The sequence below is a fragment of the Alteromonas confluentis genome (assembly GCF_001757105.1).
Lineage (GTDB): Bacteria > Pseudomonadota > Gammaproteobacteria > Enterobacterales > Alteromonadaceae > Alteromonas > Alteromonas confluentis.
The window spans coordinates 115,344-173,014 of record NZ_MDHN01000015.1 but is presented as its reverse complement, the minus strand read 5'-3'; the positions used below and the strand labels follow the sequence as shown (position 1 = coordinate 173,014).

The window sequence follows — 57,671 nt, the reverse complement described above, 5'->3', positions numbered from 1 at the left end:
CCTTTTCGATTTGTATTTGATGGTGGTGATATTACGATTGTGGTTACAGCTGGTAAGAGCGGATTTTTATAATCCTGCCAGCCAGTTTATTGTTAAAGCGACCCACCCAATTGTGGGGCCAATGCGCCGGGTCATTCCGTCCATCGGCAATTTTGATACGGCGACGTTTGTATTAGCGCTGCTCGTAGCTGCGCTGAAGTTTGTGGTGTTAATCGCCATGTTCGGTGGTAATTACGATCCACTTTCTATTGTTATTCTGTCTGTAGTCACGGTAATCAATGAAACGTTCAGACTGATGTTCTGGGTACTGATCATTCGCGCTATTCTTAGCTGGGTATCTCAAGGTCAGAACCCCATTGAATACGTGATGTATCAGCTCACGGAGCCGTTCCTGGCCCCCATCAGAAAAATCATTCCGCCCATTGGTGGCTTGGATTTATCGGTGCTGATTGCCATCCTGTTGCTGCAGTTTATTCAGATATTCCTCAGCAGTACCTTTGGAATTCATTAGTGATATGATTGAAAGGCAGCAGTACGCTGCCTTTTTTTTATTGCCAGGTCGTTTTTTAGCGCTAAGCTTTTTTAAAGGGTTATCAATAAGGACATCATGATGAATCAACGCCATATTGCTTATCTTCTTCCACTTGTTACTGCGTTCTTCCTGTTGTTAAGTGGTCAGGCAGCAGCCGAACAGAAAAAGCAGTTAGGCGATTGGGATGTCCATTTCATCGTGGTAAACACCACCTTTTTCACCCCAGAGGTCGCACGTAGCTACGGCATTGTGCGCAGCAAATATAACGCGCTGGTAAATATTTCTGTGCTCGACAAAGCCACGAAAGAAGCGCAGGTTGTCTCTGTTAGCGGCACCGCTACCAATTTGCTTGGCACGGTAAAATCGCTCACGTTTAAGCGGGTGCAGGAAGAGGATGCGATTTATTATTTAGCACCGCTGTCGTTCAACGACAGGGAAACCTTTCGGTTTAATATTGAAGTGCAACGGGGCAACGACACACAAACGCTGAAATTTCAGCAGGAAATGTTTGTGGAGTAGCAACTAATCTTACAATGCCGCACGGTTCACGTTCGGCCTTTTACGTTTGGCAGCGCAGGGAGCAACCATGAACAAACGTGTTATCTTTAGTGTTTTTCTGGTTATTTTCAGCTTTTCCTCATGGGGTTTTGACGGCAAAAAGCTCGACCAATTGCTTGAAACGCTCGCCGCTAACGACAAGCTGATGGTAAGTGTGGCGGTAACCGAACACGGCCAACCGATTTATCAGAAGGCAGTGGGGTTTGCCGATATTGAAGCGGATAAAAAGGCAGATATCCACACCCGCTACCGCATTGGCTCAATTACCAAGACCTTCACCGCCACGCTGATTTTTCAGCTAATAGAAGAAGGCAAACTCTCTCTCGACACGCCACTTGCAAACTTCTATCCGCAAATTAAAAACGCTGAAGACATCACCATTGCCATGATGCTGAGCCATCGTAGCGGCATTCATAACTACACAGATTTACCAAACTTCTTCGCCACCACTTATGTGCCGAAGAGCAAGCAGGAAATGCTGAAACTTCTCGCGTCCCTAGACAGTGATTTTACGCCCGGCAGCAAAGCCAGCTATTCCAACTCAGCTTATATGCTGCTTGGTTTTATTATTGAAGACATCAGTGGAAAGGCCTACGCGGCACGACTTCAGTCGCACATTCTGGACAAACTATCGCTGACTGAAACGACGTTTGGAGATGTTAAGAATGACACCCACAGAGCCCGCTCCCACATGTTCCAGCAGAGCACCTGGCAACGTGTCCCTGAAGCTGACCACTCTGTGGTTCTTGGCGCCGGCGCCATTATTTCTACTCCCACAGATGTAGCGAAGTTTCTGTCTGGTTTGTTCGCAGGTAAACTTATTTCCAGCGCATCGCTTTCAAAAATGAAAACGATTAAAGATGGATATGGTTCTGGCCTGGCCCGGTATCCGTTTAATGATAAAACCCTGTATGGTCACGATGGCGTTATTGACGGGTTCATATCCTATACCGCGATTCAGGAAGACGACGATGTTTCTGTTGCCGTTTTCACAAACGGCATTAATTACCCACTAAATGACGTTAACATCGCTGTGTTCAGCAGTTACTATGGAAACGATTTCGATATACCTGATTTTTCTCAGCAAGCGATTACCTTAACCACGTCTTCATTAAAACGTTTTGAAGGCGTATTTGCCTCTGATGCTTTACCGTTGAAAATCACTTTTTTCGTTAAAGATGATCAACTATATGCGCAGGCGACAGGCCAGGGCCCTCTTCCCCTTACGCCTTTTTCTCCTTTTGAATTTCGTTTTGAGCCAGCACGTATCACAATCGTTTTCGATAGCAACGGGTCTGGCATTGATGTGGACCGCTTCACGCTCCAACAGGGTGGCGGTAAGTTTCCGTTTGTTCGTGAATAATCATATAGGCCGGAATGGAAAAAGGCCTGCATAATCGCAGGCCTAGGTAAGTTGTTTGTCAGATCCAATTATTCAATCTGACCGCGCAGCTCGCCGTCAGGATTGGCTGACGTATGCACGTTCACATAGTGGCCACCCGAAATCAGCACATTGTAAATATCCATATCGATCATGGTATTTGCTGGTGTCATCCACATACCCATATCATCCATGGACTGTTCCAGACCCACCAGCACATCGCCATTTTCTCCCGCAGCACCGGTATGAATGTGTGCCATGGTGGCATCGTCCACACCTTCGGTATGGGCCACCAGGCTCAGGTCATAGGTCATGCTGTTCACCAGCGCATAGCCATTGCCCGTTGCTGTAGTCGTTACCGCAGGAACTTGTTGGTCACCGGTTAATGGGAAGGTTACCAGGGTGTATTCCGGCGTCAGGATTTGGCCGCGGATTTCACCGCCCATGTTTGCTGGCGTATGCACGTTCACGTAGTGTCCGCCTGAAGCCAATACCGCCAGGATATCCGCATCAATCATGGTTTCAGCAGGCGTCATCCACATGCCCATATCATCGGCAGACTGCTCTAGCGCCACAAGTACGTCGCCATTCATGCCAATGTTACCTGTGTGAATATGTGCACCTGTTGCGTCATCCACGCCTTCTGTATCGACAACCAGCTCCAGCGCGTAGGTTGATGTATTCACAAGTGCATAGCCGTGACCCATTGCCATGGTGTCGACCACGGGCACTTCTTGCTCGCCATCTAACATGAAGGTCGCGATAACATAATCATCAGTAAGGATCTGCCCGCGAAGCTCACCACCCGCATTATCGTTGGTGTGAACATTTACATAATGACCGCCGGAAGCCAGCACGTTAAAAGTCTCTTCGTCGATCATGGCATTTTCTGGCGTCATCCAGGTACCGGCATCACTACCCGATTGCTCAAGCGCGACCAGCACGTCACCATTCATACCCACCCGACCGGTGTGAATGTGTGCCATGGTGGCATCGTCTACACCTTCGGTAACGACTTTGAGTTCTAAGCCGTAATCATCGGTGTTAACCAACGCATAGCCACTGCCGAAGGCGTCGGTCATTACAGCGGGTACTTCCTGCGCGCCAGATAAGGCAAATGTCGCTAAAGCATAATTGTCTGTCAGGATTTGCCCGCGAATTTCACCACTTGGGAAGTCAGGAGAATGTACGTTGACATAATGCCCGCCGGATACCAGCACCGCGAGGATGTCTTCGTCAATCATGGTGCCTTCGGGCGTCATCCACATTGTCATGTCATCCATTGACTGTTCAAGGGCAACTAAGACGTCCCCATTGGTACCAATGCGTCCCGTATGAATGTGCGCAGCGCTGGCATCATCTAAATCTTCGGTATAAACGACCAGATCAAGGTCGTAGGTGGTGGTTGAAACCAGGGCATAAACGTAACCGTCGGCCATGGTAGATACCGCTGGTACCTCCTGTTTTCCACTCATTTTGAAGGTAACGATGGCCATATCATCTGATATGATTTGACCGCGGACTTCTCCGTTTTCAAAGGTTTCTGTGTGAACATTGATGTACCAGTCGCCGTCTGCCAGATCTTCGATTAGTTCGCTGGTAACGTCGGTTTCTGCAAGGGTGTAAGCGTCGTCGCCATCCATTTCAAAACCAAAAGCCACATCGCCATTCATCCCAATATCGCCATCGTGAATGTGCACAGCCGTCACCCCATCCACACCACTGATATCTACAGAAGCACGAATTTGCATGAGGTTTTCATCGACCTCCACGGTCGCTGTCGCCATTTGCATCGAGCCTGTCATTGGTACCGACTGCATGCCGTTTAAATCGATATTGTATGTGGTGGTAGCCGTGAAGGTTGGCTCTACAGGTGTTTCGATAGGATCGTCATCATTGTCGCTGCCGCATGCTGATAGCATCACTGCGCTGCCCATGATCGCTAGCTTGTATAATTTCATGAATCTCTCCGTCTGGTAAAACAAAATTAACAATCTTTTAACGTAATCTGGACCATAAAGTTTATTCATTCACTTAAATGACCTTAAAATTTTCATTAACAATTATTAATACCTAGACATGTTCATGATTCCCGTCGCTTTATCCGATTTGTTCAAATTGATAGAGGTAATCACCTATTGATTATTTCGCGGATGGTTATTTGTAGACAGAGTTTGAACGCTATTGCGCGGCAAAAAACGGCGTAAAAACGCACCATTCAGCGATTAGAGAAAAGTCAGGGAAGGTATCGGAAAGGACTAAACGTGTCGAAGCACTCGGCCTGCATTAAAAATATTCTGCAGACCAAGCTTGTCAATCAGCGCTTCATGCTATGTGGTTATTCAACGGGAAGATAGCTGGTCTCATTTTTCCAGGCAGCTTCATATGATGGTCTGCCCAGCACGCGTTCAGCGTAGGCTTTCACGTTATCGTAAGTGAGGTCGAGCTTGTTGCCCTTGGCCCAAGAGAGAATATGACCCGCGACAATATCAACACCGGTAAACATATGACCGGTCAGGTAGCCCTGATCGCCCAACAACTCGGCAAAGGTTTTCAGTGCCACTGAGAATTCAAATTTTGCCACGTCCTGCATTTTCTCGATGCGGTATTGTTCCGGTAAAGCAAAATCGTGTTTTGCCATATTCCAAAGAGGTTGCTCGAGTTCTGCCACCAGAAACATCATCGCCTGTTCATAGAGCATGCGCTGGGTACTGCCCAGTGTCGGCATAAACTCCTGGTAGCCGTGCTTGTCCATCAACCAGGTAACGGTAGCGGCTGACTCACTCATTGGCCCGTTTTCGGTTAGCAGAGTTGGAATTTTCCCGGCAGGGTTTAACGCCAGAAAATCCACACTTTTGTGCTCGCCTTTTCTGAGATTTATCAATTTGTATTCGTAGGGTAAACCCAACTCTTCCAGTGCCCAAGCCACACGCACTGAGCGAGTGCGCGGAAATCCATAAAGTGTATACATTGCCATTTCTCCTGATGGGTCTGTTGAACTGCCCCTTGCTGAGGCTGCATTGACTGTACTTAGCATAAGCCATTACAGGTTATCACCGCAATTCACCACTCTGGGTAGCAGGTTTTATTTTCGATAAAAATAGCCCCCAGGAAAAAAAATTTAAAAAATTTGTCAGGATTATTGAAGCGTCATCGTCTATGGGGATATCGAAAACATAAAGCTTGTTAGAGGCAGTGTGTATCTGACAAGGAATGTAACTTTAATGAGGGATTACCCATGACAACTTCCGTAATGCAACAGCAATCCGCAATGACTTCCGGCAATAAAGCCAAGGCCGCGTTTACTTATGCTACCGGTTGGCAATGGTTAAAAGAGGGCTTTGCGCTGCTACGTAAATCACCAGTAAAAATTATCCTCTTCGCGATGTTACCCATGCTGCTTAGCGGGTTCATCCAGTTGCTACCGGCTCCATACAGTATCATCACGTCGAAATGGTTTGGAGCAGCGGCCGTAGCCTTACTTTGGCCACTTCTGCATCATATCAATCTCACGGGGCAGTTCTCTTTTAAATCGGCGTTCTCTTCCGGCAACTGGTCATCTGTAGCGTTATTTGGCTTAACGGGTATTGCTATGGCAGCCATGCAATTTGGCGTAGCCATGTTAGTGATTGGGCCTGATGCTATAGATCTCTTACTGCACATGAAACAAACCGAGGTTGCACGTTGGCAACTCGGACTCGTATTTGCTTCCGCAATGCCTCTGATGCTACTGTTATCTTTTGCACCTGCAAGGATACTATTGGAAAATCAGCGTGTTATGAAAGCTATTTCAGAAAGCATTCACTTTTTCACCAAGGCATGGAAACCACTACTGATCATCGGTATTGGCTATGCGCTTATCTTGTTTGCCGCGCCGTACATTATCCTTTCTGTCATCATTTTCGGCCCGCTGATGAGTTGCGCTCTATACGCTGGATACACGCACCTCTTAGCACTTAGTAAGTAATAAACCTTGAAAGCGCCCGATATCACACGCCTGCTGAGAGACTTCGCACTACTAATTGCGCGGGTCGCGGCAACTTACGAGAAAGACACGGCATTACAAGAAGATCTTATTCAAGATATCTCTCTGTTGGTATGGCGGGCGCTGGATAGCACCGAAGGTAGCAAAAATCAGTTTCGGGAAGAATCCACTCTGAAAACCTACATCGCAAGAATTGCTCACAACCGGGCCGTCGACCATGTCATTAAGGAACAGCGCAGGCATGCAACGAGTAAGGAATATGATGAATCGTCTGACACTTTTTCTACGCCAGCCAATAGCCATGAACAGGTTTTGGATCTCATGAGTGGACTTCACAAACTGAAAATCAATTATCGCCAGGTTATTGCACTGCAGCTTGAAGGCTTCTCGTTCCCTGAAATTGCCACAACACTAGGGCTCAGCGAAGATGCCGTAGCGCAGCGCGCCAGCAGAGCTAAGCAGCAACTAGCAAAGCTGATGAACAGGAGCTGATAAATGGACCCGCAAATTGAACAATGGCAGCAGGCATTTAAAGCGAACACGCCCAAGGTTGATACCGAGGCGTTGATTCAAAGAACCCGCCGTGCCAGACAAAAAATGAAGTGGAAAGCGTTTGCCGATGTTGCCGGCGCTGTGACAGTGACACTATTCGTTCTGTATACCCTGATATTTGACGTACAAAGTACCGGCCAATTTATTTTAATTGCCTGTTTACTGCCGGTTCCGCTAGCTTTTACAGTATGGTCGTTCCGCCTGCGCCACAAACAATGGACGATGCAAACGGCAGATGTTAACAGCATGCTGAACTTTGAAAAAAACGCGCTGCATAAGCAAGTTCATTACTGGAAAGTCAGCTTTATTGCCTGTGCTGTGATGTGGCTGGGATTATTGCTTCTGGCAATCATCAATATCACGCTTTATGCCACCTGGACACTGTGGCTTACCCAACTGCTCGCGAATGCTGTAGTGGTGCTAGGTGCTGGATGGCGTTATCGCTATCTGAAAAAGGCACTGCCGGACAAATTGAAACGTATTGATGAGGTTAGCTAATCGACTGATGACAGATATGATATCAAAAACGAATTTACAGCTAACCTGAAGCGTATTGATGAAGCCTATTCGGCTTCATCGCGAAGAAAAACTAAATCCGTATCGCTGCTTTGTTCTTCGGAAAAGTAGTACCCTGCCACATTAAACGCTTTCAGACCTGCGACATCCTCAACCTGATTTTCAAGGATGTAGCGCGCCATGAGACCACGGGCTTTCTTGGCGAAGAAACTGATGATCTTATACTGACCGTTCTTTAAATCTTTGAAATGCGGCGTAACAATCATGCCGTCTAAGGATTTTGCCTTCACCGACTTAAAATACTCGTTGGATGCTAAATTTACCAGCACATTGTCACCTTGCGCTTCAAGGGCTTTATTCAATGCAGTGGTAATGTCTGAACCCCAGTATTCATAGAGGTTTTTACCTTTGGGATTTTCCATCTTTGTACCCATTTCCAACCGGTATGGCTGCATTAAATCCAGCGGTTTCAGCAAGCCGTAAAGCCCAGACAAAATACGCAGATGATCTTGCGCATATTCCACGTCTTTATCTTTTAAAGAGTAAGCATCTAGCCCGGTGTATACATCGCCGTTGAACGCATAAAGCGCTTGTCGCGCATTGTCCTTAGTGAACGGCGTGCTGAAAGAATCGAAGCGGTTTGCATTCAGCGTCGCCAGTTTGTCACTGATCTTCATAAGTGAAGACAAATCAGCCGGTGTTAATTTCTTACAGGTTTCGGCTAGTTTTTCTGCCGAAGACAACATCTCTGGCTGCGTATAGGTTGTAACCGGAACCGGCGATTCGAAGTCGAGATTTTTCGCCGGTGATACCACTACTAACATTCTAATTCCTCTTTAATTCAATTCGTCCGCACCGCTGTATTGCCACCGGTTAGGCATGCCATAAAGGTTACCACAAAATACGGCCCCATCGGTGAACAGGTTTACTGCATTAACGTGATTACCATTCTTCGTTTTAGCCGTACATTTTCACCCATTACGGTGTTATTTATAGCGCCAGTCTGTTATAAATTTACTAAATTCGATCTGGTTTAATCTCCCGGACATACAAACTCTACATTAGGGTTGATTTAGTTATTCACAACCCCAGAATTCTACCAGCGGGTTTGCACAACGCAGCCGGCTGTTCGTTTTATTTAAAACACCTATTCAGAGAGCAATGATGAGCAATCAATTAGACGCGCTGCGCGAAATTACCACGGTTGTTGCCGATACTGGCGACATTGAAGCGATCAAAAAATACGAGCCGGTAGACGCTACCACCAACCCTTCACTACTGCTTAAAGCGGCGGGTATTCCAGAGTACGCCGGTTATATCGACGACGCAGTAGCCTGGGCGAAACTGCAATCTCAAGATCCTGCGCAGCAATTAACTGATGCGTCTGATAAACTGGCCGTCACCATTGGTAAAGAAATTTCAGGTGTTATTCCAGGTCGCATTTCTACAGAAGTTGATGCGCGTTTGTCTTTCGACACCGACGCCACCATCGCCAAGGCAGAGCGCCTGGTTGAGCTGTACAATGATGAAGGCATCGACAAATCTAAAATCCTGATCAAAATCGCGTCGACCTGGGAAGGCATCAAGGCCGCTGAGATTCTTGAGCAAAAAGGCATTCAGTGTAACCTGACACTGCTGTTCAGCTTTGCCCAAGCCCGAGCTTGTGCCGAGGCAGGTGTGTATCTGATTTCCCCGTTTGTAGGCCGTATTCTCGACTGGTACAAAGCCAACACAGACAAGAAAGAATACACTGCAGACGAAGATCCAGGTGTAGTTTCCGTAACCCGCATCTATAACTACTATAAAGAGCATGGTTACAGCACCGTGGTGATGGGTGCGAGTTTCCGTAACATCGGTGAAATTCAGGCTCTGGCCGGCTGTGACCGTTTAACTATCAGCCCGAATCTGCTGGAAGAACTGAAAAACAACACTGACGAACTGCCAGTGAAACTGAAAGATAATGGTGCAACCGCTACACCAGGCGCGAAACTTGACGAAGTAGGTTTCCGTTGGGACATGAACGAAGACGCCATGGCAACCCAGAAACTGGCTGAAGGTATCCGTAATTTTGCGGCAGACCAGGAAAAACTGGAGACCATGCTGAAAGAAAAGCTTGGTCAGTAATTGCCTTAGAGGCCTGTTAATCGAGTAACAGGCCTTTTTACTATTCGGAATTGGAAATACGATGACAGATTTTACCCAACAGCCAGCCTGGGAGAAGCTTTCCGGACTGGCTAAAAGCATCAGCGACACGCACATGCGTGACTGGTTTAATAGCGACCCATCACGGGCAGATAAAATGCAGGTTGAAGCCTGTGGCCTGTTCGTTGACTACTCAAAGAACCGCGTAACGGATGAAGTGCTAGGCGAACTGTTCACTCTGGCAAAAGCCCAGGGTGTAGAAGCACACCGCGAAGCAATGTTCAGCGGTGAAGCAATTAACAGCACCGAAGGCCGTGCCGTGTTGCACACCGCTTTACGTAACTTTAGTGGCAAACCAGTTGTGGTTGATGGCGAAGATGTGATGCCTGAAGTTCTGGCAACGTTGGATAAAATTGAAGCCTTCACAGCCTCTATTCATTCGGGCGAGCATAAGGGTTATACCGGGAAAGTCATTAAGCAAATCGTTGCCATTGGCATCGGCGGCTCATTCCTTGGCCCCAAAATCATGACCGAGGCACTCAAGCCGTATACGTGTGACGCAGTGAAAGTGCACTTTGTTGCCAACGTTGATGGCTGTCACATTCACGATGTGCTTGCCAGTGTCGATCACGAAGAAACCCTCATCGTGATGTCTTCAAAGTCATTCTCGACGCAGGAAACCCTGCAAAATACATTAACTGCCAAAGCCTGGTTTTTAGGTGAAGGTGGTAAGCAAGAAGATATCGCGAAACATTTCGTGGCGGTGTCCTCTAATGTTAAAGCCGCGACTGAATTTGGTATTGCCGAAGAAAATATCTTCCCAATGTGGGATTGGGTAGGTGGTCGTTATTCACTGTGGTCTGCAATCGGTTTACCTATCTCACTGGCACTGGGCTTTGAAAACTTCAAAGGCCTGCTGGAAGGTGCACACGAAATGGACAAACATTTCTGCACTGCACCATTTGAGAGCAACTTACCGGTGATCCTGGCAACGCTGGGCGTGTGGTATCGCAACTTCTTCGATGCCCAATCTCACGTACTGCTGCCCTACTATCATTACCTGCGCGGCCTGCCTGCTTATGTACAGCAGCTCGATATGGAAAGTAATGGTAAGCAGGTCACACTAGAAGGCAACGTTGTTGACTGGCAAACTGGCCCGATTATCTGGGGCAGCGAAGGCACCAATGGCCAGCACAGCTTCCACCAGCTCATCCACCAGGGCACCTCTGTGATCCCCGCAGACTTTATGCTTCCGCTGAATGTACCGAATCAGAACGACACGCATCATGCAATGTTAGCGTCTAACTGCTTCGGTCAAACTCAAGCGCTTATGCAGGGTAAAACCTTTGATGAGTGTTACGCCGATTTAGAAGGCAAAGGGCTTTCAGAAGAAGCGCGCAGCGCACTGGCACAACACAAAACCATGCCGGGCAACAAACCGAGCAACACTATTTTGTTCGAAAAGCTCGATCCGCAAACACTTGGCGCACTCGTTGCAATGTATGAGCATAAGGTATTTGTCCAGGGCGTTATCTGGCAGGTGAACTCCTTTGACCAATGGGGCGTTGAGCTTGGCAAAGTACTCGGTAATCAGGTACTTGCTGGCATCCAGGGTGAAGTAGAAAGCGATACGTTTGATGCATCAACCCAGCAACTCATTAGTCGATTCAGAAACGCCAATGCACCAACTTAAGGAAAGTTAAGCTGGGTTAAACCAGACATGGTGCATCTGACAAACGGCCGGTTTTTACTGGCCGTTTTCATTGGGCAAATCCACACGATGTCATACAACCGTCACAATTTGTTAATAAAAAGTAAACTTTATCATTTTATTATCGTGTTGACTGTGATACAAAAGTAGTCAGAAGGATGAAAAAACATTCAATTCTGGCACTGATGTTAGTGGTGTATAAAAGGAGATCCCAGTGGATAAGTCAGATCTGTTTGCAATGTTAAATATTGAAGAAACTCCGGCTAAAACTAAAAGCAAGAAAAGAAAGTGGAGAGAAATCGAAGCTCTGCAGGACCGATTCAAACTGGAAAAGGAACTGGCAGAAATCGATTACGGGTTTGAGTACGAACTGGAAACCATGGAAAGATAAAACGAAAACGGCCACCTGGAAACAGGTGGCCGTTTTGCTTTATTAGACCAGGGTAGAGGTTTAGTTAAACCTGCCACGTGATGGGTGTTTTCTGGTGTTGCTTTAGCCACGTATTTGCCTGGCTAAAATGCTGACACCCGAAAAAACCACGACGAGCGGAAAGTGGTGACGGATGCGGTGATGTCAGTACCAGATGGCGCTGACTGTCGATATTCGCCCCTTTTTTCTGCGCGTGGCTGCCCCACAACATAAACACCACGCCGTCGGTGCGACAATTTACTGCGTCGATAACGGCATCAGTAAATGTCTCCCAACCGAACTTGGCGTGACTGTTTGCATTCGCCTCCTCCACAGTAAGCACCGTGTTAAGAAGCAACACGCCCTGCTCTGCCCAGCTTGTCAGATTACCGTGCTGCGGGATGCTGAATCCGTTGATATCGGTGGCGAGTTCTTTATAGATATTTCTTAGTGAGGGCGGAATTTTAACGCCGTCCTGTACCGAGAAACTCAGACCATGTGCCTGACCGGCACCGTGATAAGGGTCTTGCCCCAGGATCACCACTTTCACTTCATCCAGCGGTGTCATCGCAAAGGCATTGAACACATCTTGCTCGGGTGGATAAACTGTTTTTTCCTGCCGGGCCTTATCCACCTTCGCCATCAGTTCGACAAAATAAGGCTTAGCCTTTTCGGGGCTAAGCACTTCATGCCATGAACTCATTTTAAAATAGAGAACATGTGCGCTTTCAGCGCCTCGTAGTCAGCAGGTAATGGCACCGCCTGACTTTCTTTGCTTGAGCAGTCTACCAGTGCCTGAGGTAGGCTTAACGGTGAACCCAGAACGTTTTCCACGGTTTCGCGGAATTTAGCCGGGTGTGCGGTTCCCAGGAACACGCCATATTCACTGTCACTCAAATCGTGGCTCACAGCACGATAAGCGATAGCGGCATGTGGTTCGCTGGTGTAACCCTGCTGCGCCAACTGACGCATGGCAATTTGCGTGTACTCTTCATCAACACATTCGCCGCGGAGGCAGTCTTTATCCAGGTATCCGCGCTCAATAAGCGCTTCAATACGTGGCCAGTTGTTTGGCTGGCTTACGTCCATGGCATTAGACATGGTTGCGACGGTAGGATTTGGCGCCCACTCACCGGTTTTCAGGTAACGGGGAACCGTATCATTAAGGTTTGTTGCAGCCACAAAACGCTTAATTGGCAGACCCATAGACTTGGCAATCATACCCGCAGTCAGGTTACCAAAGTTGCCGCTAGGTACGGAGAATACCAGCTCTTCACGCTGCTCGGCAGTTAATTGGCTTACGGCTTCAAAGTAGTAGCAAACCTGTGCCAGCAGACGGCTGATATTGATTGAGTTGGCAGAGTTAAGGTGCAGACCTTCGCGTACATCCGGATCGTCAAACGCGTTTTTAACCATCGCCTGACAGGCATCGAAATCGCTTTCGATAGCAACCGTGTGAATGTTATCACCCAACGTAGTAAACAGTTTTTCCTGCAGTTGGCTGATTTTGCCTTTAGGGAACAGGATGACCACGTTGATGTTTGGAATACCGTGGAAAGCATGGGCAACCGCTGCGCCCGTGTCACCCGAGGTTGCTGTAAGGATAGTGATTGGCTCGCCATGACTGATACGAGACAGCACTTGTGCCATGAAACGGCCACCAAAATCTTTAAACGCCAGCGTCGGGCCGTGGAACAGTTCCAGCGTTGCCACTTTGTCGTTTACGCTGACAACCGGCGCTGGAAACGTGAAAGCCGCTTCAACGATTTCCTGCAGCGTGCCCTCGCCCAGCTCATCACCGATAAGGGCAGTGAGCACTTCAACGCTGCGCTCTACAAACGGTTTTTCCAGTAGTGCGTCAATGTCTTCCAGTTTAGGAATACTGGTAGGAAAATACAGGCCCTGATTCTGACCCAAACCACGTTTTACAGCTCCAGAAAATGATGCTGTATCAGATGCTACTTTTAAATTTACTAATTCCACTTGGGATACCTTTATCCTTTCACTTGCTGTTCTACCGCGCCTTTTTCAGGAATGCGGCAAACGTGGCTGAAGCCATCTTCGTTTTGTACATAATTAGCCTGAAGCCACTCGCGAATTGCCTCGGCTTTATCTGCGTCGTCACACACGGCAAACACGGTAGGACCAGAGCCAGAAATACCAAATGCCAGGCCGCCGTTTTCCATGCTGAACGCACGGGCATCATCAAACCCCGGCAGTAACGATTTACGATAGGGTTCTGCAATAACATCCTGCATTACGCTGGCAGCCAAATCGGTATCGCCAGCATGTAAGGCATGCACAAACACACCCAACTGACGACCAAAGGTTAACGTATCAGCCATGGCCACTTCTTTTGGCAGAATATTGCGGGCTGCCGACGTAGACACACTAATTCCAGAGTAACATACCACCCAATACCAGCTTTTCACGGTTGGCAACTGGACGGTAACTTTCGCATCATTGCCGGTCATCAGCGTTAAGCCGCCCAAATAGCATGGCGCCACATTGTCATAGTGAATACTGCCGCTGATCTGCCCTTCCAGTTCGCCCATCATCAACAGTAGCGCGTTTTCATCAAACGGGCAGTCGAAATGTGCGTTCAATGCATGGAAAGCAGCAACAATGGAACTGGCACTGGAGCCGAGTCCACTGCCAATAGGGAGGTTTTTATGTAGCGTCATCGCTACGTGATGGGTTTCTTTGCCCGCTTTCACCATTTCTTCAAAAAAATGTGCGTAGCAAAGTGTCACGATATTGTTGTCAGCACCTGGCGGTAATTTGTGGGCAAAAGCGCCGGTACAAGTCAGCGTGAATTCGGCAGCATCGCTGACTTCCACCACATCGCCAAGTTCTGTGCCGTCCACAGGTGCCAGCGCGGCACCCAGAACGTCAAAACCCAGACTAACATTGCCAATTGAGGCAGGCGCGTAAGCGCGGGTTGTTTTCATACTACTATCCTTTAATTACAGCGCCATTTGTTTCCACGGCATGGTACGCAGGATATCTGCAAATACACCCGCCGCTGTTACCGTACCACCGGCACCATAACCACGAATTACATAAGGAATTGGCTGATAATAATCACTGCTAATTGCCAGCGCGTTCTCGCCGTCTTTCACTGCCGCCAATGGATGAGACAAGGGTACCGCCTGAATGGTTACCCGGCACTTGTCACCATTGATGCTACCGATATAGCGCAGCACGCTGTTATCTGCTTTAGCAGCATCAACACGCTTGCCGAACTCCGCATCCAATTCTGGTAACTGCTGCATGAATTCATCAATAGATGCGCCCTCAGCAAAACCTGCAGGCAGTACCGATTCAATTTCGATATCTGACAACTCAAGCGCAAGACCAGCTTCACGAGCCATAATAAGCAGTTTACGGGCAACGTCCATACCACTTAAGTCGTCACGTGGGTCTGGCTCAGTGTAACCATTCGATTTCGCTGCAGTGGTGGCTTCAGACAGGCTCATGCCTTCTTCCAGCTTTCCGAATACATACGACAAGCTACCAGACAAAATACCTTCAAACTGGTGCAGTACGTCACCGGCTGCAAATAGCTTTTGCAGGTTATCGATAACCGGCAAACCGGCACCTACCGTTGTTTCATACAGATACTGACGGTTGGTGTTCTGTGCCGTGCGACGCAGCTTTTTATAGTAAGCCATGGTGTCGGTGTTGGCTTTCTTGTTTGGTGTCACCACGTGGAAGCCCTGCTCCATCATGTCGACATACTGTATTGCCACTGCTTCGTGACTGGTACAGTCAACTATCACTGGGTTTACCAGGCTGTTATCGTTAGCAAACTGGTGCAGACGGTCTACGCTCAGCGTTTCGGAAGACTCAGCCAGCAGTGATTTCCAGTCGCCAGCCACATCAATGCCGTTGCTGTCGAGCAGCAATTTACGGCTGTTAGCAATACCGTACACGCGCAGTTGAATATTACGTTTCAATAGTGCGGGTTGCTGACGGGCAATCTGACCCAGCAACTCTGTACCCACATTGCCGCAGCCAACTAGGAATACGTCGATGGTGTGACGATCTGAGAAGAAATTCTGGTGGATCACGCGAACGGCTTTCTTCGCTTTTTTCGCTTCGATCACAGTGGAGATAGAACGTTCAGACGAGCCCTGCGCGATAGCAACGTTATTTACCCGCGCCTGCGACAACGCAGCGAAGAAGCGAGCTGCCAAACCTTTGGTCTGACGCATACCGTCACCCACCAGCGTAACAATGGCCAGGTCATGACGGACTTCAATTTGATCAAGCAGCTGGTTTTGTAGCTCAAGGGTAAAGGCATCTTCCAGCAGGTGCTGGGCACGTACGGCATCTTTTTCCTGAATACAGAAGCTGATGCTGTACTCAGAGCTGGACTGCGTGATGAGACTAATGGAAATATTCGCATTGCTCATTACTTCAAATACGCGACTCGCCATGCCAACCATGCCCTTCAAGCCAGGGCCGGCTACATTAAACATGGTCACATTATCAAGCTGGGAAATACCTTTTACGGAGGTCCAGATTTCACTCTTTTCATTGCTGATGAGCGTGCCTGGTGCCGCTGGGTTTAAAGTATTTTTGATAAGACAAGGAATGTGGTGCTGAGCGATGGGACCAATGGTCTTCGGATGCAGTACTTTAGCGCCGAAGTAAGACAGTTCCATGGCTTCCTGGTACGTCAATTTATCAAGCAGCACCGCGCCTTCCACCTGATTCGGATCGGCGTTATATACCCCGTCAACATCAGTCCAGATTTCACAGCACGATGCATCGATACACGCTGCCAAAATCGCTGCAGAATAGTCAGAACCGTTACGGCCCAGCGTTACTTTTTCGCGATCGTCATTGGCGGCAACAAACCCTGGCATTACCAGGAACACGCTACCGTCGCTAGCCACTTCACTAAAGCGGGCCTTACTTAATGCCACATCAGCGATGCTGTCGAGGTACTCGCCATTTGCCAGTACGTAATCCACCGGGTCGATAAGCTGATTGGCTACACCTTTGCTTTCAAGAATACCGCCAAACATAGACACACTGATGTATTCGCCAAGGCTGAGAATTTCTGCCGCCACTGAATCTGGCGCGGTGCCCAGCAAACGAATACCTTCGAGCTGCTGTTTTAAGATGCCTAAACGGCTGGCAATAAAAGTAGAAACCTTTTCAAAAGGGAAACCAGTAAGGGTTTCATCGAGTTCTTTGGCGATACCGTTTACCAGCTCATCCAGCTTGGTGAACAATGGGTTGAAATCTTCGCCGGCGGCGGCCTGATCGCAAAGCAGCGACAGCGCGTTAGTGACGCCCTTCGGGGCAGAGAGCACTACGGCTGCGCCCTCGGTTTGGTGGGCGGTCATACAAATCTCGGTAACGCGAAGATAACGTGTTGCGTCGGCCAGAGAAGATCCACCAAACTTTAAGACTTTCATGTAATGCTCCTTTCGGTTTTATTTTGCTACATCAACGCTTAATTGCGTAAAAAAAAACCCGCTCCTTGTTGGGGGGCGGGCTTTCGATGTCTGTTTGCTTATGCGCACTAGCCAGCGACCGCCCTCAACGAGGTGGTAATAATCATCATGCCGGTGGTGCTAATAATTGTTTTCATAGCGACAATTTGCCGTATAGACGTCTAACTGTCAACCGCGATTTTGCTTTTTCTGGGTAAAACACCGCCAAATCAGAAAATTTAGTCCTAATAAGGGCGCAAAACTGACATGCCATATTGCAATGTGGCAAAACAATCATCCTAAGCAACACTCACCCACCGGGAAGTTTTTGCTTTGCGTGCCGGTAAATTTTGCCCGTCACAATATTCCCATCAGCTTCCTCCCAATCGACACATTCACAGCTATTCTAAAAAAGTAAACAAAATCAGTTGGTTTCACGCCGTAATTAAAAGCCTCTCGATAATACACAAACGCCATTTTGCGGCATCTTCTTTGCTCTGCGAGTGATAGTAGTTAATCACTTCCTTTATTACCTTCTTTTCGGAGCCTATCAATGTCTTCATTTAACGGATTACTCGGCGTTTCACCCGTAGCGAAAGGCTACCAGTTTGCGGTTTGGGCCCCCAACGCAAAAGCGGTGGCAGTAACAGGTACTTTTAATGGCTGGAACGATAACGGAACGGCACTGAATGCAACCGACGGTGGCGTGTGGTATGGCTGTATCGATAATGCAGAAAACGGCCAGGAATATAAGTTCATCATTACAACGCGACAAGATGAGCGGCTGGTAAAGAATGATCCACGGGCGCGCAAGTTAACGAATAGTGTGGGTAACAGCGTTATCTACGACGATGACTTTCCCTGGGAGCATTCCCCTTTTAAAGCCCCTCCCATCCACGAACGGGTAATATACGAAATGCACATTGGCACCTTTCATAAACCGAAGGACGGCCACGGTACTTTCGCAACGGCTATTGAAAAGTTACCCGAACTAAAAAAACTGGGCATCAATATCATTGAGCTGATGCCGGTTAATGAGTTTGCCGGCGACATTAGCTGGGGATACAACCCGGCTTATCCTTACGCTGTGGAAGAAGCCTATGGCGGCCCGGACGGACTGAAAGAATTTATTGATGCGGCACATGGGCTGGGCATGGGTGTCGTACTCGATGTTGTGTATAACCACCTTGGCCCCAGTGATCTGGATATCTGGCAGTTTGATGGCTGGCAGGAAAATGATAAAGGCGGTATTTATTTTTACAACGACTACCGTAGCGCCACCCCCTGGGGCGACACACGCCCCGACTACGGCCGTCAGGAAGTACGCGACTATCTCACCGACAACGCATTAATGTGGGTGAATGAGTTTCATGCCGATGGCCTGCGCATGGACATGGTGCCCTATATGCGTAGCGTGTCTGGTGCCGATAACGGCGAGGATGATATTCCAGAAGCCTACGATTTAATCCGAACCATAAACCAACAAGTCCACCAGGCGCATCCAGATAAGATGACCATCGCTGAAGACTTACACTCCCACGAATACATCACCAACCCGGTTGAAGAAGGGGGTTGCGGTTACACTTCTCAATGGGCCGCTGGCTTTGTTCACCCTATCCGTGATGCACTGACAAAAACGGAAGACAGTTATGTCGATTTGAATACGGTGGCCTCTTCGGTGACAAACATCATTAGTAACAACCCGTTCGCCCGGGTGGTTTACACCGAATCCCACGATGAAGTGGCAAACGGTCAGGCTAGATTGGTAGAGGAAGTGGCACCAGGCAATGTGGATGATAACTACTATGCCCGGCAGAAAGGCATCCTCGCCGGCGTTCTGGTTCTCACTTCAGTGGGTGTACCCATGCTATTCCAAGGGCAGGATTTTAAAGAGTCTGGCTGGTTCGACGACAGTCATGACATAGACTGGGAACGCAAGGAACGCTTCGCTGAATACGCCCAGGCGTTTGCTACCCTCATGGCACTGCGAACAAACAGCAATGGCAACAGCGCAGCCCTTACCGGCGGAACGGCTGAAATTATTCACCAGGACGATGAACATAAAGTACTGGGCTTCAAACGCACCAATGGGCTTGATGACAAAGCTGTCTATGTGTTCATCAACTTATCGGGTTCTGATACTGAACAATACCGCCTCAATAATATTCCACCAGATGCACAGTGCCTGTTTGGCTGGCAGGATGGCCTCACTACAGATTCCGTTTCTCTTAATGACAACATGATCCACATGACGCCTTACTCTGCTTTCATATTTTCGGGTAGTTAAGCTTTCACCGTTGCCCAGGGCATGAAGTATCAATTTCGTGCCCGGATTTTCACATTTTGCTGTGCAATTCGGTTCAAAACCTTCACCCACCCGCACAAAAAACACTCAATAAGAAACAAGCTCAAATTATTTTAATTAATTTAATGAAGCGTTTTAACCAATGAAAAAACCATTAATAAACAATGTAATTACACTGAAAAATGATTAGAGCATTAATTGAAACACACATAACTTCGCCATAGGCAACACTTGATAGATTCAACTCAAATCATTAAGCTTTATTTTAATTGAACGGTCAATCAATAAAAAATTATGCCTAAAGTCGGAATGAAACCTATACGAAAGCAACAGCTCATTGAAGCCACGTTGGCTTCAATTGATGAGTTTGGTCTGTATCACACAACCATTACTACTATCAGTAAAAAAGCGGGCTTATCGTCTGGGATCATTAATCACTATTTTGGTGGTAAGCAGCAGTTAATCGAAGCCACAGTGCGTCATTTACTGGACAAGCTAAATCATGTTCTGGTCGAAAAAACGGCTGGGCAAACCTTGTCGCCGGTTGAGCGCCTTAATCTGATTGTTGAAAGTAACTTCAGTGTGTTTCAACGCTCAGAGCCTGCTACTAAAGCCTGGTTAAGTTTTTGGGAACAGTCGCTGCACGTGCCTGAACTGGCGCGACTACAGCACATCAACAACCAACGTTTGTTGAGCAACTTACGGTTCTCATTCCGACAACTCATGCCGAAGGATCAGGCTATCGAAGCGGCTCAGGCAACCGCTGCAATGATTGACGGGTTTTGGCTGCGCAGTGCACTGAGTCAGGAATCGAATCCTGACTTTGTGGCAAGTGAGCGCCTTTGTAAGCAATTTATTGCAAAACTAATTTGTTAATTTCGGAGCATTTAATGTCGTTACCCCGCTACCAGAATTTCGTACATGGTAAATACCTGGCCAATAGCACAGGTGAAACCTTTGATGTCATTAACCCCGCCACCGGTGAAGTGGCCTATCAAATGGAAAAAGCTTGTGATGATGTCAAACAGGCAGCAATGGAAAGCGCCCAGGAAGGCTTTGCTGTTTGGAAAAAAATGTCAGGAATGGAACGTAGCCGCATTTTGTTGAAAGCGGTTGCCTTATTGCGTAAACGCAATGACGAGCTGGCAAAAATTGAAGTTCTGGATACGGGTAAAGCCTGGCAGGAAGCGTCGGTGGTCGATGTGGTAACCGGTGCAGACAGCATCGAGTTCTTTGCTGGCCTTGCGCCTTCCATCGAAGGTAATCAACAAGATTTAGGCGGCGACTTCTACTACACCCGTCAGGAACCCCTTGGGATTTGTGCCGGTATCGGTGCCTGGAACTATCCGCTGCAAATTGCCTGTTGGAAATCTGCACCGGCATTGGCCTGCGGAAATGCGATGATTTTTAAGCCCTCAGAAGAAACCCCGCTGGGCGCACTCAAGCTGGCTGAGATCTTCATTGAAGCGGGTGTACCCGCAGGTGTGTTCAACGTAGTTCAGGGCGACGGTGAAGTGGGTGCCTGGCTAACCGCGCACCCTGAAATTGCCAAAGTATCGTTCACTGGCGAAGTGGGTACAGGTAAAAAAGTCATGGCGAGCTCTGCTTCTTCATTGAAAGACGTCACCATGGAGTTAGGCGGCAAATCGCCACTCATCATTTTTGATGATGTGGATGTAGACAATGCGGTTTCTGCCGCCATGCTCGCGAACTTTTACACCCAAGGCGAAGTGTGTACCAACGGTACCCGGGTTTTCGTACATAAGCGTGTTTATGCCGAGTTCATCGAAAAACTTAAGCAACGCACTGAACAGAACATCGTTGCCGGCGATCCGATGGACCCTGCTACGAATCTGGGAGCATTGATCTCTGAGAAGCACCGTAACCTGGTGATGGATTATATCCAGAAAGGTAAAGATGAAGGCGCGACGCTGGTAACCGGTGGACACGCACTTAAACCCGCATCTGCGCCAAACGGTTATTTTGTTGCACCGACCATTTTCACTGACTGCACCGACGATATGACCATTGTGAAGGAAGAAATTTTCGGTCCGGTGATGTCGGTATTAACCTTCGACGACGAAGACGAAGTGATCGCCCGGGCGAACGACACACACCTTGGTCTCGCAGCAGGCGTTTTCACCAAAGACATCACCCGTGCACACCGCGTTATCCATCAGATGGAAGCCGGTATTTGCTGGATTAACAGCTACGGTGCATCACCGGCTGAAATGCCGGTTGGCGGCTATAAGCAGTCGGGTATTGGTCGCGAAAATGGGTTGAAAACCCTGTATCACTACACCCAGACCAAAGCGGTTTACATCGGCATGTCTGATGTAGAAAGCCCGTTTTAATTCAGGAGGTCTGATGCAGAAGTTTGATTATATTATTGTCGGTGCCGGTTCAGCAGGTTGCGTGTTAGCCAATCGTCTTACTGAAAGCGGCGACCACAACGTATTGCTCATTGAGAATGGGGGGAGTGATAAAAGCATCTTTATTCAGATGCCTACTGCACTGTCTATTCCGATGAACACGACAAAGTATGCCTGGCAGTTTGAAACCGAGCCAGAGCCTCATTTGGATAATCGTAAAATGCACTGCCCCCGTGGTCGTGTGCTTGGCGGCTCTTCGTCGATTAATGGCATGGTGTATGTGCGCGGTCATGCCAAAGATTTTGATGAGTGGGAACAACACGGTGCCACCGACTGGAGCTATGCCCACTGTCTGCCGTATTTTAAAAAGGCGGAAAGCTGGGCGTTTGGCGGCGACGAGTATCGTGGCGGCAAAGGGCCGTTGGCCACCAATAACGGCAATAACATGGAAAATCCGCTTTATTCTGCTTTTATCGAAGCGGGCGTTGAAGCGGGTTATTTCGAAACCAAAGATTATAACGGCGCTTTGCAGGAAGGCTTCGGCCCCATGCATATGACGGTTAAAGACGGTGTACGCTGGTCGGCATCGAATGCGTATCTTCGTCCTGCCATGGGCCGCAGTAACCTTACTGTTATCACTCATGCACTGGTTGAAAAAGTCCTTATCGACGACAAAGTCGCAAAAGGGGTTCGGTTAACCCGCAAGGGCAACACGGAAGAGTATTTTGCTGATGAAGTGATTTTATCGGCTGGTTCCGTTGGCTCCCCTCACCTGCTACAACTTTCTGGTGTGGGCGACGCTGATACCCTCAAGTCGGCAGGCATTGAGGTTAAACATGCGCTTCCGGGCGTGGGCCAGAACCTGCAGGATCACCTGGAGTTTTATTTCCAGTTCCGCTGCAACAAGCCCATTACGCTGAACGGCAAGCTGGACTGGTGGAGCAAGTTAAAAATTGGTGTTCGCTGGATCCTCACAAAGAAGGGGCTGGGTGCAACCAATCACTTCGAATCCTGCGGCTTTATTCGTTCTAAAGCCGGCGTTGAATGGCCTGATTTGCAGTATCACTTCTTGCCAGCAGCCATGCGTTACGACGGTAAGAGTGCCGTGAAAGGACATGGTTTCCAGGTTCACATTGGCCATAACAAGCCAAAAAGTCGCGGCCATATTAAGGTGACATCGGCAGATCCAACCGTGCCACCAGAGATCCTGTTCAACTACTTAGCTGAAGAGGAAGACCGCGAAGGCTTCCGTGATTGCGTGAAACTGACACGGGAAATCATTGGTCAGGATGCGTTATCTGCCTATCGCGGTGAAGAGATCCAACCGGGTAAACACGTACAAACCGACGAAGAAATTGATGCCTTTGTGCGTCAGAACGTTGAAAGTGCTTATCACCCTTCGTGCTCATGCAAAATGGGCACAGACGATATGGCCGTAGTGGATCCGCAAACGCGGGTACACGGCGTGAAAGGTTTGCGGGTAGTGGATTCCTCCATCTTCCCCACCATTCCCAACGGCAACCTCAATTCGCCGACAATTATGGTTGCAGAGCGAGCCGCAGATTTAATTCTGGGCAAATCTGCATTACCACCGGCGACCGATACACCCGTTCTGATGGAACAGGACTGGCAGACTAAGCAGCGAGCTAATCCGTAAGGGTTACTCGCCAGTTTACGCTCGAACAGCATTTAACTTGGGAGAAATTATGACCACCTGGTTATCCGCCGGGCTGATATTCACGTACGCGTCTATCGCCTTTATCCTGTTGAAATGGGGCCGCATCCGCTGTGTCGGTGTTACCCCGGTTCGCACATTAACGTTTATCGCTATTTTGTTTACCTCTGGGCTCGATGTGGGCCTGATCATGTTCCCGCTTACTGAATTTGCCGGTTACGCCGATACTGCCACCAGCCCGGAATACAGTTTTGCCAACCCGTTAGCCATAGAGTTCGGGTTCTGGGGTTTTTTGATTTGGAGCTTCTATTTCCTTACCTGTTTCTATTTTTGCGTGATTGAACCGCGGGTGAAGTTTTTCGAGATCCCCTGGGTAAAGTTCATCAATAACGTGGTGATCATTGGTACCTGTGCCTTCACCGCTTATTTACTACTGGCAAATTTGCCCTGGTACTTGCCTTCACTGGAAGACACCAGCGTGGGAACGGGTATTTTTTATCTTATTGTTCTGGCGGTAATTAGCGGGGCGGTATATTCCAGTACCAGCTTGAAATACGTTCGTATCTTAAGCTTGTCGACCACCTGGTTATTCATCGGCCTTATCGCGCTGATGTGGGCAGGCGCCTTCTTAGGTGACAACGGCTCGGTAGGTGCGTTTATTAACACCACCGCCATGATGGGCGACTACTTTGGCAATATTGAACAGTTTCTGTTGCCACTGAACGATTATCACGAATTCTATCTGTTCTGGTGGTTTGCCTGGAGCATCATGATTGGTCAGTTTACCTCCCGTTTCGTGGGTGGTTTACGCACCTATCAGGTTCTGGCGGCAATGCTGATATTTCCGTCGATCCCCATCGCCACCTGGTTCTCCGTACTATACTTCTATCACGATAACGGTTTGACCACGGGCGGCTTATACAACCTGGCCATGGCCTTTGTAGGTATCACATTCGTGCTGAATTCATTGGATTCACTGGTGCGTCTGTACACCGACAACCTGAATATCACTGTGGCCCGTTTTGGCAAAGCCAAATACATCATCGGCAACGTGGTGGTATTGAGTTTACTTACCATGCTGTTCCAGCTGGATTTCCTGAAAATCCAGTGGGTGGGCGCGTTAGTGATTGGCTTGTTCTTCATTTGCGCCGGTTACATGGCTGTCACTAAAGCAAGAAAAGTCAGCAATATCGAAGCTTCACCAAAAGAAAACAAAATTGATTTCACTAAAATAGAGACACTTAATTAAATGAAAAAAGCAGTATTAATTAAATCACTATTACCGTTGGCAGCTACCAGTCTATTGGTAGCCGCTGATGCCCAGGCCGATTGGTCTGGCACCGTTTCGTTAAATTCTGACTACACCTTCAATGGTGTGAGCCAAACACAGAACAACCCTGCTTTGCAGGGCAGCATAGACTACAGCGCCGACAATGGCTGGTATGCGGGCACCTGGGCGTCTAACATTGACTATGCCGGTGATGAAACCAAACTGGAGTGGGACGGATACACGGGTTATTACCAGGAGCTGACCGACAGCCTGAGTCTGGATACCGGTATTGCTTATTACACTTACCACGGCGCCGACTACAGCAGCGACTACAATTACCCGGAAGTCTACGCCAGCTTTAATCACGGCAATAAACTGGGTAATACAGAGCTCAACTTCTGGTATAGCTGGGATTATTTCGGATTGGGTGGTGGGCACTCAATTATTATGCTGGCCCATTCTTTTGAAGTGGCGCCGGGTCACACCATTCGCATTAGTGGAGACCGCTCAAACAGCCATGATGAACAAGCATGGAGCTGGGACGGCAATAACGACTATTATCACTGGCGACTGGCTTACCTGACTTCTTATCAGGGGTTTGATTTTTCCTTGGCGGCAGAAGATACCACCATGGATCTCGACAGAGCAGATGCCCGCATTGTGGCATCAGTCAGCAGAACATTTAGCTTCTAGTTTTTCATCAGGTAACAAAAAGCCGGCGGACACTTCACTGAACCGCCGGCTTTTTTGTAAGCTTCACGCTTAGAAGCGATAAGTCACTTTACCGTACACATAACGACCAGTGAAACCGTAAGGCGAGAAGCCAGAATACGGGAACAGGTTAGTAAATGTAGACGGCGACTCAACCAGGTAGCGGCTTGCTTCCGGGTACACATCAAACAGGTTGTTAGCACCTACCGATACCGACAATCCTTCCGTTAGTGCCACATTTACGTCTAGGTCGGTGATCCACTCAGCAGGAATGATTTCATTGGTTGCCGCAGTAGAAGCTGGATCTTCCACTTCACCGTAACGGGTAGTGCGAAGTGTGGTGGTGTAGCGATCGTAGTTCCAGGTCACGCCCAGGTTGAGCTTGTTATCCGGCGAACTGGATTCAAAGCGACGCAGTTCAACACCCGAGAACAGGTTGTCCTGGTCAAACCCAGCATTCTGCAGCACTTCTGGTGCATCAATCACATCGGTCACTTCGTTGTCGTTGAAGTTCGCGCCCAGATTGAAGTTGAATGCGCCCCACTCTGCCGTTTGCAGCGTGTAAGTAGACACGATATCGACACCCTGGGTCCGTGAGTCGATAGCATTCAGGAAGAAACGTCCCTGAGTCGCACCGGTGCCCGCCAGCAGTGCAGTAATGGCTTCACCAGACAAGTTGTTCGATAACACGATGCGATCATCAATATCGATGCGATAGAAATCTACAGTCAGGTTAAAATCAGCCGTTGGCGAATAAGTGAAGCCAGCACTGTAGTTCGTCGATTCCTCGGCATCCAGCCCCGGGCTACCTAATGCCTGCGCTACTTCACTGGAAGGCGCAAAAGTACCGGTTTCGGTAGGTACATCGTCAATGAATACTGTAGAGATAGAAGTAAAGTACTGCTGTTGCAGAGAAGGCGCACGGAAACCGGTAGAAACCGACGCGCGCAACGCAAACTCATCAGTGATAGTCACCCGGTTAGACAGTTTCCAGTTAAAAGTGCTACCGAAGTCAGAGTAGTCTTCGTAACGACCAGCTACCGCAACATTCCAGTTTTCCAGCACGTCAGCTTCTAAATCTACATAGAAACTGTAGTTGTGACGGCTGTTATCGCCAGCAGATGCAGGTGTAAAGCCAGGAAATACCTGAGAACCGGCCGCAGCCAGGGTGTCGCCTTCACCGGCAATTTCAAGACCGCCTGCCGCGTAAGGCCCCTGCAGGTAAGACGCTTCTTCACCAGCTGAGATCTCATAGCTCTCGTGACGATATTCTGCGCCCATGGCGAAGTTCATTTCACTGTAGAACACACCGGTGTCTACCAGACGAGAGGCATCCGCATTCACAACAGTGGTGTTATATTCCAGTGTACCAGCGTCGAAGCTAGTTTGGCTGGTTGGGCCCACAGAAGTGTTTAGCGTATTTACTACGCCGTACTCCAGTTTGTTACCACCATGGGTAACAGACAGGTCGTAATTCCACACATTGCCGTAGCCTTTGATACCAGCAAGTAATGACGTATCGGTGATATCGGTGGTGATTTGCGGCAGGAAGCCGTCAGGGTAAATGGTCACAATGTTTCGGCCATCCTGAGCGCGGCGATAGAAGCCACCGCTGATGGAATCACGGGTGCTGGCACCGGCAGTACCATAAAACTCTACGTTTTCGGTGAGTGCTTTACCGGCGTTAATAAACAGGGCGTAGTCTTCTACTTCACCGTTACCATAAACGTGATTGTAACGGTTAACTGTCAGTTCACGCGGGTCGAGGTTGCCATCAGCATCGCGGGCATAGTTTTCGCGTGGGTCGAAATCGGCACGATTAGCCTGACCACGGTCGCGATATTCTGCAGACACATTGATGAAGCCATCATCGCCCCATTCGAAGCCCATGTTGCCGCGCAAGGTGGCAGTTTGTCCGTCGGTCACGCTGCGGTCGGAACCGGTATCAAAACCTAAGTTACCTTCATCATTAATGTACACACCGTTTAAATCTGGCACGCCGTCCATGGTGGTCACGTTTGCACCGTAAGTGGCAGAAAACTCACCGCCTTCGGAAGCGTCTTTCAATACAATGTTGATAACACCGGCAATGGCGTCAGAACCATACTGGGCTGCCGCACCATCACGCAGTACTTCAATACGCTTGATAGCATTGGCTGGAATGGCATTTAAGTCTACTGCCGATGAGCCACGGCCCACTGAACCGTTCAGGTTAAGCAGTGCGCTGGTGTGACGACGTTTGCCGTTTACCAGTACCAGCGTGTGGTCGGGTGCCAGGCCACGCAGCTGCGCAGGACGCACATGGTCAGTACCGTCGGTAATGGAAGGCTGCGGAAAGTTAAAGCTAGGCAGTAACTGGTTCAGAATCATGTTAGTTTCTGTCAGGCCCGTCGCCTCAATAGAAGACGCATCGATGATATCAATGGGTACTGGCGAGTCATTCACGGTACGGCCCACACGGCGCGAACCCACAACCTGAATTTTTTCAAGATCGGCATCAGCGATGGTGTCAGTTTGCGCCTGCACCTGCGTTGAAAAAGACAGAGGCAAGCCGATAATGGCCGCAGAGAGAAGAGAATATCTGAATTTAGAGGAAATGCATCTTTCCTGTTGCATAGTGTGTTCCCGAATTTATATGTGAATTCAATCCATTGCATGTTTTGCAATGTTGGCGTCGTTGCGCCTACTGTTATTTCTGGCGTCAGGGTGAGACTTAGGCATCTCGTAAGGATGACTTTTTATTATTTGAAAAGGACAACGTGCGGTTAAAGCGGGCTGAATTTTTAGGCAACTAGCCAGCTACGTTGCGCATCGGAGTTAATCACAACTGCCGATGCAACTCCAAGGCTAATCGGACAAGATCCGTTAACCGTCTTCTTTTCGTAGACGAACTGTCATTTTTCTTTCATAAAATAACGGTTCGGTTTACGACCGGAATAACAAAAAGGATTAAAAGGAGTCTGTCGAATGTCTTCAGAAATAAAGACACTGTCGAGTAAAGTGGTGTACGAGAATAAATGGATGCGAGTGCGGGAAGATGCCATCGAGCGTCCTAGCGGTCAGCAAGGCATTTACAGCGTGATGGAAAAACCCGATTTCACTGTAGTCATTCCGATCCAGGATGATTATGTGTACATGGTGGAGCAATATCGTTATCCGGTAGAGAAGCGACAATTAGAATTTCCCCAAGGCACCTGGGAAGAGAATGGCCAGGCCGATCCGGCAGAGCTCGCCGCTGGCGAACTGCAGGAAGAAACGGGCTTGCTGGCCAAACGTTGGACCCATGTGGGTTATCAGTATTTAGCCTACGGTTTTTGTAATCAGGGTTATCACATTTGGATTGCCACAGACTTCACTATGACCGAGCAGAACCTCGACGCTGAAGAAGAAGGGCTTACCTGCCATAAAATTCGCCTTAGTGAACTTGATGAGAAAATCAAAAACGGCGAAATTCTCGATGCGACCACCTGCAATGCATTAGGCCTCGCGCGTCTGAAAGGCTTGATATAATTCATCGCGGACTGCAACGGCGGTGAAGTCTATTTCGCCGCCTGACATTCCTTGAAATTATCCTAGTGATAGTCAGCATTCACCAGAGTGTTGTGACCGCTAAAATCGCTGTGCTAGTGTTAGCCTGTGTAACCAGATTGAGCACCGGCAATGACAGACACGCGCCTGGCGAACAAAATCGCCTTTCAAATTCTCACCCACTTCGATAAAAGTTATCGCTGGTTTACCCGCATCACCCGGGGAGCCAAAGAGCGCTTCGAAAACGGCGAATGGCAAGCAACACAAATTGCCTCCCGCGAGCGCCTTAATATCTACGAAAAGAGCGTGTCTGATGCGGTTGCCGATATCTACCATCAGGTAGAAGTGCATCAGCGTGATCGCAGTTTCTGGCAACAAATGAAAGAAACCTATACCCGCCATCTGGAAACCCACCCGCAGTTTGAGCTGGCAGAAACCTTCTACAATTCCATCATCGGTCGCCTGTTTCGTCACCAGTCATTCGAAAATGATGTGATGTTTGTGCTGCCGAGCCGCTGCTATCTGCCAGGGCGTGATCGAGCACAGGTGATAAACAGTTTAGATACCACCACCACGGTCGCTGAAATGTATGAGTCAATTTACAAGCTATACCGCTTTAATCTGGCTTTTGAAGATCGTCAGCGCGACATGGAAAGCCTTGAAAATGCTCTGCGCAAGCGTTTGAACAAAGCGCAACTCGCCAGTGTGGAATTAGTCGAAATCTTAAAACCCGTATTCTATCGCGGCAAATCGGCCTACCTGATCGGGCGCATTTGTATGCCCGGTGAAACCCTGCCTTTTGTGATTTCCATGCACACCAATAATAGCCAGGAAATTTATGTGGATGCCCTGCTTACCGACCGGCAGGATCTTAGCGTGATATTTGGCTTTGCCCGCAGCTACTTCATGGTAGATACCCAGTACCCGGCTGAAGTGGCGGCGTTTCTGCAGGAGTTAATGCCGAATAAAAAGCACTTTGAGCTGTACATGTCGCTTGGCCACCATAAACACGGAAAAACCGTGTTTTTCCGCAACTATCTGCAACACCTAGATAACAGCAACGACATTTTCGAACGCGCGCCGGGCACCCGCGGCCTGGTCATGATGGTATTTCATCTGCCCACCTACGGCGTGGTGTTTAAAATTATCAAGGATGAATTTGCCGAGAGTAAGAAAATCACCCGCGAGCACGTAAAAGAGTGCTACAAGCTGGTGAAAAACTCTGACCGCGTAGGCCGTATGGCAGATACCCACGAATATGTGAACTTCCGCTTTCCGCTTAATCGCATGGCGCCTGAATTAATAGAAGAACTAAAAGCGACCTGTGCCTCTAGCCTGGAAATCACTGACGATGAATTAATCATCAAGCACCTCTACATCGAGCGCAAAATGACGCCGCTGAACCTGTATTTGTTACAGGAAACCAATGAGGATAAGCTTCACAATGCGATTAATGAACTCGGTTTGTGCATAAAACAAATTGCCCTTGCCAATATCTTCCCCGGCGACATGTTGCATAAGAACTTCGGCATTACCAAAGGCGGCCGGGTAATATTCTATGATTACGATGAGATCTGCCTGATGAAAGATCGTAATTTCCGCGAACTGCCCAAATCCGATGATCCCTACGCGCTGGACACCTTATCAGTTGCCCCTAACGATGTATTCCCGGAACAGTTCGAACACTTCATTGTAGGTAAAAAGAAATTCAAAGATATTCTCAAGTCGCTTCATGGTGATTTGATGACGCCTGAATATTGGCGAGAGGTGCAGCGCATTACTGCCCGTGGCGATGTTCAAAACTTCACCCCTTATAACCCAGCCATGCGTTTTCAACTTCGGGAAACCTGAACAACAAACTTCAGCTATACTGTTGATAAACTGATTATTCGGTAACATTGCAATATTAAAAGAATGTCACATTTGACGTTTTAGTCGTGAAATCGCTTATTATTGTGATCAATGTCACGTCGTTTTGGCGTAAGAAGTCCTGTTAACATTAACTAGCAGAGCCGGATGTATGAAAGCGTTAATCATTGAAGACGATCCCACTGTTGCAGAACATATTCGCAGCGGATTGGAATCTGCCGGACACGAATGCTTTCATCAGAGCGACGGTAAAAATGGATTAAACCGGGCCCTTGATGAACATTTTGATCTGGTGATTCTGGACATCATGTTACCGGAAATGGATGGATTTACGGTGTTGGAAGAAATCAGAGCCGTACACCCCGCATTACCGGTATTATTATTGAGTGCTAAAAGTCAGGTAGACGATAAAGTTCGTGGGCTCCGCTCCGGTGCCAACGACTATCTCACCAAACCTTTTGCCATTGAAGAATTGCTAGCCCGCGCAGAGGGTCTTGCAGGTCGCCCTGGTGCTGCCAGCAAGGAAACAGAGCTGTCGGTAGGCGATTTAACATTAGATTTGCTTCGCCGGAAAGTGACCCGTGGCGAAACAGAAATCGACCTACAGGCGAAAGAGTTCCAACTGTTAGAATGTTTATTGCGAAACCGTGGCAAAGTGGTTACCCGCAGTATGCTGTTGGAACGGGTTTGGAATTATCACTTCGACCCGCAAACCAACCTGATTGATGTGCATATTAGTCGTCTGCGCCAAAAGGTAGATAAGACCTTCAACATACCGCTTATTGAAACGGTTCGCGGCACGGGATATCGCATTTCTGAGGGCCTCAGTTGATTGCAATTGGTGCGTTTACCCGCAGCTCAAGCTTCCGGGTAGGCGCGCTCTTTACCGCTTTATCTTCCGCCGGGATCTTGTTTATCTTCTATTTCTGGTCGCTGGCCGACGACGACAAGCTGCTGGCTGAAGCCCACTCCGCCATTGCTGCAGAAAAATTCCTTTTCTCCGAACTATATCGTAGCGGCGATATCGAGCAAACGATATCCAGTGTGAACCGGCGAGTGAGTTTGCCGAGTAACGACACACTCGTGGCACTGTACGACAGTAATCAGAAAATTCTTGCCGGCAATCTACAACGCTTACCAGACCACGACGCAACAAACGTTCCCGTTATTCTCTCGTTACCCATCACCGAATACCTGAGCAAGGCCGTAGCGAATGACAGCTACCTCGCCACCAGCGATTACTTCTTAATAGATGACATTCCTTTAGGGGAATACCGCATCATGGTGGCGCGAAGCGTAGAAGCACTTTACAGCACGCAGAAAATTGGTCGCGCCCTTGGCTGGCTGTTTATTGTTATGTTGGTAATGATTGCTGCACTGAGTTTTGGTGTTGCCATTTACGTGGTAAACCGTATTAACCGCATGTCGCGCACCGCCAGTGACATTATGGACACGGGAAATCTGGCTGCGCGCATGGAGATAGACAGTAACTGGGATGACTTAAGCCGACTGGCAATCGTGTTTAACAAAACCCTGGATAAAATCGAAAACTCAGTGAAAAACATCAAGCAGGTTTCAGATAACATTGCCCACGATCTGCGCACACCGCTGACCCGCCTTCGCGGTAAGCTTGAGCGCATGCCTGACAGCGAACTTCGCGACGATGCCATGGCTGAAGCCGACAACTTACTGGGTATATTTAACAGCCTGCTGCGCATTGCTGACGTGGAAAGTGAGCGACAGCGCGCCGGATTTGAGCGCGTTGCCCTGCATACTGTGGTGAATGACGTTATCGATTTGTACGAACCGCTGTTAGAAGATCAGCAAGTCAGATTAACCACAAACATCGATGCCGTTGAGATTGAAGGCGATCCGCACTTGCTGTTTCAGGCACTCAGTAACCTGGTCGACAACAGTCTTAAGCATGCGAAAAGTAGTGGTCGCATTGAGGTGCTGCTGAAGCAATACGGAAACCGAAACATCATTGCCATATTCGACAGCGGCAGAGGCCTGCCCACGGCTGAATTTGAAAACCTGGACCGGCGGTTTTATCGAGCCGAGCAAAGTCGCACCACCCCTGGTAACGGCTTGGGCTTGTCGATGGTGAGCGCGGTGACATCGTTGCACTACGGGACACTGTGGTTTGTCGATAACCCACTGTGTGAGACAAGCGGGTTTGGTGTGGTAATGAGTCTGCCAGTGCGATCAAGCAAGAGCCTGTCGCACTAGCCATCTAACTTATCTTACATCAATGCCGGAATACCCGGCAGCAAGCCTACCAACGCCATCACTGTTGTTAGGATCACAAACATGGCTCCTGGAATGATCCAGCGACTCATATGAGACAATTCAGCACTGCGTTCCTTACTCCCAATCAGACCCAGGTTATCTAACAACATGGTGAGAGACCAGCCAAATGCCGGATTCACCAATGAGCTGGCAAATACCACTATTGCCGCAGACTGGGTGGTTTTCCCTTCACGGGTCATTTCCATACCGGCTTCCAGCAGTGGAACAAATACACCCACAATCAACGCGACACAGAGTACCGGTTCCCAAATTGCTAAATCCATGGGATAGCCCATCACCGCCGCCAACACACAAAATAGCGCCGTTAAGATTGCCCCTGCTGGAATGGGACGCTTGGCAATGGCCGCAGGCACCATGTAAGTCCCCCAGGAAGAGGTAAAATTCGCACCGCCCATTAAAGAGCCGGCAACCTGGCGGGTAGCGGCAGATACCATGGTATCGTCGATATTCATATGCACCCGCTCGGTTCTGGCCGGATAGCTGATCTTCTGAAACACCTGGTGGCCAAGGAAATCCGGCGACCACATGGCTACAGCCAGCACTGCGAAAGGCAGTACTACAACAAAGTTTTCTACCGTGGGTAACCCTAGCATCCAGCCAGTGTCATCGCCCCACCAGTACATGGGATTGAAGTTAGGTAAACCAGGACCAGTGGAAAATTCAAACGGTGCCCCGAGCAAAAATGCGACCCCGCCGCCAATAAGACAGCTAAGCGGCACTGCCAGCCAACGCTTTTTCCAATGTTCCAGCAACGCATACAAAATGATAGTGGAAAAGATAACGATAAAGGCGATGTGCGCCATATCAATGCCTTCAGCCCAGGCGATGAGCTTTTTCACCTGCGATGTGGTGCCAATGAATCCCAGGTATAGCAACAAACCACCGCACACACCGCGGCTGGTAAGGCTGGCGAGCAAACTTCCCCCTTTGAACACAGCGAGCAGTAAGCCAAAAATACCAATCAACAAACCAAATGCCATGGGATGACCACCAGCCGCCACCACAATTGGGATCAGCGGAATAAGCGGTCCGTGCGTACCTGCCAGGTTGGCGGTAGGCAGGAAAAAGCCAGAAAACAGCAAAATAAACACCGATACGATAATTAACTCGTAGCGCACGTTTTCAAGAATGAAACCATCGCCCAACCCCAGCTGACTGGCGAACGTTGCTGCAATTGCCCCCACCATGACGACTTTACCGATGGTTGCGGCGAGCGCGGGAATGGTGTCTTCCCATTCAAAACGATAATCTTTAAACGGTAAATTTGGGCGCCAGCGCTTTGGCGCCATGATTTGCAACTCGTGCTCTAAATAGTCATCGCGACTGCTAAACGATGAAGACGGCTTGTGTAAGTCGGCGTATTGCCCTGATTTATTCGGCTCAGCATCAGAGGACGGCTGATCAAATTCAGTACGTGTTCCCATACTTTCTCCGGGTGACTAGAAAAGAAAGCCCATCCTATGTGAAGAAAACACGCAAAGATGTTAATTAAACTAGAAAAAATTAACACCAAACAAACAAGTGCGTATTAGTGAACAATATCACCTCTTTCTAATGGTTGCTGAAATACCGTCATCCGTCATAAAAGCGGTGAATACACTGCCGCACTTACCGTTAACATCTTCATAACATAAGTACCTACGCTATTAGTCGTATATCCATGATCAATCGCAATGAAATTCCCCAAAATGGCCTTGCTAAGTGATTTGTCGGCAATCGGCAACACCTTATCGCAATCGTGACAGAAGCTTGAACCATTCACCTTATTTGCCGTATCGACCCATATGGTTAGTTTCGCCACAGCGCATGAAACCAACCCTCTTCCGGGCAGTGCAGCAGTATGCCCACCCGCGATGCCAAACGCATACGCGAATCTCTGACTTCCTGTTCGGAAGCCTGGTCTGTAACTTAAACAGAAGGATGGTAATGTGACTTCATCCAGTCAGAAAAAAACCAGCAAATTCACACTATTCGTGGCGTTATTGCTGCTTATCTGTGGTCTTCCCCTGCTTATTGGTGGTGGTTGGCTTGCTGCCGTTGGTGGCAGTTTTTATTATCTTCTTGCCGGTATTGGCATGCTTGTTTCCGCTTTTCTGCTGGCGAAAAACCAGCGCGCGGGCGTATGGGTTTATGGCTTAGTGGTGCTGGGAACCGTGCTTTGGGCGGCCTGGGAATCAGGGCTTGATTATTGGCGCTGGGTACCCCGACTCGATGTTGTCATGGTGCTTGCACTGTTTGTAGCGCTAACGATGCCACGCCTGCGCCAACCATTTAGCAAGAAAACCGCTTACGGCTATGCGGGAGCCTCTGTGGTGGTATTTGCAGTAGCGTTCGCCCTGGCGTTTGTGCCTTATGGATTTAATCAGTACGACGATGTTCCTGTCACCGCAAAAACCTCTTATAAAACGTTTACCGGCAACAGTGATATTTCCGACGCCCCTGCCGACGGTGACTGGCCCTCTTATGGACGCGATAACGCGGCCACCCGTTATTCTCCACTGACACAGATTAACCTTGAAAACGTGGATCAACTCGAACGTGCCTGGGAGTTTCGTACCGGTGAAATGGATGTGAAGAGTTGGGGTGCAGAAACCACGCCTATTAAAGTCGATGACCGACTTTATCTTTGTTCAGGTTTAAACAAGATGTTTGCGCTGGACAGCCGCACCGGCGAAAAAATCTGGCAGTACAATGCGGGACTCGATCAGATAGACATTCCATACACAGCGGCCTGTCGTGGTGTGGCGTACTATGAAACACCAGCATCGGCAATGGCCGACGGTCAGACAACCTGCAAGGCTCGAATTATTGAAGGCACGCTGGATGGACGCATTATTGAGGTGGATGCTGAAACCGGCAAACCCTGCGAAGACTTCGGCAATAACGGTCAGGTCAGTATTAAAGAGCACATGGGCGAAACCCCGAACGGCTATGTGGCCATTACGGGTGTACCTAATGTGGTACAAGGTGTGATTGTAACCGGTCATCAAGTAATAGATGGTCAGGCACGCTACGAACCTTCAGGTGTCATTAAAGGTTTTGATGCAGTAACCGGCGAATTGAAGTGGGCTTGGGACATGGTGCGCCCTGATATCGACACCATTCCACCGGAGGGCGAAACCTATACCCGTGGTACACCGAACATGTGGACCACAGGTACCGGTGACAACGAGCTTGGTTTAATTTATCTGCCTATGGGTAACTCCACGGCAGATTACTACAGCTCCATGCGCCGCGAAGAAGAACATGAATATTCCAGCTCACTGGTGGCCATTGACGTTAATACCGGTAAACCAGTTTGGCATTTCCAAACCGTACATGCAGATGTGTGGGACTACGATTTAGGTTCACAAGTGACGCTGCTGGACTTCCCCACCGAAAATGGCACTGTGCCGGCACTCATGCTGCCATCAAAACAAGGCGACTTGTATGTGCTTGATCGCCGCACCGGTAAACCGCTCACCGAAGTCACTGAAAAACCGGTACCTGTGGGCGGCGTAGAGCCACAAGAGCGTAGTCCTACGCAACCTTTCAGTGGCTATCACGCTTTGCGTAAACCCGATCTGACACCGCAGGATATGTGGGGCATCACCCCGTTCGATCAGCTTGCCTGCCGAATTCAGTATCAGGAAGCCGCTTATGATGGCATGTACACCGCACCCACCGTTGACCAGCGCTGGATTCAGTATCCTAGCTATAACGGCGGATCAGACTGGGGCAGTGTGGCTATCGATCCCGTTCGTGGCGTTATGATTGCCAACTACAACGACATGCCCATGTACAACAAGCTGGTACATCGGGAAGAAGTGAATGAAGAAGGTTGGCTAACCCGGGCGCAAGAAAACGAAAAATTTGGCGGCCCCACCGGTGGTGCAGAAGGCGCGGGTGATCCCCAGGTTGGCACCCCGTACGGCATTGATGTCAATGCGGGCTGGCGCTTACCGTTCACTGGTTTACTGTGCAAAGAACCTCCTTACGGCGGTATCCGTGCTATTGAGCTTGCCTCGGGTAAAACTCTGTGGGACAGACCGCTGGGTACCGCCCGTAATAATGGTCCGTTTGGTATTGCGTCCCACCTGCCAATCAACATCGGCACACCGAATAACGGGGGCTCTGTAGTGACTGCCGGTAATCTTATCTTTATTGCTGCAGCCACTGACGGCCTTATCCGTGCTATTGATATTAACACTGGAGACACGGTATGGCAGGACGAGCTGCCCACCAGCGCCCAGGCGAATCCTATGGTGTATGAGCAAGATGGTAAGGAATATCTGGTGATCATGGCTGGCGGCCATCACTTCATGGAAACCCCGGTTGGCGACTATGTGATTGCCTACGCCCTGCCGGACTCCATAACAGGTGCAGCGGGTAGTCGCTGAAATTAAACTTCAATCCATAAAAAACGCCTCATTTCGAGGCGTTTTTCATTTGTAGCTTATTATTCTTGCACGGAAATCCCTATTGCTTCTGCATAAATATGGTCACTTCCGCCATGGTGATGCCAAATTTCTTGATGTAAGAGCGGTTCATCATGGTGTCTTCAGACATGCCAAAAAACCAGTCGTCAAAGGCGACTTCATAGGTGGTATCATCAACAGGTAAATCCATGGAATAAGCGAAGTTAAAAGCATTGCCATAACTGGTGCCTTTTGCGGTTCCCAGAATATCGCCCGCTTCACCGGCAAACGTATTGTTTCCGGTAGGTGTGATGCGCCAGGTTCGGTTTTTCACACCGTCGCCTAACTGATAGTTAAATGACTCGTCCAAAATCAGTGTATCACCGTCATGTCGGGCATCAATATCAACAATAAATCGTTGCACCACCTCACCAGAACGGTTCTGTACAATGCCCCAGGCTTTCACTTTGCCGTCGAAAAAATCATACAGATCAAATTTCGGCTGCTGATTCGTGTACGCATCGCTTTGCACTGAGCCCGCACAACCCGTCAGACTTCCCATCAACAAGGCCGCTGCTGCCAACATCGCAAACTTTTTCATTCTTTTTCTCCCAGTAGTTGTTCTCGCATTTCCGGTTCAGACGTATTTTCAGACAGCCAGATACCAAAAAAGGCGCGGGTAAATGCAGGATCGTCAACGTTGCCTACAGCCTCGCCATTAAAAAAAAAAAGCGGGTATGTCTATCCGCATTGACTTCACCCGTGAGTGTGTCGCCGTCAGATACATCCGGGAAGATGGCGGTCATCGTAGACTGCCACTCAGCCAGCTTATCTTCGTCTTTCAATCCCTGCTTGCGCATCTCTTTTGCCGAGCGTTCAGCGATATCACGCCCTTTCAAGTCGCGCAGATATGTCAGCTCTAGCGCGAAGGGTTTATCCTCGGCCCATTTGCCGTTTGGCGCGTAGAGCACTGCATCGTACACATCCCAAAGGAGGTAAGTCAGCCTGGCTTTCCCCACCTTGTTACTATCGGTGGAGAGTCGCTCAGGGTCTGCTAAAACAGGCGCAGCATGAGTAAGGCTTAACAGTAAAAGCGCGACAACATTGAGCTTAGGCATGGCGTACTCCTTTCTTATTTAATGTTTACAGGCTTTACGAAGGGCGTGATCATTCATTAACATCTGTTAATGTAGTCTGCTTACCGATATCTGCCACGGTCGGTAGTTGGCGGCCGCCCTCGAATGGAATTCGGCCAATGAATCAGGAGCGTTATGCAAGACAAAGTCGTCGTTTCAGACACTCAGCTTTCGGAAGTTGCCGAAAAAATGTTGGCGCTGACCACGCCAAGCCCACTTACCGACTTCAAACCAGACTGGCCAGGCGCTGAATTTGTTAGCATGCAAATAAAGCGAGACGATGTCATTCACCCGATTATTTCCGGAAATAAGTGGCGCAAACTAAAACATACTTTGAATGCCCTACCCGGCAGTTGTCGACACATCATCAGTTTTGGTGGCGGCTTTTCTAATCATCTTCATGCCTGCGGTTATTTATGCATGAAATTGGGAATTCGCTTCACCGCACTGGTACGCGGCGATTACACCGCCAATCCCACGCCGATGTTACGCGACTTAGCCTCGTGGCAAGCCGACATTCAGTACCTGGATAAGACCACGTATGCCAAACGAACCGATCCTATTTGGCTGGAAAACTTGCAAAAACAGTATCCTGAGTCTGTACTTATTCCTGAAGGTGGCAGTCAGGCTCACGCACTTAAAGGGGTGGCGGAGCTGTTAGAAGAAGACAACAGCGCGTGTGACCATATTGTGGTTCCTGTTGGCAGCGGCGCCACCTTGGCCGGTTTAATTGGCGCAAAAAGTCATCCGGTTTCCGTAACCGGTATTGCCGTTTTGAAAGGCGAAGGCTATCTGGAGTCGCTGGTGCAAGCGTTACTACCAGCAACGGGGCAACAACACCCATGGCAAATTCTGCACGACTATCATCAAGGTGGCTATGGTAAGCGAAACGCTGCACTGACAAGCTTTTGCGATGATATGACACAGCAGTACGATGTGCCGGTTGAGCCCGTCTATTCTGGTAAATTGTTGTTCGCGATCAAAGATTTGCTCGAAAAGCGATTCTTCCCCGATGGCACAAGGCTAAGAATCGTGCATACTGGTGGTCTTCAAGGAGCAAGATAATGTGATCTGTCGGTGTAAGAATTACGTTCTAAACCATGTAAACCTTACAGTTTTTCACTGCACCGGGTTGCCTTTTTCAGGAACAGCTACTCGCGCGTTCCAAACGCTATAAAGGAGAGCCACATTGATAAATAATCCGCAACAGCTGCCTGAACCTCTGCAATTGCTGGTAAACCGTTCCCTGCAGTTGTGTGAACTGATGTTGCCGCACTGCAGTGCCCTTTATCCGTTTGCTGCTATTTATGAAGACGGTCGTGTGGGTTGCTTGTTTGCCGATGATCGATGCCACGGCGAAAATGAAAGCTATCTCATCGAGCAATTACAGTGGCGTATTATCGACACCACTACCGATACGGAAAGTTACAGTGTGCTGGTGTATGCGGCCACAGTAACCACCGACAGACATAAGCAATTGAATGCGATTGCCATCAATGCAGGGCATCCAAATGGCGATGAAACCATGCTACTCTACCCCTACTTTCGTGTGGGGAAAAAAATCGTTGTCTCCCCTCCAATTCCAGGCTGAAAAAATGCTGCCAGCAGGCTAACTTTGCTTGCCAAAAAGTTGATGTCTGCTAGCATTCAGCGCAAATTTACCTAACGTCACGGAAACAAGAATATGTCTCGCGTTTTAATTATTGGTGCTGGCGGCGTCGCTGCTGTAACCGTTAAAAAATGTGCCCGTCTGCCTGAATATTTTGACGAAATTTATCTGGCCAGCCGTACCGTTTCTAAATGCGAAGCGCTGCAAAACGAAATTGGCGCCGACCGTATCAAAGGTGTCTTTGCTGTAGACGCCGACAACGCAGCTGAAGTAGAAAAGCTGATCAACGAAGTTAAGCCTGATTTGGTGGTAAACCTGGCATTGCCTTACCAGGATCTGCCAATTATGGACGCCTGTCTGGCAACCAAAACTGACTATCTGGATACCGCGAACTACGAGCCAAAAGATGTGGCTAAGTTTGAGTACAGCTGGCAGTGGGCGTATCAGGACAAGTTTAAAGATGCTGGCATCATGGCGCTATTGGGTTCGGGCTTCGATCCGGGTGTAACCAACGTTTATACGGCGTATGCGGCTAAGCACTACTTCGACGAAATCCATTATCTGGATATCGTTGATTGTAACGGCGGTGATCACGGTCAGGCGTTTGCTACTAACTTCAACCCTGAAATCAACATTCGTGAAATCACCCAGCGCGGTCGTTTCTTTGAAGAAGGCGAGTGGAAAGAAACCGACCCACTGAGCGTTCGTGAAGATCTGGACTATCAGAACATTGGTGTACGTGCTTCTTACCTGATGTTCCACGAAGAGCTGGAATCCATCGTTAAGCACTTCCCTACCCTGAAACGCGCCCGTTTCTGGATGACTTTTGGCGATGCCTACCTGAACCACCTGCGCGTGCTGGAAGGTATCGGCATGACCAGCATCGAACCGGTTGAATTCCAGGGCCAGAAAATTGTGCCGCTTGAGTTCTTAAAAGCCGTTCTGCCTAACCCAGGCTCACTGGCTGAAGGCTACACCGGCATGACCTGTATCGGTACCTACATTACCGGTATTAAAGACGGCAAAGAAAAGACTATCTTCATCTACAACAACTGTGACCACGCAGTATGTAACGAAGAAGTGGGCGCACAAGCCGTTTCTTACACCACCGGTGTACCCGCTATGATTGGCGCCATGATGATGCTGCAAGGCAAATGGCACAAGCCTGGCGTGTGGAACATGGAACAGTTCGATCCTGATCCGTTCATGGACGAGCTGAACAAGCACGGCCTGCCTTGGCACGTGATTGAATGTGACGAAAGCCCGTTCAAAAAGTAATTCGGAGTATTTGCGTTGACTGATTTAACTCAGCGATCTGATGTGCCTTCTCCTGCCTACGTGCTGGAAGAAGCGAAGCTCATCCGCAATCTTGAGCTGATGAAACGCGTGCAAGACGAGTCTGGGGCAAGAATTATTCTTGCCCTCAAAGGCTTCTCTATGTGGTCGAGTTTCGACATCATCAAACCTTACCTTCACGGCGCCACAGCCAGCTCTGTCTGGGAAGCCAAACTGGCCGCTGAAATGGGTAAAGAAGTGCATGCGTTCTCGCCTGCTTATAAAAAAGCAGACATGGCTGAGCTTAAAAAGCTGGTCAACCATATCTCGTTTAACAGCTTGAATCAGTGGCAAACCTACAAAGATGACTTGCCGAATGTGTCCAAAGGCATCCGTATTAATCCTGAACACCAGGAAGCGGAGACCCCGCTGTACGATCCTGCGGCGCCAGGCTCACGCTTAGGCATTCGCGTAGCTGAGCTTGAAGGTGTGGATTTAACTGGTATTGAAGGCTTTCACTGTCACAACCTGTGTGAGTGTGATTCCTTTGCTACCGAACGCACCCTGCTGGCTATCGAGAAGCGTTTTGCCAAATGGCTGCCAACGCTGAAATGGCTGAACTTAGGTGGCGGTCACCTGATGACCCGCGCCGGTTACGACGTGGATCATCTGATCAAAACACTGAAAGACTTCAAAGCTCGTCATCCGAATCTGGATGTCATTCTTGAGCCGGGTTCTGCGGTTGCATGGCAAACCGGTCCGTTAATCGCGGAAGTGGTAGATATTGTTGAGAACGAAGGCAAGATTGCCATTCTTGATATTTCCGCTACTGCGCATATGCCTGACGTACTGGAAATGCCTTACCGTCCGGCAATTCGCGGTGCCGCAATGCCAGGCGAGAAGGCGTATGACTATCGCTTAGGTGGCAATTCCTGCTTGGCAGGTGATGTTATCGATACCTATTCCTTCGATAAGCCTCTGGAAATCGGCGATCGTCTGCAGTTTGAAGATATGATTCACTACACCATGGTAAAAACCACGTTTTTCAATGGTGTGGAGCATCCATCAATTTGTATTCTGCGGAAAGACGATAAGCTGGACGTGATTCGCCAATTCACCTACGAAGACTTCAAAGGCCGTCTGTCATAAGTCAGCCTTTCCAATTAATCTGCAAAAGCGCCTTCATGGCGCTTTTCTTTTATCTATCCCTTACATTTATCATACAAGCCCGTATTCACCTTAGCGTGAGCCGCCGAATTTCGAACGGTTAACCTTTATCTAAATAGCAGGTTGAACTTCTCTATTTCCGGCAATGTATAAACCGAAACGCATCTAAACAATTTCTTGAATTTTCGGAGTCGTAATGTGGAAAGACTTTAAAAGCTTCATTGCCAGAGGCAATGTGCTGGACTTGGCCGTGGGTATTATCATTGGTGCAGCCTTTACAACCATCGTCAAATCGCTGGTAGATGATATTTTAATGCCGGTCATCGGCCTGTTCACCAAAAATGTTAATTTTTCAGATCTTTATCTGAATTTATCCGGTGGCGAATATGCCACATTAGAAGCGGCGAAAACCGCCGGGGCAGTAACGGTAAATTATGGTTTGTTCATTAATGCCGTGATCAACTTTCTTATTGTGGCGGCGGTGGTATTTATGATGGTGAGAACGCTAAACAGGCTGAAAGAAAAAGCTGAAGACCCAAAAGATACCAGCATCAAAACCCCTCAGGATATAAAACTACTTCAGGAAATTCGCGACGCATTGGTAGAGCGCAAAGCCCCCTGAATCATAGCGACAGGAAAGCCAACGCTTTCCTGTCGATATTTATTGGCCTGCACGGACAGCTTGGCGGAGTAATTCGCCAACTAAATGACTGTACTGCCACGACAAATACCGGTATCCCCTACCGTGTCATCTAGCAACAATTCGCCGTCGAGATAGATTTTGAATTCTGTGCCTTCAGGGGCACTGATACTGTATTCCAATGCATACATGTGCTCTTCATGCACATGCACCGTGGCTTCCTTTTTAGGGTAAACAAGGTCGTAAATGCCGTTGTCGTTGCGCTCAGCAACCACATCCAACATCCAGGTTCCTTTTGCGATTTCGATTGATAACACCCTTTCGATCATGGTCGTTCCTTATCTTCGTTGCCGCCACGTTAAAATGACAGCGGCCTTACCGAATTGAGGCAATGTCTGCCTGTACGACTATTCTACGCCTGATATTTTCAATGTTGGCTGTCATCCATATCAAGACCAGCCTGATACAACGCATTTTTCTTAAGATTATAGTGTTCTGCTACAATCGCAGCAGCCTTCTTCAGCGGCAATACAGGCTTCAATGAACTGAGCAATGCCAGAGCTTCTGGCGGTAATTCCCGAGGCACGTCTTCAACGCCACTGATCATCAACACAAACTCGCCTTTTTGACGCACGGGGTCAGCTTCGAGCCATTCTGCGACTGATTCAGCCGAGCCAACTACGTAAGTTTCAAAGGTTTTCGTCAGCTCTTTGGCCAGAACAATATGACGCTCATTCCCCAATGTTTTCTTCACATCGTTGATGGTATCGAGCACCCGGCGCGGCGCTTCGTAGTAAACGGTGGTAAATGTACGTTCTTTCAGTGTTTCCAGCACATGTGAACGAGGCCCGGTTTTCGGCGGCAGAAAGCCTTCAAACATAAAGCGGTCTGTAGGCAAACCCGATGCACTGAGCGCTGTAATGGCCGCACAGGGGCCAGGAAGTGCAATCACATTGATCCCCTCCTCCCGACATCGACGCACCAATACAAAGCCCGGGTCGCTGATAAGCGGCGTGCCGGCATCACTAACTAGTGCCACCGATTCCCCTTCTTTCAAACGCTGACATAGCATGGCTGTGCGCTTGTCTTCATTGTGCTCGTGCAATGACATGGTGCGGGTAGAAATAGTGAAATGCTGCAGTAATTTGTGCGTATGACGGGTATCTTCTGCCGCAATCCAATTCACTGATTTCAGTGTTTCCAGCGCACGGGGCGAAATGTCATCAAGATTACCAATTGGGGTAGGCACAATATAAAGCGTTGCAGATTCGATCATAGCGCGAGCTCACAGAATAAACATTAGATTGGCTGCCCTGTTTCGAAGCAAAGACATCGATACAGTGAACAAACACTTAGGTTGTGTTTAAACAGCGGGGCCACCAGAGATTAGGGATGATTGTACCATGTCATAAGGCCAGTTTATTCATGCAAACGTAGATTTTCTGCCTGTTTCCGTTAAACTGACCCGGTATCCAGGTAGAAGGAATTCTCGGTGAATTTGTCCGCAAGCTGTCTTCGTATCCCCCAACTTTCTCTCATCGCCAGCGCACTGTTCTTTGCAGGCTGTGGAAGCACACCAGCTCCAAAACAAACCCGGGCGCCGGTGAAAAGTGTTATCGATAAACCCGCCGTAGATGTAGAGGTCACACCGGCGCAATTACTTAGCGATGCGCAAAGTGTGTGGTTAAACGAGCGCGATACTGAACAGCGCAATGCGCTATTATTAGCCGCAGTTGGGCTTTATCTCGATGAAGGGCAAACTAGTAAAGCGCAACAAATTCTGCTTTCTCTCAAGCAAAGTCCTTTATCTGAAGAACACAGCATTCTCACTAACTTGTATACCGCCAAGGCTTACATGGCGCAGCCTAGCGTGACAGAGTCTGAACTGCTAGCACTGCTCCAACCGCTTTCTGGCGATCAAGCTGTGCGTCAGCAACAGCAAGAGTTGAACTCGCAGTTGTATGCGCAACAGCATCAATGGCTGGCTGCGGCTGATGCCCTCATCGACAGTCGCGATGCCGACGAAGAGTTGGTGTCTCAGGTGTGGCAGTGGGTAAATGCAGCTTCAGACAAAGAACGTGTCGCTGCAGAAGCCCGATTTTCCAGCCTCCGACCATATTTAGCACTGTATGATTTAGCTGAACAAAAAGGCCTGAATGCCGCCGCTCTTAATCGTTCCTTAGCGCAATTCAGCCGGGTATTTCGGGGTCATCCCCTGGTTCAGTTCCTGCCAGCAGAAATTTTGGCTGCCACTCAGGCAAATGTCACCGAACCTCAAGAAGTTGTGGTTCTGCTTCCGCTTAGCGGTAAACTTGCTGCCACTGGTACTACCGTAAAAGAGGGCTTGCTATCGGCCTATTATCAGCAAAGTAACGACAACGAATCCCGTCGTGCGCCGGTAAAATTGCATTTCGTTGATACCGTTGACAAATCCGCTGACGACCTCTCAGCCGCTGTGGCGGGTTATCGCTGGGTAATTGGCCCCCTGCTAAAAGAAAACGTGGATGCCATCATTAACCGGGTCTCACCTGAAACCTACATGCTGGCATTGAACCGCGCAGAATTCCCCACCGATTCAACAATGCCACCAGCTACCAATTCTGTGCTTGAGAGCAGCAATGTTCCTGTACTTGCAGATATTACTCTGCAAGCAGAACAAAGCTTAAATACACTGGCACAGGCCAAAGCAAAACATGCCTTTTTCGCACTCGCGCCAGAAGACGAAGCCGGACAACTGGCGGATTTTATTTATCAAAATGGCTATAAGACGCCAATCGTGGTGTCGGCACAAAATAGTGTAAACCAACGAATGAAAAGCGCGTTTACCGCCCGTTGGCAAACGCTGAATGACAATGTCGCCCGCAATAAAAAAGTGAAGTTAACCACGGTTGATTTCACCGATAGTAACAGCCTGCGGGAAGGCATTACTGCCTCGTTGGATGTGGCGCAAAGTCGCGATCGCATCAAGCAAATCGAATACATGGTCAACGAGAAACTGTATAACGTGCCCCGGAACCGCCGGGATGTTGATGCCATCATCGTTTTTGCTTCGCCAGAGCAAACCGAGTTGCTTAACCCCATGGTGGAAGCCAGCCTGAGCCCGTTCAATGGCCAAACGGTTCCCGTGTTCGCCACGTCACGCTCTATCGAATACGATGACAGCAAAAACCAATGGCGTGATCTACAAAACGTACGCTTCCTCGATATGCCGTGGATGATGCCGCAAAGTCAGTGGCAGGATTTACGATCGCAGTCTCAGGCATTATGGCCTCAACGTAGTACCAATATGTCGCGACTGTTTGCATTTGGTGTTGATGCCTACAACCTCCTCCCCCACGTGCCGAGTATGATGACACTGCCGCAAACTAAAGTTGATGGCCTTAGTGGTACCATGCGAATTAACGCAAAAGGTGAAGTTATTCGCACGCTGCCCCAGGCCATTATCGATAATCAGGCAGTGAAATTACTCTCTGAAGACGGATCAATTTCTGCCGGACGCTAACCTATGGCGGCGAGCACTCAAATTGGTCAGCTAGGTGAACAAAAGGCCCGACAATATCTTGAAGATCAGGGCCTTTCGTTTATCTGCGCGAATTACTCCGCAAAAACCGGTGAACTTGACCTTGTAATGCAAGACAATGAAACTATTGTTTGCATCGAGGTGAAGTACCGCGATGATGATGCTTATGGCAGCGCCGTCGACTTCGTTACCCCATCTAAATTAAGAAAAGTAAAACGCACCTTTGAACATTATTTACTGTCTCGGGGCCTTAACCCAATTCACACACTCATGCGAGTGGATGTGGTAGCATTAGATGGTAACAAGCTGAACTGGCTGAAAAATGTGTAAGGCGCTAGCCGCCCATCAGGCAAGCAGAGACGTAACCTAAGTAAAATAATATGATAGAAAAAATAAAAGCGAATTTTACCGAAAGTATTCAAACTAAGATTTCTGCCATCGAGATCCTGCCTGAAGCCATAGAAAAAGCAGCGTACATGATGGTGGAAGCGCTTATTCGTGGCAATAAAATTCTTACTTGCGGCAACGGTGGCTCAGCCAGCGACGCCCAGCGCTTCTCCTCAGAAATGCTCAATCGCTTTGAGCGCGATCGTCCAAGTTTGCCGGCGATTGCACTTAGTACCGACACCTCTACATTAACCGCCATTGCCAACGACACCGCCTTCGACGAGGTGTTTGCCAAACAGGTGCGGGCACTGGGTCAACCCGGTGATATCTTGCTGGCTATCTCCAGCAGCGGCAATGCCAGAAACGTGATTGCAGCTGTTGAGGCAGCACTTTCAAGAGATATGACGATTGTTGTGCTTACCGGCCGGGATGGCGGAGAAATTGCTGGTTTCTTAAGTGAGCACGATGTAGAAATTCGCGTGCCGTCTAACCGCACGGCGCGAATTCAGGAAGTTCATCTACTTGCCATTCACAATTTATGTGAATGCATTGATGATATGTTATTCCCTGCAGACCATGGAGACGAACATTAATGTGGTGTAGTACAAGGAAAGCACTCTGTGTGGTAACCGCACTTACCCTGTTATCAGGCATGCAAGGCTGTGCCGTGGTTGCCGTTGGCGCTGCCGGTGCATTAACGGCCAAGGTCGCCAACGACCGTCGCACGGTAGGCACCCAGCTTGATGATCAGACAGCCGAAGGCCAGGTGTCTTATCAGTGGTCGAAAAGCGATGCGCTGAAAAAAAGCACCAACCTGCAGATTGATATCTACAACGGTGTTGCGCTGGTGACAGGCCAGGCGCCAAGCCAAAGTCTTATTGATGAGGCAATTGCCGGTGTGGAACAAATTGAGTACGTGCAGAAGATCCACAACCAGATCCGCCTGCAAATGCCTATTGAAGCCTCAACCCAGGCCAACGATATTTGGCTGGCATCAAAGGTCAAAACCAAATTACTGGCTGACGAACGCGTCCCTTCTCTACAGGTTCGGGTTATTGTACAAAATAGCGAAGTGTTTTTAATGGGCCGTGTAACTAACCAGGAAGGCACGTATGCGGTAGAGATTGCCCGTAACGTCAGTGGTGTTCAGCGGGTCATTCGTGCGTTTGAAATTATGTAATATATACGGGTAATCGCGCCCATTATTCCGCACAAATTGCGTTTCTAGCGCGCAAAAAAATGCCGACATTGCTGTCGGCATTTTTAAAGGTTTCATTTGCGCTTAATGCGTTAGCTTATCCAGCTTTTTACGAGTGCACTTAACTCTTCAGACTGGCTGTTCGAAAAGAAACATTCCTGGAATTGCGCTCCGCCAACCGCTTGCTTAACCAAATCTTCAGGGAGTGCCTTCAGCGCTTCCACAATAGGTTTGTTCGTTGCGGCTTTCACATCGTTAAGGATAACCGCATTGGCATTTTGCGATTCGCGGCGCTCTGGCGGGTAACCCAGACCGGTTTCGCCGGTGAAGGCCTTTTCAAAAATATAGCGTACGTTCAGTTCCGCGCCCCAGCCAAACCCTTTGGCAAACGGCAGCGCCAGCGCATTACCGTCGTTAATTTGGGCAAACAGATACGCATCTGCAGGGTCGATGCAGTAACCACAGACCACACCAGGGTAGGCATTCAGAGACATCAGCGCGCCCTGACCTGTACCGCAACCCGACACAACAAAATCTACTGCTTTACTGTTTAGCAGCAACGCAGAAATAATGCCCAAATGAATGTAAGTAAGGCGATGGTCATCATCATCTTTCATACCTACGTTAAAAATCTCGTGACCCTGTTGTTGACCAACAGCTTCAAGTTGCTCAAGTACCACAGCATTTTTCGATGCCTGGCTAAATTCGTTCATTAATGCAATGCGCATGGGGTGTTCATCTCCATTTCAGGTTATGGCAGAAATGTTGGCGACTATCAGATACAAAGTAAACGATAGACATCTGGTTTCGGGATTTCGTTTCATATATGAAAAAATTGGCGAATAGGTATGCAATTAAAAACTTCTCGGTTAGCTCGAAGGCGGGTGTACAATGCAGGCTCAGGAAACAGCTATCATGACAACCGGCACGATTTTTTCTCTTTTTCAGCGCTTCTCGTGTCGTGATTGTAAAAAAGGAATTTTATGGACAAATACCTGATCCCCAGTGTTACTCACGCCTGCGAAATCTTCAGACTGCTGGCATCCGTGCCTGCTGGCCTGAGCATGTACGAATTAGAGCAAGCCATGGATCTTCCCCGCACAACATTGTTCCGGTTACTCAGAACCCTTTGCCACGAGCAGATGCTGGAAAAAAAAGGCAAAAAATACCTGTGCGGAAATGAACTAACCCGACTGGGTCTGCATATGATTAATGCTGACCATTTACATCAGGTGGCGGTGCCACATATTCAGCGACTGGCATTAAAAAGCGGACACACGGCGCACCTTGCGGTTCCTAATAATGGTAAAATTCTCATTGTAGAAGTGGTAGATAGCCCGAATCCACTCATGGTGTCTAAACGCCCAGGGGGAACGGCGCAAATGCACTGTACCGCCACGGGAAAGGTTTTTCTGGCAAACTTGTTCTTTGAACAGCTCGACGAGATCATCGAACAGAATCCACTGGAAAAACACACAGAATTTACCATCACCGACAAAGCCGGGTTAATAAAAGAACTCAATCGGGTCATTGCGAGCGGTTATGCTGTGGACGAGCGAGAACTCAATCCAGAGGTGCGCTGCCTGGCTGCACCTATCAGGAATAATCAGGGGGTGGTTGTTGCCTCCATTGGCATAACGGCGCCCGCAGTGAGCTTCACTAAATCAGCTATTCCTGCGGTAGCCGAACTCGTAAAAGAAGCGGCGAGAAATATTTATAAAGATGCTTATCAACAGCGTCTATCTGAATCAACCTGAATCTAGTTCGATGAACTCTGGGTACGCTTGAATACAGGACGCTTTAATACAGGACTCTTTAATACAGGGCTCTTTAATACAGGGCTCTTTAATATAGGAATTTATGCAAAGACTTGACCGCCAGACTGCCACTGCACTACTGGTTGCTGCAACCTTATTTATGGAGGTGCTGGACTCCACCATCATCACCACTGCCTTGCCAATCATCGCCAAAGACTTTGGGGTTGCCGCTGCGCACCTCTCGGTGGGGATCTCAGCCTACCTGGTGGCCGTAACCGTGTTTGTGCCCATATCAGGCTGGTTGGCAGATCGCATAGGTCCTAAGGTAATTTTCAGCGCGGCAATTTGTGTCTTTGTGCTGGCGTCTTTGTTATGTGCAATCAGTTCCGACCTCTACACGTTCACCGCCGCCAGAGTACTTCAGGGCGTAGGCGGCGCCATGATGGTGCCGGTAGGCCGTCTGGTTGTTATCCGTACTTTACCCAAAAAAGATTTTGTTCGTGGCATGGCAATTCTTACCTGGCCCGCCTTGGCGGCGCCTTTGATTGGCCCTGTGCTGGGTGGTTGGATAGCAGAAACCTTCAGTTGGCACTGGATATTTCTGATGAATGTACCGCTGGGAATGCTGGCGCTCATCGCCGGCTTTTACCTGATAAATAACAACAAAGGCGAGCCTCAGCCATTTGATATTAAAGGTTTCATGCTTAGCGGTATTGGCTTCGGGTTGTTTATGGCCGGGCTAGAGTCATTCAGCAGCCGCCCCGAAAACTTACTTTTTCCCTCGCTACTCACCGGTGCTGGTGTATTACTTCTGGTTCTTACTTTCTGGCATATGCACCATGCAGAAAACCCGTTGTTCTCGCTAAAAGCCATCTCGGTTCAAACCTTTAGAGTGACGGTAATGGGCGGTTCAGCCATACGCATGGGTTTAGCCAGTGCCCCCTTCCTCATTCCGTTAATGTTACAACTTGGCTTTGGTTACACCGCGGTTCAAGCAGGCTCATTATTTATATGGCTCTTCGCCGGGAATTTGGCAATGAAACCGGCCACAACCTGGATCATGAATACGTTTGGCTTCCGCACTGTGCTGCTCACTAATACCCTGCTCATTGCGCTGAGCTTTGTTCTGATTGCACAATTTACTGCACAAACCCCTTACCTGATTATGGTGCTGGTGTTGTTTTTCAGTGGAATGACGCGCTCAATGCACCTTACGGTACTGAACACCATCAACTTTGCCGACATTCCACAACACGAAATGCGTGATGCCAATACACTCAGTGCCGTGGTGATGCAAATGACCCGAGGATTAGGTATTACTTTTGGCGCACTCACCCTTGCTTTGGCCACGTTTATCACCGGCACCTCCACAGAAGACCCGTCTATTTTTGATTTTTCACTGGCATTTTATATGTTAGCCGCGGTCACCTTACTCGCACTGATAGACAGTTCCCGGCTACCTGCTAATGCCGGCGAAGCCATTTTAAATAAACGGGCAAAAGCCTGAATGCAGTGATGAGCGTGGCGTAGCCTGCTGCACCACGGCTTCCTTTCTCTCTTTTTCATACCGACATTGTGCAATGTCTGACAGACAACCCGCCACAGCGAAATATCCTTCAAATTGTCGACGATTGTCGACAAAATTCGGGTAAGCAGGTTGACTAACACCATAATCACGCCTACATTGTCGACAGTTTAGTTAACAAGTTGTTGAACTTTTAAGTATGGAAATAGCCGCAGAAAGCGCCGTAACCCACGCTGATAAAACATTTTTCCGGCTTCGTAAGGACATTGTGGAAGGTGTCATTGAGGCTGGTTCTAAACTCAGCGAAACCGAATTGTCGACAAAATACGATGTTAGCCGCGCTGTTATTCGTGAAGCAATTAATCGTCTTACCGCCAGTCATTTGGTTGAACGGCGCGCCAATGTGGGTGCTCGTGTTGTCAGTCTTTCTCCTCAGGGTCTTGTCGAACTTTATCAGGTACGTGAAGCCCTTGAAGGTATGGCAGCTCGCCTTGCCGCCCAGAACATGAATCAGCAGGAAATTGACGATTTACAAGGTTTGCTGAACGACCACTTCGATGAGGTGAAAGACGGTCAGCGTTATTACCAGGAAGCCGGTGATGTGGACTTCCATTACCGCATTGTTCTGGGAAGTAAAAACCAGCACCTCATTTCCGTGCTTATCGATGGCATTTATCACCTAGTGCGTATGTACCGCGTGCAGTTCGGCATGGCCGGGCCTCGTGTCACCACCGCCTTCGACGAACATCGTCACATCGTACAGGCCATCGCCAATCGTGATGGTGAATTAGCAGAAATGCTCATGCGCCGACACATTTTGTATTCGAAAAACAATATCGAACGCAAACTTCTTCACACTTCACCGCATTAAACGGAGATTATTCCATGCACAGTGCAGGCAAGAAATTTCGTCAGGCATTAGCCGACAACAAACCGCTTCAGATTGTAGGCACCATTAACGCCTACTCTGCCATGATGGCGAAGCAAATTGGTCATCAGGCCATTTATCTGTCGGGTGGTGGCGTGGCAAATGCGTCGTATGGCTTGCCGGATCTGGGCATGACATCACTGAATGACGTGCTGGTTGATGTGCAACGCATTACTTCTGCCTGCGATCTGCCGTTGCTGGTGGATATCGATACCGGCTGGGGCGGTGCGTTTAATATTGCCAAAACCATTCGCGATATGGAAAAAGCCGGTGCAGCGGCGGTGCATATGGAAGATCAGGTGGCGCAGAAACGTTGCGGCCACCGCCCGAATAAAGAAATCGTGTCATGTGATGAAATGGTTGACCGCATCAAAGCAGCGGTAGATGCCCGCACCGATCCGGATTTTTTCATCATGGCCCGTACTGATGCATTTGCTCAAGAAGGTTTGGAAAAAGCCATCGAACGAGCAAAAGCTTATGTCGCTGCCGGTGCTGATGGCATATTCGCCGAAGCGATTAAAACCGAAGAACATTATCGCGCCTTTGCCGACGCGCTGGACGTGCCCATTCTGGCGAATATCACCGAATTTGGTCAAACCGAGCTGTGGAACAAACAAGAGCTGGGTGAATGGGGTGCCGACATGGTGCTGTATCCACTGAGTGCGTTCCGCGCCATGAACAAGGCAGCTGAACTGGTGTATCAGTCGATTCTTACTAACGGCGATCAGAAAGCGGTGGTCGATTCCATGCAGACCCGCATGGAGCTTTACGATTATCTCGGCTATCACGATTACGAGCAAACACTCGACAAGCTATTCGCAAAATCAAAAGATTAATAATCACATTTCGTACCTTACACACGATGATAAAATCGGAGACAAGATAATGGCTAAATCACTAAGTGGCGCCGGTTTACGGGGCCAGGTAGCAGGTAAAACAGCGCTTTCTACCGTAGGGAAATCAGGTTCGGGACTTACTTATCGCGGCTACGATGTAAAGGATCTGGCCAATCACTGTGAGTTTGAGGAAGTGGCCTATCTGATCCTCAAAGGCAAGCTGCCGAATAAAGGCGAGCTTGCTGAATACAAAGCCAAACTAAAAAGCATGCGCGACCTGCCTGCTGCGCTAAAAGAAGTGCTGGAGCGCATCCCGAAAGACGCTCACCCCATGGATGTGATCCGCACAGGTTGCTCCATGCTGGGTAATCTGGAAATGGAAAATGACTTCTCCGAACAGGAAGCCGTTACCGACCGCATGCTGGCCTGTTTCCCGAGTATTATCTGTTACTGGTATCGTTTCAGCCACGACGGCGTGCGCATCGACACCACCACCGATGACGATTCCATCGGCGCCCACTTCCTGCACATGCTGCACGGCGAGAAGCCTCGCGAACTGCACGAACAGGTGATGCACGTATCGCTAATTCTGTACGCCGAGCACGAGTTCAACGCGTCTACCTTTACCGCCCGCGTGTGTGCTTCCACCTTGTCTGATATGCACTCGTGCATTACCGGCGCCATCGGCACCCTGCGTGGCCCGCTGCACGGCGGTGCTAACGAAGCCGCCATGGAGATGATTGAAGGCTTTACCTCTGCCGACGATGCCGAAGAAAAAATGATGGGCATGCTGGAACGCAAAGAGAAAATCATGGGCTTCGGTCACGCCATTTACCGCGAGTCTGATCCGCGTAACGAAATCATCAAGGGCTGGTCTGAGAAACTCAGCAAAGATGTGGGCGACGAGGTGCTGTATCCGGTTTCTGTGCGCTGTGAAGCCGTGATGTGGCGTGAGAAAAAGCTGTTCTGCAACGCTGACTTCTTCCATGCGTCTGCCTACAACTTCATGGGCATTCCTACCAAGCTGTTTACGCCAATTTTTGTGATGTCACGACTCACCGGCTGGGCGGCACACGTGATGGAACAGCGCGCTGATAACCGCATTATCCGTCCGTCTGCGGAATACACTGGCGAAGAGTTACGCAGCGTAACTCCTATCGACCAGCGGGACTAGGTGCTGTGGCGGGCCACCACAACGCCCGCCGTTTTGTTGCCGGAGAAGACCAAATATGAATACTGATTATCGCAAACCGCTGCCAGAGGCCGGTTTGGATTACTATGATACCCGTGAAGCAGTGAACAGCATCGAAGTCGGTGCCTATGAAAAACTGCCGTATACCTCCCGGGTACTGGCTGAGAATCTGGTGCGCAAGTGCGATCCTGCCATGCTCAGCGACTCCCTGAAACAGCTAATTTACCGCAAACGGGATCTCGACTTTCCCTGGTTCCCTTCACGGGTGGTGTGCCACGATATTCTCGGCCAGACTGCGCTTGTGGACCTTGCTGGTCTGCGTGATGCCATCGCGGAAAAAGGCGGTGATCCGTCGAAAGTGAATCCGGTGGTACCGACTCAGCTGATTGTCGACCACTCACTGGCGGTGGAACACGCGGGCTTTGAAGAAGACGCCTTTGATAAAAACCGCGCCATTGAAGATCGCCGTAACGACGACCGTTTCCACTTTATCAACTGGACCAAAACGGCGTTTAAAAACGTCGACGTAATTGGCCCGGGCAACGGCATTATGCACCAGATCAATCTGGAAAAAATGTCACCGGTGATTCACGCCCGCGACGGCGTGGCGTTCCCGGACACCCTTGTAGGTACCGACAGCCACACCCCACACGTTGATGCGCTGGGCGTTATTGCCGTAGGCGTCGGCGGCCTGGAAGCGGAAAGCGTGATGCTTGGCCGTGCCTCCTACATGCGATTGCCAGATATCATTGGCGTGGAACTTACCGGTAAACCACAACCAGGCATTACCGCCACCGACATCGTGCTTGCGCTGACCGAATTCCTGCGTAAGGAAAAAGTGGTTTCGTCCTATCTGGAATTTTATGGTGAAGGCGCGTCAGCGCTGACTATCGGTGACCGCGCGACTATTTCGAATATGACACCGGAATACGGTGCCACCGCGGCCATGTTCTACATCGATGAACAGACTATCGACTATCTGAAACTGACAGGCCGTGAAGACAAACAGGTCGAGCTGGTAGAGCAATACGCCAAACTTACCGGCCTGTGGGCAGACGATTTGGAAACCGCTGAATATGAGCGGGTGCTGAAATTCGATCTTTCATCTGTAGGCCGCAATATGGCTGGCCCGTCGAATCCCCATGCCCGTCTTGCCACCAGCGATCTCGCAGTTCGTGGCATCACCGGCAGTGTGGAGCACGATAACGGACAAATGCCGGATGGTGCGGTGATCATCGCTGCCATTACCTCCTGTACCAATACCAGTAACCCGCGCAACGTAATTGCCGCCGGCCTGCTGGCCCGCAACGCCAATGCCAAAGGCCTGATCAGACAGCCTTGGGTCAAAACTTCACTGGCACCAGGCTCCAAAGCCGTGAAACTGTATCTGGAAGAAGCCGGGCTGCTAACTGAACTGGAAAAGCTGGGCTTTGGTATCGTGGCCTTCGCCTGTACCACCTGTAACGGTATGAGCGGTGCGCTGAATCCGAAAATTCAGGAAGAAATTGTTAAACGCGACTTGTACGCTACAGCGGTATTGTCCGGTAACCGCAACTTCGACGGCCGTATTCACCCTTATGCAAAACAGGCATTTCTGGCGTCACCACCGCTGGTTGTGGCTTACGCCATTGCCGGTACCATTCGCTTCGACATCGAAAAAGATGTGCTGGGTACCGACGCAGACGGCAATCCGGTCACGCTGAAAGATATCTGGCCATCCGATGAGGAAATCGATGCCATCGTGAAAAGTGCGGTAAAACCCGAGCAGTTCCGTCAGGTGTATGAGCCAATGTTCGACCTGAAAGTCGATTACGGCAAGGATCTGAATCCGCTGTATAACTGGCGTCCGAAGAGTACGTATATTCGTCGTCCACCCTACTGGGAAGGGGCACTGGCGGCTGAGCGTACCATGAAAGGCATGCGTCCGCTGGCGATCCTGGGTGACAACATCACCACCGATCACCTGTCGCCGTCGAATGCGATCATGGCGTCCAGCGCAGCCGGTGAATACCTGTCGAAAATGGGCGTACCCGAGGAAGATTACAACTCCTATGCGACACACCGTGGTGATCACCTCACCGCTCAACGCGCGACTCTGGCTAACCCGAAACTGTTTAACGAAATGGTGCAGGAAGACGGCAAAGTGGTTCAGGGTTCACTGGCCCGTATTGAGCCGCAGGGCAAAGTGGTGCGCATGTGGGAAGCCATTGAAAACTACATGAACCGCAAGCAGCCGTTGATCATCGTGGCCGGTGCGGACTACGGTCAGGGTTCATCCCGCGACTGGGCCGCCAAAGGCGTGCGTCTGGCCGGTGTGGAAGTGATTGTGGCTGAAGGGTTTGAGCGTATTCACCGCACCAACCTCATCGGTATGGGTGTGTTACCGCTGGAATTCCACGAAGGCATCACTCGCAAAACCCTGGGACTGGACGGCACAGAAACTTACGATGTACAAGGTGATGTATCACCGGGCGCCACGCTGACGCTGGTTATCCACCGCACTAACGGAGAAACCGATAAGGTAGACGTGAAATGCCGTCTGGATACCGCCGAAGAAGTGTCTATCTACTCGGCAGGCGGCGTACTTCAGCGTTTTGCTCAGGATTTTCTTGAGTCTGAAAACGCCTGATAGCCCCGTCATCAGACCGGGCAGCAAAATCTGCTCCGGTCTGATTTTTCCCTTTTCCTGAATAAGGTGAGTACCACACTATGAAATTCGCCCCACAAATCAAAATTCCAGCTACTTATATTCGTGGTGGAACCAGCAAAGGTGTGTTTTTCAAATTAACCGATTTACCGGAAGCGGCGCAGCAGCCGGGGCCGGTGCG

At 49.1% G+C, this 57,671-nt stretch carries 51 protein-coding genes and 1 pseudogene (2 of these 52 cut by a window edge); 37 read left to right on the top strand and 15 right to left on the bottom strand.

The window, feature by feature from the left end; all coding sequences use genetic code 11:
- The 3 genes from BFC18_RS07710 to BFC18_RS07700 all read left to right on the top strand — a co-directional run.
- Nucleotides 1-511, top strand: partial view of a YggT family protein gene (locus tag BFC18_RS07710; protein ID WP_070124936.1) — the 3' portion only. The gene continues 32 nt to the left of window position 1, outside the view; 511 of the gene's 543 nt are visible here — the last part of the coding sequence; its start codon lies off the left edge, out of view; it ends in the stop codon at nucleotides 509-511.
- Nucleotides 512-607: 96 nt separating this feature from the next.
- Nucleotides 608-1,051 carry a DUF4426 domain-containing protein gene (locus BFC18_RS07705; protein ID WP_342670035.1) on the top strand — a complete coding sequence of 148 codons (444 nt, stop codon included), beginning with the start codon at nucleotides 608-610 and terminating at the stop codon, nucleotides 1,049-1,051.
- Between the two features lie 67 nt (nucleotides 1,052-1,118).
- The gene (locus tag BFC18_RS07700) at nucleotides 1,119-2,453 is read left to right on the top strand and encodes a serine hydrolase domain-containing protein (protein ID WP_070124933.1); all 1,335 of its coding nucleotides are present in this window, start codon (nucleotides 1,119-1,121) and stop codon (nucleotides 2,451-2,453) included.
- A 68-nt stretch (nucleotides 2,454-2,521) separates the two neighbouring features.
- Here the strand turns inward: BFC18_RS07700 and BFC18_RS07695 are convergent, their stop codons facing one another.
- Together BFC18_RS07695 and BFC18_RS07690 are read right to left on the bottom strand one after the other, a co-directional pair.
- Nucleotides 2,522-4,432, bottom strand: a complete 1,911-nt coding sequence (locus BFC18_RS07695) for a CHRD domain-containing protein (protein WP_211481018.1) — start codon at nucleotides 4,430-4,432, stop codon at nucleotides 2,522-2,524.
- Between the two features lie 377 nt (nucleotides 4,433-4,809).
- A complete protein-coding gene (locus tag BFC18_RS07690; RefSeq protein WP_070124932.1) occupies nucleotides 4,810-5,442 on the bottom strand; it encodes a glutathione S-transferase family protein in 633 nt (210 codons plus the stop codon).
- A gap of 267 nt (nucleotides 5,443-5,709) precedes the next feature.
- Between BFC18_RS07690 and BFC18_RS07685 the strand changes: the two genes are divergently transcribed.
- From BFC18_RS07685 to BFC18_RS07675, 3 genes are read left to right on the top strand one after another with little or no spacing between them, the layout of a single operon-like run.
- Nucleotides 5,710-6,438: a hypothetical protein gene (locus BFC18_RS07685; protein ID WP_139138971.1), complete on the top strand. Its 729-nt coding sequence runs from the start codon at nucleotides 5,710-5,712 to the stop codon at nucleotides 6,436-6,438.
- Between the two features lie 6 nt (nucleotides 6,439-6,444).
- Entirely contained in the window at nucleotides 6,445-6,948 is a 504-nt protein-coding gene (locus BFC18_RS07680; RefSeq protein ID WP_070124929.1) for an RNA polymerase sigma factor, read from the top strand.
- A 3-nt stretch (nucleotides 6,949-6,951) separates the two neighbouring features.
- On the top strand, nucleotides 6,952-7,506 hold the full coding sequence (locus tag BFC18_RS07675) for a hypothetical protein (RefSeq protein WP_070124928.1): 555 nt from the start codon (nucleotides 6,952-6,954) through the stop codon (nucleotides 7,504-7,506).
- A gap of 65 nt (nucleotides 7,507-7,571) precedes the next feature.
- Here the strand turns inward: BFC18_RS07675 and yaaA are convergent, their stop codons facing one another.
- Nucleotides 7,572-8,348 carry a peroxide stress protein YaaA gene (gene yaaA / locus BFC18_RS07670; protein ID WP_070124926.1) on the bottom strand — a complete coding sequence of 259 codons (777 nt, stop codon included), beginning with the start codon at nucleotides 8,346-8,348 and terminating at the stop codon, nucleotides 7,572-7,574.
- 340 nt (nucleotides 8,349-8,688) lie between these two features.
- On the opposite strand from yaaA, the gene tal reads away from it, so the two are divergent.
- From tal to BFC18_RS21410, 3 genes are all read left to right on the top strand, one after another.
- Nucleotides 8,689-9,648 carry a transaldolase gene (tal, locus tag BFC18_RS07665; protein WP_070124924.1) on the top strand — a complete coding sequence of 320 codons (960 nt, stop codon included), beginning with the start codon at nucleotides 8,689-8,691 and terminating at the stop codon, nucleotides 9,646-9,648.
- Between the two features lie 61 nt (nucleotides 9,649-9,709).
- Nucleotides 9,710-11,359, top strand: coding sequence for a glucose-6-phosphate isomerase (gene pgi, locus BFC18_RS07660; RefSeq protein ID WP_070124922.1), 1,650 nt, complete (start codon nucleotides 9,710-9,712; stop codon nucleotides 11,357-11,359).
- Nucleotides 11,360-11,591: 232 nt separating this feature from the next.
- Nucleotides 11,592-11,768: a DUF3545 family protein gene (locus tag BFC18_RS21410; protein ID WP_083272968.1), complete on the top strand. Its 177-nt coding sequence runs from the start codon at nucleotides 11,592-11,594 to the stop codon at nucleotides 11,766-11,768.
- 64 nt (nucleotides 11,769-11,832) lie between these two features.
- On the opposite strand, the gene ung is transcribed toward BFC18_RS21410, so the two are convergent.
- From ung to thrA, 4 genes are read right to left on the bottom strand one after another with little or no spacing between them, the layout of a single operon-like run.
- Nucleotides 11,833-12,489 carry a uracil-DNA glycosylase gene (gene ung, locus BFC18_RS07655; RefSeq protein WP_070124919.1) on the bottom strand — a complete coding sequence of 219 codons (657 nt, stop codon included), beginning with the start codon at nucleotides 12,487-12,489 and terminating at the stop codon, nucleotides 11,833-11,835.
- Nucleotides 12,486-13,769 carry a threonine synthase gene (gene thrC, locus BFC18_RS07650; RefSeq protein WP_070124918.1) on the bottom strand — a complete coding sequence of 428 codons (1,284 nt, stop codon included), beginning with the start codon at nucleotides 13,767-13,769 and terminating at the stop codon, nucleotides 12,486-12,488. The genes ung and thrC overlap by 4 nt, the downstream gene beginning before the upstream one ends.
- Nucleotides 13,770-13,780: 11 nt before the next feature.
- Nucleotides 13,781-14,737: a homoserine kinase gene (gene thrB / locus BFC18_RS07645; protein ID WP_070124917.1), complete on the bottom strand. Its 957-nt coding sequence runs from the start codon at nucleotides 14,735-14,737 to the stop codon at nucleotides 13,781-13,783.
- A 15-nt stretch (nucleotides 14,738-14,752) separates the two neighbouring features.
- Complete coding sequence (thrA, locus tag BFC18_RS07640) at nucleotides 14,753-17,218, bottom strand: bifunctional aspartate kinase/homoserine dehydrogenase I (RefSeq protein ID WP_070124915.1); 2,466 nt, start codon at nucleotides 17,216-17,218, stop codon at nucleotides 14,753-14,755.
- 571 nt (nucleotides 17,219-17,789) lie between these two features.
- On the opposite strand from thrA, the gene BFC18_RS07635 reads away from it, so the two are divergent.
- The 6 genes from BFC18_RS07635 (at nucleotide 17,790) to BFC18_RS07610 (ending at nucleotide 25,551) form a co-directional block, all read left to right on the top strand.
- Nucleotides 17,790-19,523, top strand: coding sequence for an alpha-amylase family glycosyl hydrolase (locus BFC18_RS07635; RefSeq protein WP_070124913.1), 1,734 nt, complete (start codon nucleotides 17,790-17,792; stop codon nucleotides 19,521-19,523).
- A gap of 312 nt (nucleotides 19,524-19,835) precedes the next feature.
- Nucleotides 19,836-20,417, top strand: coding sequence for a transcriptional regulator BetI (gene betI, locus BFC18_RS07630; protein ID WP_070124911.1), 582 nt, complete (start codon nucleotides 19,836-19,838; stop codon nucleotides 20,415-20,417).
- A 14-nt stretch (nucleotides 20,418-20,431) separates the two neighbouring features.
- Nucleotides 20,432-21,895, top strand: coding sequence for a betaine-aldehyde dehydrogenase (betB, locus tag BFC18_RS07625; RefSeq protein ID WP_070124909.1), 1,464 nt, complete (start codon nucleotides 20,432-20,434; stop codon nucleotides 21,893-21,895).
- Between the two features lie 13 nt (nucleotides 21,896-21,908).
- Nucleotides 21,909-23,570 (top strand): choline dehydrogenase, encoded by a 1,662-nt coding sequence (gene betA / locus BFC18_RS07620; protein ID WP_070124907.1) that lies wholly within the window; start codon nucleotides 21,909-21,911, stop codon nucleotides 23,568-23,570.
- Nucleotides 23,571-23,619: 49 nt separating this feature from the next.
- Nucleotides 23,620-24,837 (top strand): BCCT family transporter, encoded by a 1,218-nt coding sequence (locus BFC18_RS07615; protein WP_070124906.1) that lies wholly within the window; start codon nucleotides 23,620-23,622, stop codon nucleotides 24,835-24,837.
- The gene (locus BFC18_RS07610) at nucleotides 24,838-25,551 is read left to right on the top strand and encodes a TorF family putative porin (RefSeq protein WP_070124900.1); all 714 of its coding nucleotides are present in this window, start codon (nucleotides 24,838-24,840) and stop codon (nucleotides 25,549-25,551) included.
- Between the two features lie 69 nt (nucleotides 25,552-25,620).
- Here the strand turns inward: BFC18_RS07610 and BFC18_RS07605 are convergent, their stop codons facing one another.
- The gene (locus BFC18_RS07605; protein WP_070124898.1) at nucleotides 25,621-28,185 is read right to left on the bottom strand and encodes a TonB-dependent receptor plug domain-containing protein; all 2,565 of its coding nucleotides are present in this window, start codon (nucleotides 28,183-28,185) and stop codon (nucleotides 25,621-25,623) included.
- Nucleotides 28,186-28,536: 351 nt separating this feature from the next.
- On the opposite strand from BFC18_RS07605, the gene BFC18_RS07600 reads away from it, so the two are divergent.
- The 4 genes from BFC18_RS07600 to BFC18_RS07585 all read left to right on the top strand — a co-directional run bounded on the left by BFC18_RS07600 (nucleotide 28,537) and on the right by BFC18_RS07585 (nucleotide 33,195).
- The gene (locus BFC18_RS07600) at nucleotides 28,537-29,079 is read left to right on the top strand and encodes an NUDIX domain-containing protein (protein WP_070124896.1); all 543 of its coding nucleotides are present in this window, start codon (nucleotides 28,537-28,539) and stop codon (nucleotides 29,077-29,079) included.
- 150 nt (nucleotides 29,080-29,229) lie between these two features.
- The gene (gene aceK, locus BFC18_RS07595) at nucleotides 29,230-30,948 is read left to right on the top strand and encodes a bifunctional isocitrate dehydrogenase kinase/phosphatase (protein ID WP_083272967.1); all 1,719 of its coding nucleotides are present in this window, start codon (nucleotides 29,230-29,232) and stop codon (nucleotides 30,946-30,948) included.
- Between the two features lie 169 nt (nucleotides 30,949-31,117).
- On the top strand, nucleotides 31,118-31,798 hold the full coding sequence (locus BFC18_RS07590) for a response regulator transcription factor (RefSeq protein WP_070124894.1): 681 nt from the start codon (nucleotides 31,118-31,120) through the stop codon (nucleotides 31,796-31,798).
- The gene (locus BFC18_RS07585; protein ID WP_070124892.1) at nucleotides 31,795-33,195 is read left to right on the top strand and encodes a sensor histidine kinase; all 1,401 of its coding nucleotides are present in this window, start codon (nucleotides 31,795-31,797) and stop codon (nucleotides 33,193-33,195) included. The genes BFC18_RS07590 and BFC18_RS07585 overlap by 4 nt, the downstream gene beginning before the upstream one ends.
- Before the next feature lie 14 nt (nucleotides 33,196-33,209).
- Here BFC18_RS07585 and BFC18_RS07580 read toward each other — a convergent pair whose 3' ends face one another.
- Complete coding sequence (locus BFC18_RS07580; protein ID WP_070124891.1) at nucleotides 33,210-34,700, bottom strand: DUF3360 family protein; 1,491 nt, start codon at nucleotides 34,698-34,700, stop codon at nucleotides 33,210-33,212.
- Nucleotides 34,701-35,204: 504 nt separating this feature from the next.
- On the opposite strand from BFC18_RS07580, the gene BFC18_RS07575 reads away from it, so the two are divergent.
- Complete coding sequence (locus BFC18_RS07575; protein WP_070124889.1) at nucleotides 35,205-37,655, top strand: membrane-bound PQQ-dependent dehydrogenase, glucose/quinate/shikimate family; 2,451 nt, start codon at nucleotides 35,205-35,207, stop codon at nucleotides 37,653-37,655.
- 79 nt (nucleotides 37,656-37,734) lie between these two features.
- On the opposite strand, the gene BFC18_RS07570 is transcribed toward BFC18_RS07575, so the two are convergent.
- From BFC18_RS07570 to BFC18_RS07565, 3 genes and pseudogenes are all read right to left on the bottom strand, one after another.
- The gene (locus BFC18_RS07570) at nucleotides 37,735-38,274 is read right to left on the bottom strand and encodes a DUF3833 domain-containing protein (RefSeq protein ID WP_070124887.1); all 540 of its coding nucleotides are present in this window, start codon (nucleotides 38,272-38,274) and stop codon (nucleotides 37,735-37,737) included.
- Nucleotides 38,271-38,345 (bottom strand): annotated as a pseudogene (locus BFC18_RS21890) (chalcone isomerase family protein); the annotation flags it as partial. The gene BFC18_RS07570 and the pseudogene BFC18_RS21890, both read right to left, overlap by 4 nt.
- Before the next feature lie 32 nt (nucleotides 38,346-38,377).
- Nucleotides 38,378-38,791, bottom strand: a complete 414-nt coding sequence (locus BFC18_RS07565) for a hypothetical protein (RefSeq protein ID WP_083272966.1) — start codon at nucleotides 38,789-38,791, stop codon at nucleotides 38,378-38,380.
- 153 nt (nucleotides 38,792-38,944) lie between these two features.
- Between BFC18_RS07565 and BFC18_RS07560 the strand changes: the two genes are divergently transcribed.
- From BFC18_RS07560 to mscL, 5 genes are all read left to right on the top strand, one after another.
- The gene (locus BFC18_RS07560; RefSeq protein WP_070124886.1) at nucleotides 38,945-39,874 is read left to right on the top strand and encodes a 1-aminocyclopropane-1-carboxylate deaminase/D-cysteine desulfhydrase; all 930 of its coding nucleotides are present in this window, start codon (nucleotides 38,945-38,947) and stop codon (nucleotides 39,872-39,874) included.
- 124 nt (nucleotides 39,875-39,998) lie between these two features.
- Nucleotides 39,999-40,400, top strand: coding sequence for a hypothetical protein (locus BFC18_RS07555; RefSeq protein ID WP_070124884.1), 402 nt, complete (start codon nucleotides 39,999-40,001; stop codon nucleotides 40,398-40,400).
- Nucleotides 40,401-40,493: 93 nt separating this feature from the next.
- Nucleotides 40,494-41,696 carry a saccharopine dehydrogenase family protein gene (locus BFC18_RS07550; protein ID WP_070124882.1) on the top strand — a complete coding sequence of 401 codons (1,203 nt, stop codon included), beginning with the start codon at nucleotides 40,494-40,496 and terminating at the stop codon, nucleotides 41,694-41,696.
- 15 nt (nucleotides 41,697-41,711) lie between these two features.
- Complete coding sequence (gene nspC, locus BFC18_RS07545; protein ID WP_070124881.1) at nucleotides 41,712-42,842, top strand: carboxynorspermidine decarboxylase; 1,131 nt, start codon at nucleotides 41,712-41,714, stop codon at nucleotides 42,840-42,842.
- Between the two features lie 214 nt (nucleotides 42,843-43,056).
- Nucleotides 43,057-43,482, top strand: a complete 426-nt coding sequence (gene mscL / locus BFC18_RS07540; RefSeq protein ID WP_070124879.1) for a large conductance mechanosensitive channel protein MscL — start codon at nucleotides 43,057-43,059, stop codon at nucleotides 43,480-43,482.
- Between the two features lie 80 nt (nucleotides 43,483-43,562).
- On the opposite strand, the gene BFC18_RS07535 is transcribed toward mscL, so the two are convergent.
- Together BFC18_RS07535 and rsmI are read right to left on the bottom strand one after the other, a co-directional pair.
- The gene (locus tag BFC18_RS07535) at nucleotides 43,563-43,829 is read right to left on the bottom strand and encodes a hypothetical protein (RefSeq protein ID WP_070124877.1); all 267 of its coding nucleotides are present in this window, start codon (nucleotides 43,827-43,829) and stop codon (nucleotides 43,563-43,565) included.
- Nucleotides 43,830-43,927: 98 nt separating this feature from the next.
- Nucleotides 43,928-44,776 (bottom strand): 16S rRNA (cytidine(1402)-2'-O)-methyltransferase, encoded by an 849-nt coding sequence (gene rsmI / locus BFC18_RS07530; RefSeq protein WP_070124876.1) that lies wholly within the window; start codon nucleotides 44,774-44,776, stop codon nucleotides 43,928-43,930.
- A gap of 216 nt (nucleotides 44,777-44,992) precedes the next feature.
- Between rsmI and BFC18_RS07525 the strand changes: the two genes are divergently transcribed.
- The 4 genes from BFC18_RS07525 to BFC18_RS07510 are packed head-to-tail and all read left to right on the top strand — an operon-like array spanning nucleotide 44,993 to nucleotide 48,587.
- Complete coding sequence (locus tag BFC18_RS07525; RefSeq protein ID WP_070124874.1) at nucleotides 44,993-47,002, top strand: penicillin-binding protein activator; 2,010 nt, start codon at nucleotides 44,993-44,995, stop codon at nucleotides 47,000-47,002.
- A gap of 3 nt (nucleotides 47,003-47,005) precedes the next feature.
- The gene (locus tag BFC18_RS07520; protein ID WP_070124872.1) at nucleotides 47,006-47,350 is read left to right on the top strand and encodes a YraN family protein; all 345 of its coding nucleotides are present in this window, start codon (nucleotides 47,006-47,008) and stop codon (nucleotides 47,348-47,350) included.
- A gap of 50 nt (nucleotides 47,351-47,400) precedes the next feature.
- Entirely contained in the window at nucleotides 47,401-48,000 is a 600-nt protein-coding gene (locus BFC18_RS07515) for a phosphoheptose isomerase (RefSeq protein WP_070124870.1), read from the top strand.
- A 29-nt stretch (nucleotides 48,001-48,029) separates the two neighbouring features.
- On the top strand, nucleotides 48,030-48,587 hold the full coding sequence (locus BFC18_RS07510) for a BON domain-containing protein (protein ID WP_245680358.1): 558 nt from the start codon (nucleotides 48,030-48,032) through the stop codon (nucleotides 48,585-48,587).
- A gap of 110 nt (nucleotides 48,588-48,697) precedes the next feature.
- Here the strand turns inward: BFC18_RS07510 and BFC18_RS07505 are convergent, their stop codons facing one another.
- Nucleotides 48,698-49,333, bottom strand: coding sequence for an RpiB/LacA/LacB family sugar-phosphate isomerase (locus BFC18_RS07505; protein WP_070124867.1), 636 nt, complete (start codon nucleotides 49,331-49,333; stop codon nucleotides 48,698-48,700).
- A gap of 255 nt (nucleotides 49,334-49,588) precedes the next feature.
- Here BFC18_RS07505 and BFC18_RS07500 point away from each other — a divergent pair, with 255 nt between their 5' ends.
- The 8 genes from BFC18_RS07500 to prpF form a co-directional block, all read left to right on the top strand.
- Nucleotides 49,589-50,362, top strand: coding sequence for an IclR family transcriptional regulator (locus BFC18_RS07500; protein WP_070124865.1), 774 nt, complete (start codon nucleotides 49,589-49,591; stop codon nucleotides 50,360-50,362).
- A gap of 27 nt (nucleotides 50,363-50,389) precedes the next feature.
- A complete protein-coding gene (locus BFC18_RS22125; RefSeq protein ID WP_083272965.1) occupies nucleotides 50,390-50,479 on the top strand; it encodes a hypothetical protein in 90 nt (29 codons plus the stop codon).
- The gene (locus tag BFC18_RS07495) at nucleotides 50,466-51,869 is read left to right on the top strand and encodes an MFS transporter (protein WP_070124864.1); all 1,404 of its coding nucleotides are present in this window, start codon (nucleotides 50,466-50,468) and stop codon (nucleotides 51,867-51,869) included. The genes BFC18_RS22125 and BFC18_RS07495 overlap by 14 nt, the downstream gene beginning before the upstream one ends.
- Nucleotides 51,870-52,086: 217 nt before the next feature.
- Nucleotides 52,087-52,758: a GntR family transcriptional regulator gene (locus tag BFC18_RS07490; RefSeq protein WP_070124862.1), complete on the top strand. Its 672-nt coding sequence runs from the start codon at nucleotides 52,087-52,089 to the stop codon at nucleotides 52,756-52,758.
- A gap of 14 nt (nucleotides 52,759-52,772) precedes the next feature.
- Entirely contained in the window at nucleotides 52,773-53,651 is an 879-nt protein-coding gene (gene prpB, locus BFC18_RS07485) for a methylisocitrate lyase (protein ID WP_070124860.1), read from the top strand.
- Between the two features lie 49 nt (nucleotides 53,652-53,700).
- Nucleotides 53,701-54,825, top strand: coding sequence for a bifunctional 2-methylcitrate synthase/citrate synthase (prpC, locus tag BFC18_RS07480; RefSeq protein WP_070124859.1), 1,125 nt, complete (start codon nucleotides 53,701-53,703; stop codon nucleotides 54,823-54,825).
- Between the two features lie 55 nt (nucleotides 54,826-54,880).
- Nucleotides 54,881-57,472: a Fe/S-dependent 2-methylisocitrate dehydratase AcnD gene (gene acnD / locus BFC18_RS07475; RefSeq protein WP_070124858.1), complete on the top strand. Its 2,592-nt coding sequence runs from the start codon at nucleotides 54,881-54,883 to the stop codon at nucleotides 57,470-57,472.
- An 80-nt stretch (nucleotides 57,473-57,552) separates the two neighbouring features.
- Nucleotides 57,553-57,671, top strand: partial view of a 2-methylaconitate cis-trans isomerase PrpF gene (prpF, locus tag BFC18_RS07470; RefSeq protein ID WP_070124855.1) — the beginning only. Its footprint extends 1,066 nt past the window's final position; 119 of the gene's 1,185 nt are visible here — the first part of the coding sequence; the start codon lies at nucleotides 57,553-57,555; its stop codon lies beyond the right edge, outside the window.

Excerpts from the sequence above, each read along its gene's own strand:
- BFC18_RS07705 (WP_342670035.1), top strand. The coding sequence starts at position 608 with ATGATGAATCAACGCCATATTGCTTATCTTCTTCCACTTGTTACTGCG.
- BFC18_RS07700 (WP_070124933.1), top strand. The coding sequence starts at position 1,119 with ATGAACAAACGTGTTATCTTTAGTGTTTTTCTGGTTATTTTCAGCTTT.
- BFC18_RS07695 (WP_211481018.1), bottom strand. The coding sequence starts at position 4,432 with ATGAAATTATACAAGCTAGCGATCATGGGCAGCGCAGTGATGCTATCA.
- BFC18_RS07690 (WP_070124932.1), bottom strand. The coding sequence starts at position 5,442 with ATGTATACACTTTATGGATTTCCGCGCACTCGCTCAGTGCGTGTGGCT.
- BFC18_RS07685 (WP_139138971.1), top strand. The coding sequence starts at position 5,710 with ATGACAACTTCCGTAATGCAACAGCAATCCGCAATGACTTCCGGCAAT.
- BFC18_RS07675 (WP_070124928.1), top strand. The coding sequence starts at position 6,952 with ATGGACCCGCAAATTGAACAATGGCAGCAGGCATTTAAAGCGAACACG.
- yaaA (WP_070124926.1), bottom strand. The coding sequence starts at position 8,348 with ATGTTAGTAGTGGTATCACCGGCGAAAAATCTCGACTTCGAATCGCCG.
- tal (WP_070124924.1), top strand. The coding sequence starts at position 8,689 with ATGAGCAATCAATTAGACGCGCTGCGCGAAATTACCACGGTTGTTGCC.
- pgi (WP_070124922.1), top strand. The coding sequence starts at position 9,710 with ATGACAGATTTTACCCAACAGCCAGCCTGGGAGAAGCTTTCCGGACTG.
- ung (WP_070124919.1), bottom strand. The coding sequence starts at position 12,489 with ATGAGTTCATGGCATGAAGTGCTTAGCCCCGAAAAGGCTAAGCCTTAT.
- thrB (WP_070124917.1), bottom strand. The coding sequence starts at position 14,737 with ATGAAAACAACCCGCGCTTACGCGCCTGCCTCAATTGGCAATGTTAGT.
- thrA (WP_070124915.1), bottom strand. The coding sequence starts at position 17,218 with ATGAAAGTCTTAAAGTTTGGTGGATCTTCTCTGGCCGACGCAACACGT.
- BFC18_RS07635 (WP_070124913.1), top strand. The coding sequence starts at position 17,790 with ATGTCTTCATTTAACGGATTACTCGGCGTTTCACCCGTAGCGAAAGGC.
- betI (WP_070124911.1), top strand. The coding sequence starts at position 19,836 with ATGCCTAAAGTCGGAATGAAACCTATACGAAAGCAACAGCTCATTGAA.
- betB (WP_070124909.1), top strand. The coding sequence starts at position 20,432 with ATGTCGTTACCCCGCTACCAGAATTTCGTACATGGTAAATACCTGGCC.
- betA (WP_070124907.1), top strand. The coding sequence starts at position 21,909 with ATGCAGAAGTTTGATTATATTATTGTCGGTGCCGGTTCAGCAGGTTGC.
- BFC18_RS07615 (WP_070124906.1), top strand. The coding sequence starts at position 23,620 with ATGACCACCTGGTTATCCGCCGGGCTGATATTCACGTACGCGTCTATC.
- BFC18_RS07610 (WP_070124900.1), top strand. The coding sequence starts at position 24,838 with ATGAAAAAAGCAGTATTAATTAAATCACTATTACCGTTGGCAGCTACC.
- BFC18_RS07605 (WP_070124898.1), bottom strand. The coding sequence starts at position 28,185 with ATGCAACAGGAAAGATGCATTTCCTCTAAATTCAGATATTCTCTTCTC.
- BFC18_RS07600 (WP_070124896.1), top strand. The coding sequence starts at position 28,537 with ATGTCTTCAGAAATAAAGACACTGTCGAGTAAAGTGGTGTACGAGAAT.
- aceK (WP_083272967.1), top strand. The coding sequence starts at position 29,230 with ATGACAGACACGCGCCTGGCGAACAAAATCGCCTTTCAAATTCTCACC.
- BFC18_RS07590 (WP_070124894.1), top strand. The coding sequence starts at position 31,118 with ATGAAAGCGTTAATCATTGAAGACGATCCCACTGTTGCAGAACATATT.
- BFC18_RS07580 (WP_070124891.1), bottom strand. The coding sequence starts at position 34,700 with ATGGGAACACGTACTGAATTTGATCAGCCGTCCTCTGATGCTGAGCCG.
- BFC18_RS07570 (WP_070124887.1), bottom strand. The coding sequence starts at position 38,274 with ATGAAAAAGTTTGCGATGTTGGCAGCAGCGGCCTTGTTGATGGGAAGT.
- BFC18_RS07565 (WP_083272966.1), bottom strand. The coding sequence starts at position 38,791 with ATGCCTAAGCTCAATGTTGTCGCGCTTTTACTGTTAAGCCTTACTCAT.
- BFC18_RS07560 (WP_070124886.1), top strand. The coding sequence starts at position 38,945 with ATGCAAGACAAAGTCGTCGTTTCAGACACTCAGCTTTCGGAAGTTGCC.
- BFC18_RS07550 (WP_070124882.1), top strand. The coding sequence starts at position 40,494 with ATGTCTCGCGTTTTAATTATTGGTGCTGGCGGCGTCGCTGCTGTAACC.
- mscL (WP_070124879.1), top strand. The coding sequence starts at position 43,057 with ATGTGGAAAGACTTTAAAAGCTTCATTGCCAGAGGCAATGTGCTGGAC.
- BFC18_RS07535 (WP_070124877.1), bottom strand. The coding sequence starts at position 43,829 with ATGATCGAAAGGGTGTTATCAATCGAAATCGCAAAAGGAACCTGGATG.
- rsmI (WP_070124876.1), bottom strand. The coding sequence starts at position 44,776 with ATGATCGAATCTGCAACGCTTTATATTGTGCCTACCCCAATTGGTAAT.
- BFC18_RS07520 (WP_070124872.1), top strand. The coding sequence starts at position 47,006 with ATGGCGGCGAGCACTCAAATTGGTCAGCTAGGTGAACAAAAGGCCCGA.
- BFC18_RS07515 (WP_070124870.1), top strand. The coding sequence starts at position 47,401 with ATGATAGAAAAAATAAAAGCGAATTTTACCGAAAGTATTCAAACTAAG.
- BFC18_RS07505 (WP_070124867.1), bottom strand. The coding sequence starts at position 49,333 with ATGCGCATTGCATTAATGAACGAATTTAGCCAGGCATCGAAAAATGCT.
- BFC18_RS07500 (WP_070124865.1), top strand. The coding sequence starts at position 49,589 with ATGGACAAATACCTGATCCCCAGTGTTACTCACGCCTGCGAAATCTTC.
- BFC18_RS07495 (WP_070124864.1), top strand. The coding sequence starts at position 50,466 with ATGCAAAGACTTGACCGCCAGACTGCCACTGCACTACTGGTTGCTGCA.
- BFC18_RS07490 (WP_070124862.1), top strand. The coding sequence starts at position 52,087 with ATGGAAATAGCCGCAGAAAGCGCCGTAACCCACGCTGATAAAACATTT.
- prpB (WP_070124860.1), top strand. The coding sequence starts at position 52,773 with ATGCACAGTGCAGGCAAGAAATTTCGTCAGGCATTAGCCGACAACAAA.
- prpC (WP_070124859.1), top strand. The coding sequence starts at position 53,701 with ATGGCTAAATCACTAAGTGGCGCCGGTTTACGGGGCCAGGTAGCAGGT.
- acnD (WP_070124858.1), top strand. The coding sequence starts at position 54,881 with ATGAATACTGATTATCGCAAACCGCTGCCAGAGGCCGGTTTGGATTAC.